The organism is Terriglobia bacterium (genome assembly GCA_032252755.1).
Classification (GTDB): domain Bacteria; phylum Acidobacteriota; class Terriglobia; order Terriglobales; family Acidobacteriaceae; genus JAVUPY01.
On sequence record JAVUPY010000029.1, the window covers coordinates 1 to 57,671 of the forward strand.

General features: G+C 56.3%; 46 protein-coding genes (1 of these 46 running past the window's edge). 24 read left to right on the forward strand and 22 right to left on the reverse strand.

Annotation, left to right across the window (positions count from 1 at the left end):
• The 4 genes from nadB to ROO76_07005 all read left to right on the forward strand — a co-directional run.
• The coding region (gene nadB, locus ROO76_06990) for an L-aspartate oxidase (protein ID MDT8067899.1) at nt 1-1,387 on the forward strand (1,387 nt) is incomplete at its 5' end.
• Between the two features lie 49 nt (nt 1,388-1,436).
• Entirely contained in the window at nt 1,437-2,399 is a 963-nt protein-coding gene (locus ROO76_06995; GenBank protein ID MDT8067900.1) for a TerC family protein, read from the forward strand.
• A gap of 542 nt (nt 2,400-2,941) precedes the next feature.
• Nucleotides 2,942-3,286 (forward strand): hypothetical protein, encoded by a 345-nt coding sequence (locus ROO76_07000; protein MDT8067901.1) that lies wholly within the window; start codon nt 2,942-2,944, stop codon nt 3,284-3,286.
• A gap of 782 nt (nt 3,287-4,068) precedes the next feature.
• Nucleotides 4,069-4,533: a hypothetical protein gene (locus ROO76_07005; GenBank protein ID MDT8067902.1), complete on the forward strand. Its 465-nt coding sequence runs from the start codon at nt 4,069-4,071 to the stop codon at nt 4,531-4,533.
• 339 nt (nt 4,534-4,872) lie between these two features.
• On the opposite strand, the gene ROO76_07010 is transcribed toward ROO76_07005, so the two are convergent.
• The 4 genes from ROO76_07010 to ROO76_07025 form a co-directional block, all read right to left on the reverse strand.
• Nucleotides 4,873-5,226, reverse strand: a complete 354-nt coding sequence (locus ROO76_07010) for a YciI family protein (protein ID MDT8067903.1) — start codon at nt 5,224-5,226, stop codon at nt 4,873-4,875.
• A gap of 272 nt (nt 5,227-5,498) precedes the next feature.
• The gene (locus ROO76_07015) at nt 5,499-6,065 is read right to left on the reverse strand and encodes a DUF4256 domain-containing protein (GenBank protein MDT8067904.1); all 567 of its coding nucleotides are present in this window, start codon (nt 6,063-6,065) and stop codon (nt 5,499-5,501) included.
• A gap of 40 nt (nt 6,066-6,105) precedes the next feature.
• The gene (locus ROO76_07020; protein MDT8067905.1) at nt 6,106-8,790 is read right to left on the reverse strand and encodes a protein kinase; all 2,685 of its coding nucleotides are present in this window, start codon (nt 8,788-8,790) and stop codon (nt 6,106-6,108) included.
• Between the two features lie 113 nt (nt 8,791-8,903).
• A complete protein-coding gene (locus ROO76_07025; GenBank protein MDT8067906.1) occupies nt 8,904-10,781 on the reverse strand; it encodes a sodium:solute symporter family protein in 1,878 nt (625 codons plus the stop codon).
• 249 nt (nt 10,782-11,030) lie between these two features.
• Between ROO76_07025 and ROO76_07030 the strand changes: the two genes are divergently transcribed.
• Nucleotides 11,031-11,846, forward strand: a complete 816-nt coding sequence (locus ROO76_07030) for a DUF2231 domain-containing protein (GenBank protein MDT8067907.1) — start codon at nt 11,031-11,033, stop codon at nt 11,844-11,846.
• A 138-nt stretch (nt 11,847-11,984) separates the two neighbouring features.
• Here ROO76_07030 and ROO76_07035 read toward each other — a convergent pair whose 3' ends face one another.
• The 3 genes from ROO76_07035 to tatB form a co-directional block, all read right to left on the reverse strand.
• A complete protein-coding gene (locus ROO76_07035) occupies nt 11,985-12,866 on the reverse strand; it encodes a M28 family peptidase (protein MDT8067908.1) in 882 nt (293 codons plus the stop codon).
• A 140-nt stretch (nt 12,867-13,006) separates the two neighbouring features.
• A complete protein-coding gene (gene tatC / locus ROO76_07040; GenBank protein MDT8067909.1) occupies nt 13,007-13,807 on the reverse strand; it encodes a twin-arginine translocase subunit TatC in 801 nt (266 codons plus the stop codon).
• Nucleotides 13,797-14,261, reverse strand: coding sequence for a Sec-independent protein translocase protein TatB (gene tatB / locus ROO76_07045; GenBank protein ID MDT8067910.1), 465 nt, complete (start codon nt 14,259-14,261; stop codon nt 13,797-13,799). Before tatB ends, tatC begins: the two co-directional genes overlap by 11 nt.
• 533 nt (nt 14,262-14,794) lie before the next feature.
• Here tatB and ROO76_07050 point away from each other — a divergent pair.
• From ROO76_07050 to ROO76_07075, 6 genes are all read left to right on the forward strand, one after another.
• Nucleotides 14,795-16,408: a S41 family peptidase gene (locus tag ROO76_07050; protein ID MDT8067911.1), complete on the forward strand. Its 1,614-nt coding sequence runs from the start codon at nt 14,795-14,797 to the stop codon at nt 16,406-16,408.
• 204 nt (nt 16,409-16,612) lie between these two features.
• The gene (locus ROO76_07055; GenBank protein MDT8067912.1) at nt 16,613-17,911 is read left to right on the forward strand and encodes a hypothetical protein; all 1,299 of its coding nucleotides are present in this window, start codon (nt 16,613-16,615) and stop codon (nt 17,909-17,911) included.
• A 115-nt stretch (nt 17,912-18,026) separates the two neighbouring features.
• Nucleotides 18,027-19,073 carry a cyclic dehypoxanthinyl futalosine synthase gene (gene mqnC, locus ROO76_07060; GenBank protein ID MDT8067913.1) on the forward strand — a complete coding sequence of 349 codons (1,047 nt, stop codon included), beginning with the start codon at nt 18,027-18,029 and terminating at the stop codon, nt 19,071-19,073.
• A gap of 312 nt (nt 19,074-19,385) precedes the next feature.
• Nucleotides 19,386-20,897, forward strand: a complete 1,512-nt coding sequence (locus tag ROO76_07065) for a glycosyltransferase family 2 protein (GenBank protein MDT8067914.1) — start codon at nt 19,386-19,388, stop codon at nt 20,895-20,897.
• A 321-nt stretch (nt 20,898-21,218) separates the two neighbouring features.
• Nucleotides 21,219-21,773, forward strand: a complete 555-nt coding sequence (locus ROO76_07070) for a biotin transporter BioY (GenBank protein ID MDT8067915.1) — start codon at nt 21,219-21,221, stop codon at nt 21,771-21,773.
• A 94-nt stretch (nt 21,774-21,867) separates the two neighbouring features.
• The gene (locus ROO76_07075; protein ID MDT8067916.1) at nt 21,868-22,737 is read left to right on the forward strand and encodes an MqnA/MqnD/SBP family protein; all 870 of its coding nucleotides are present in this window, start codon (nt 21,868-21,870) and stop codon (nt 22,735-22,737) included.
• Nucleotides 22,738-22,857: 120 nt separating this feature from the next.
• Here the strand turns inward: ROO76_07075 and ROO76_07080 are convergent, their stop codons facing one another.
• Entirely contained in the window at nt 22,858-23,433 is a 576-nt protein-coding gene (locus tag ROO76_07080; protein ID MDT8067917.1) for a hypothetical protein, read from the reverse strand.
• A gap of 104 nt (nt 23,434-23,537) precedes the next feature.
• A complete protein-coding gene (locus ROO76_07085; protein MDT8067918.1) occupies nt 23,538-23,867 on the reverse strand; it encodes a PilZ domain-containing protein in 330 nt (109 codons plus the stop codon).
• A 130-nt stretch (nt 23,868-23,997) separates the two neighbouring features.
• Here ROO76_07085 and ROO76_07090 point away from each other — a divergent pair, with 130 nt between their 5' ends.
• Nucleotides 23,998-24,714 (forward strand): HAD hydrolase-like protein, encoded by a 717-nt coding sequence (locus ROO76_07090; protein ID MDT8067919.1) that lies wholly within the window; start codon nt 23,998-24,000, stop codon nt 24,712-24,714.
• Nucleotides 24,715-24,880: 166 nt separating this feature from the next.
• On the opposite strand, the gene ROO76_07095 is transcribed toward ROO76_07090, so the two are convergent.
• Complete coding sequence (locus ROO76_07095) at nt 24,881-25,006, reverse strand: hypothetical protein (GenBank protein ID MDT8067920.1); 126 nt, start codon at nt 25,004-25,006, stop codon at nt 24,881-24,883.
• A gap of 170 nt (nt 25,007-25,176) precedes the next feature.
• On the opposite strand from ROO76_07095, the gene ROO76_07100 reads away from it, so the two are divergent.
• Both ROO76_07100 and ROO76_07105 read left to right on the forward strand, forming a co-directional pair.
• On the forward strand, nt 25,177-26,589 hold the full coding sequence (locus tag ROO76_07100; protein MDT8067921.1) for a C45 family peptidase: 1,413 nt from the start codon (nt 25,177-25,179) through the stop codon (nt 26,587-26,589).
• A gap of 111 nt (nt 26,590-26,700) precedes the next feature.
• Nucleotides 26,701-27,360: a DUF2306 domain-containing protein gene (locus tag ROO76_07105; GenBank protein MDT8067922.1), complete on the forward strand. Its 660-nt coding sequence runs from the start codon at nt 26,701-26,703 to the stop codon at nt 27,358-27,360.
• Between the two features lie 17 nt (nt 27,361-27,377).
• Here the strand turns inward: ROO76_07105 and ROO76_07110 are convergent, their stop codons facing one another.
• On the reverse strand, nt 27,378-29,396 hold the full coding sequence (locus tag ROO76_07110; GenBank protein MDT8067923.1) for a peptidase M61: 2,019 nt from the start codon (nt 29,394-29,396) through the stop codon (nt 27,378-27,380).
• A gap of 152 nt (nt 29,397-29,548) precedes the next feature.
• Between ROO76_07110 and ROO76_07115 the strand changes: the two genes are divergently transcribed.
• Nucleotides 29,549-32,488 (forward strand): TonB-dependent receptor, encoded by a 2,940-nt coding sequence (locus ROO76_07115; GenBank protein MDT8067924.1) that lies wholly within the window; start codon nt 29,549-29,551, stop codon nt 32,486-32,488.
• Between the two features lie 38 nt (nt 32,489-32,526).
• Here the strand turns inward: ROO76_07115 and ROO76_07120 are convergent, their stop codons facing one another.
• The gene (locus ROO76_07120) at nt 32,527-33,288 is read right to left on the reverse strand and encodes an RDD family protein (protein ID MDT8067925.1); all 762 of its coding nucleotides are present in this window, start codon (nt 33,286-33,288) and stop codon (nt 32,527-32,529) included.
• 1 nt (nt 33,289) lies between these two features.
• Between ROO76_07120 and ROO76_07125 the strand changes: the two genes are divergently transcribed.
• A complete protein-coding gene (locus ROO76_07125) occupies nt 33,290-34,252 on the forward strand; it encodes a stage II sporulation protein M (GenBank protein MDT8067926.1) in 963 nt (320 codons plus the stop codon).
• Here ROO76_07125 and ROO76_07130 read toward each other — a convergent pair.
• The 5 genes from ROO76_07130 to ROO76_07150 are packed head-to-tail and all read right to left on the reverse strand — an operon-like array spanning nt 34,249 to nt 39,846.
• On the reverse strand, nt 34,249-35,622 hold the full coding sequence (locus ROO76_07130) for a DUF58 domain-containing protein (GenBank protein MDT8067927.1): 1,374 nt from the start codon (nt 35,620-35,622) through the stop codon (nt 34,249-34,251). The genes ROO76_07125 and ROO76_07130 overlap by 4 nt on opposite strands.
• Entirely contained in the window at nt 35,619-36,599 is a 981-nt protein-coding gene (locus ROO76_07135; GenBank protein MDT8067928.1) for a MoxR family ATPase, read from the reverse strand. The genes ROO76_07130 and ROO76_07135 overlap by 4 nt, the downstream gene beginning before the upstream one ends.
• Nucleotides 36,600-37,775, reverse strand: a complete 1,176-nt coding sequence (locus tag ROO76_07140) for a DUF4350 domain-containing protein (protein MDT8067929.1) — start codon at nt 37,773-37,775, stop codon at nt 36,600-36,602. It abuts the gene before it with no gap.
• Entirely contained in the window at nt 37,766-38,743 is a 978-nt protein-coding gene (locus ROO76_07145) for a DUF4129 domain-containing protein (GenBank protein MDT8067930.1), read from the reverse strand. The genes ROO76_07140 and ROO76_07145 overlap by 10 nt, the downstream gene beginning before the upstream one ends.
• Nucleotides 38,743-39,846 (reverse strand): hypothetical protein, encoded by a 1,104-nt coding sequence (locus ROO76_07150; GenBank protein MDT8067931.1) that lies wholly within the window; start codon nt 39,844-39,846, stop codon nt 38,743-38,745. Before ROO76_07150 ends, ROO76_07145 begins: the two co-directional genes overlap by 1 nt.
• 268 nt (nt 39,847-40,114) lie before the next feature.
• On the opposite strand from ROO76_07150, the gene nhaA reads away from it, so the two are divergent.
• Together nhaA and ROO76_07160 are read left to right on the forward strand one after the other, a co-directional pair.
• Nucleotides 40,115-41,410 carry a Na+/H+ antiporter NhaA gene (nhaA, locus tag ROO76_07155; GenBank protein ID MDT8067932.1) on the forward strand — a complete coding sequence of 432 codons (1,296 nt, stop codon included), beginning with the start codon at nt 40,115-40,117 and terminating at the stop codon, nt 41,408-41,410.
• A 121-nt stretch (nt 41,411-41,531) separates the two neighbouring features.
• Entirely contained in the window at nt 41,532-41,669 is a 138-nt protein-coding gene (locus ROO76_07160; protein MDT8067933.1) for an MbcA/ParS/Xre antitoxin family protein, read from the forward strand.
• A 258-nt stretch (nt 41,670-41,927) separates the two neighbouring features.
• Here the strand turns inward: ROO76_07160 and ROO76_07165 are convergent, their stop codons facing one another.
• The 5 genes from ROO76_07165 to ROO76_07185 form a co-directional block, all read right to left on the reverse strand.
• Complete coding sequence (locus tag ROO76_07165; GenBank protein MDT8067934.1) at nt 41,928-44,084, reverse strand: multicopper oxidase domain-containing protein; 2,157 nt, start codon at nt 44,082-44,084, stop codon at nt 41,928-41,930.
• 908 nt (nt 44,085-44,992) lie between these two features.
• A complete protein-coding gene (locus ROO76_07170; protein MDT8067935.1) occupies nt 44,993-46,231 on the reverse strand; it encodes a hypothetical protein in 1,239 nt (412 codons plus the stop codon).
• Nucleotides 46,228-47,694 (reverse strand): restriction endonuclease subunit S, encoded by a 1,467-nt coding sequence (locus ROO76_07175; GenBank protein MDT8067936.1) that lies wholly within the window; start codon nt 47,692-47,694, stop codon nt 46,228-46,230. The genes ROO76_07170 and ROO76_07175 overlap by 4 nt, the downstream gene beginning before the upstream one ends.
• Complete coding sequence (locus tag ROO76_07180; protein ID MDT8067937.1) at nt 47,691-49,190, reverse strand: class I SAM-dependent DNA methyltransferase; 1,500 nt, start codon at nt 49,188-49,190, stop codon at nt 47,691-47,693. Before ROO76_07180 ends, ROO76_07175 begins: the two co-directional genes overlap by 4 nt.
• Nucleotides 49,187-51,895, reverse strand: coding sequence for a type I restriction-modification enzyme R subunit C-terminal domain-containing protein (locus ROO76_07185; GenBank protein MDT8067938.1), 2,709 nt, complete (start codon nt 51,893-51,895; stop codon nt 49,187-49,189). Before ROO76_07185 ends, ROO76_07180 begins: the two co-directional genes overlap by 4 nt.
• Nucleotides 51,896-52,330: 435 nt before the next feature.
• Between ROO76_07185 and ROO76_07190 the strand changes: the two genes are divergently transcribed.
• From ROO76_07190 to ROO76_07215, 6 genes are all read left to right on the forward strand, one after another.
• Nucleotides 52,331-53,533 carry a hypothetical protein gene (locus ROO76_07190; protein MDT8067939.1) on the forward strand — a complete coding sequence of 401 codons (1,203 nt, stop codon included), beginning with the start codon at nt 52,331-52,333 and terminating at the stop codon, nt 53,531-53,533.
• Nucleotides 53,534-53,676: 143 nt separating this feature from the next.
• Nucleotides 53,677-55,233: a hypothetical protein gene (locus ROO76_07195; protein MDT8067940.1), complete on the forward strand. Its 1,557-nt coding sequence runs from the start codon at nt 53,677-53,679 to the stop codon at nt 55,231-55,233.
• 71 nt (nt 55,234-55,304) lie between these two features.
• Complete coding sequence (locus ROO76_07200) at nt 55,305-55,871, forward strand: hypothetical protein (protein ID MDT8067941.1); 567 nt, start codon at nt 55,305-55,307, stop codon at nt 55,869-55,871.
• A 12-nt stretch (nt 55,872-55,883) separates the two neighbouring features.
• Nucleotides 55,884-57,050, forward strand: a complete 1,167-nt coding sequence (locus ROO76_07205; protein ID MDT8067942.1) for a hypothetical protein — start codon at nt 55,884-55,886, stop codon at nt 57,048-57,050.
• A 21-nt stretch (nt 57,051-57,071) separates the two neighbouring features.
• Nucleotides 57,072-57,611 (forward strand): hypothetical protein, encoded by a 540-nt coding sequence (locus ROO76_07210; protein MDT8067943.1) that lies wholly within the window; start codon nt 57,072-57,074, stop codon nt 57,609-57,611.
• An 11-nt stretch (nt 57,612-57,622) separates the two neighbouring features.
• Nucleotides 57,623-57,671: the start of a hypothetical protein gene (locus tag ROO76_07215; protein MDT8067944.1), read on the forward strand. The gene runs 455 nt beyond the window's last position; the window shows 49 of its 504 coding nt (coding positions 1-49); its start codon is at nt 57,623-57,625; its stop codon lies beyond the right edge, outside the window.

Consider the following 57,671-nt stretch of genomic DNA (forward strand, 5'->3'; position numbering starts at 1 on the left):
GCAAGACACGATTAATGCCGGTGACGGCCTGGTGAACGAAGAAGCCGCGCGAGTGCTGGTAGAAGAAGGCCCCCCGCGGATCGAAGAACTGATTGAGTGGGGAACGCAGTTCGATCGCAGCGGTACCAAGCTGTCGTTCACCCGCGAAGGCGCGCACAGCCGGAACCGCGTGCTGCATGCGCATGGCGATTCCACCGGACGCGAGATTGGACGCGCGCTGTACGCCAAGGCTGTCACCATTCCCAAAATCCAGTTCCTGGAATTTGAATTCACATTCAAACTGATCCGCGAGCATGGACGGGTGTGCGGCGTGCGGGTGCTCGACGCCGAAAATCGCGCGCGCTCGATTCGCTCTCGGGGCGTGGTGCTTGCCACTGGCGGACTCGGCCAAGTTTATAGCGATACCACGAATCCCTCCGTCGCGACCGGAGACGGGGTGGCGATGGCGTATCGCGCGGGCGCCGAAATCAGCGATATGGAGTTCGTGCAGTTTCATCCGACGGCGTTGTACCTGAAGGGCGCGCCGCATTTCCTGCTCTCGGAGGCGCTGCGCGGAGAGGGCGCGTATCTGCGGAATACAAACCTGGCGCGCTTCATGCCGAAGTATCACGAGATGCACGAGCTTGCGCCGCGCGATGTGGTTGCGCGGGCGATCGCGCACGAGCTCGAGGTATCGCACGTCAAGGATCCGGTCGTCTATCTCGACCTCACGCACCTGAACAGCGAGCGGGTGAAGAAGCGCTTCCCGCGGATTTACTCGACCTGCATGCAGTACAACATCGATATCACGGAAGAGCTGATTCCGGTTCGTCCGGCGGCTCACTACGCGATGGGCGGAGTGAAGACGGACCTGAACGGTCGAACCAACCTTCCGGGACTCTACGCTGCGGGTGAGGTCGCGTGTACTGGAGTGCACGGCGCGAACCGGTTGGCGAGCAATTCCCTGCTCGAGGGGCTCGTTTACGGCGCGCGCGCGGCGCAGGCGGTGGCAAGCGAGTGCGGTGCTGCGCTGAGCAATGGGCCGACGAAGAACGCGCAGACGATTGCTCCGGCGAGAGCGAACTCCAAACCCAGTCCTGAGGCCGAACAGGTGGTGGCGCAGATACAGCAGCTGATGTGGCAGAACGTCGGGATCGTTCGCGAGGGCAAGAAGCTGCGCGAAACGGTTCCGCTGCTAGAGGATATACGAGCGGCGCTGCCGAGCGGAAGCTGCAGACGATGCAGCGAAGTACGGAACATTGCAGATACAGCGCTGCTGATCGCGCGTTCTGCGCTGGCGCGAATGGAGAGCCGCGGAGCGCATTATCGGATGGATTATCCGTTCCACGACGACCAGAAGTTCCTCAAGCACTCCATCGTTACTGGCGACAAAATTCGGTTTGCCTGAGTGTATTGCTGTTGTCGACCAAATTCTCTTTCGTCTATAGAATCGAAGCGTGCCTTCCAACCTGATCTTCTGGGTGCTGTTCGTGGTGTTCGTGCTGGCGATGCTGGCGCTCGATCTGGGCGTCTTCAACCGCAAAGCGCACGTCGTGCACTTCAAGGAGGCGGTCGGTTGGACCGTCGTCTGGATATCGCTTGCGGGACTGTTTGCCGTGCTGCTGTCGCAATGGGGTCACCTGATGACAGGCGATCACTCGCGGCCGAACTCGCAACTCACGCTTGAATTCGTTACCGGATATCTCATCGAAGAATCGCTCAGCGTCGACAATCTCTTCGTTTTTCTGCTGATCTTCCGCTACTTCAAGGTGCCTTCGGAGCAGCAGCACCGGGTACTGTTCTGGGGGATCATCGGGGCGCTGATCATGCGAGCGATCTTCATCATCGCGGGCGTGGCTTTGATTCGCCGCTTCGAGTGGATCACGTATATCTTCGGAGCGTTCCTGATCTACGTCGGCATCCGACTGTTCTTCCAGAAGGAAGATGAGCACCAGATGGAGAAGAATCCGATGGTGCGTTTCTTCCAGAAGCACATGCGGTTGACGAAGAATTATGAGGACGGCAAATTCTGGGTGATGCGCGAGGGGTTGCGCTACTTCACGCCTCTGGCGCTGGTGCTGCTGGTGGTCGAAGCTTCGGACGTGATCTTCGCGACGGATTCAATCCCGGCGATCCTGGCGATCACGAGAGATCCGTTCGTGGTGTTTACGTCGAACGTGTTCGCGATCCTCGGTCTGCGCTCACTTTATTTTGCGCTGGCCGGCATGATGAAGACCTTTCACATGCTGCACTACGGGTTGTCCGTCATCCTCACCTTCATCGGGATCAAGATGCTGGGCGGACATTATTTCGAGATTCCGACGGTTGCGGCGCTGGGCGTGATCGTCGCGGTGCTGGCAATCTCGGTGGCCGCATCGCTGATGTTTCCGCCGAAAACAGAACGGCGAGTAACGAGTTGAACTTGAGCAACCGCCCATGGATGTTCGCCCCACCCCCTATTTTGTGTCGTCCTCTTTTCAGTTAGTTACGGAAATTTTCCCAGTAGCGAGCTGATGGGAAAGAACTTAAATCTGAAAACAGGAACTCTCCTTTTGGGTTCAAGGATTTGCGAGGAAAGAATGTGTTTTTAAGTGCGAGGTACGAGGACTCGCAATTCGAAACTCCCGGGAGCGAGTCGAAAGTCAAAATCTGAAACACAAAACCAAAAACAAATTAGAAACCCTAGCCTCTCGCCAAAGCGGGCGACAAGTCACCCCAACAAGCGCTGCTTGTTGGGGGCCCAATGGGGTAGGGCACTACGGAAGCGAGCGAAGAACGGAGATCGGGAGAACCGAAGAACGAACTCGCTTGGACAAACAAAAACGACCGCCACTAAGGACGGCCGCTGTTTCGTCTCTCTATTTTCAGAATAGCAAATTGGGTATGGCTACTGTGACATCGCGGAGAAAACTATATTGGCAATAATATACTTGACTCAGGAAGGCTGGCTTTGGTGGGGACGATGCGAAAACTCGATGTTGTTGTTGCGTGGCTACTGATCGCCCTCGGTGCCGTCCACGTATTGTTGACGGCCAAGTTCGATCCGAACCTTGGGTTAAACGCCATCTGGTTTGCGAGTGGCGGGCTACTGATCATCACGATCGGGGCGTTGAATTTACTCCGGGTCGCCTATACGAATGCTGCAAAGGGCGTCTACATCGTTTCGGCAATAGCGAATGTCGTGCTCCTTGCGCTAATGGTCTGGATGGCAATCCGGGTACCGATCCGCGGCAATCCACAGATTGTGGTTGGTTTGATTCTTGCGGGACTGCTTACTGGATTCTCTGTGCTTCGCCGCGGTAGATAGAGAGCGATAAATCCCCATACCATAACCTATCCAGATCACTTAACAAAGTGAGTCTCCATCACCGGCAGAACGCGTCGGGGAATGGACGCGTCGGACGAACCAGATCGCTGCCCTTGCTGTCCAATACCACTGGAGAAAAGACAGGAGCATCGTTGCAAGTACCGTGTATCCATGCAGGGAAGTACCGATGAACTCATGCTCCCAGACTTCTGGATGGCGATTGGCCACTGAGATTTCAATCAGTCTCGCAACCACGGTGCTTGGAAGATGAAGTAGTAAAACCGGGCTGAATAACTTCAATTCAAAATCAGGCAATGCGGCATGATGAAACACAATTACCAAGGGGTATCTTTCTTCCCACACTGGTCGGTGCTCGACAAAAGGATGGCTTGCGCGGGCGAATGCCCCCCAGACCAACAGCCAAAGAACAGCATTTGCAATCAGCACGACACGAAGCGCAACCCTCCTGTGTGAGTGTTCGGTCATACTAACTTTGGACACCACGGAATCGGAGAATATACCAACATTCTTTGGGAAGTCCTGTGCCTGTTCGCAACAAGTAATCCGGGACCTGTCCCATCCGGTGTGGTGTCATAGCAGTTATGGAATGGACGAGTGGGTTCGTCGCATACTGCTGCTTCGTTTTGTCGGTCCTCGGAATATCAGCGACCTGCAAGGCCCAGTCCACCTCGTACACAAACACGGAAGCTTACGGCGTTTACTCAGCTGTGATCCCTCGGGCGACTCGCCATGTTCTCCCTCATCTACCGAAACGATTCGCAATGGCAGACGAAACGTTCCCGTCGACGTCTCATGCGGGGTGTTTCCCGGACAAATACCAGGGGGAGTTCGGTGAGGCGTTCAGCAACTTTGAAGAGGTGAACAAGCAGCCATTGCGACTGTTACCCGAATTTCATCTACCACGCAGGTACGACTTCGTAACGAAGAAACAGTTAGATGCGATGATCAAAGTTATCCAACCACCTCCGGTACTCGATGATTCCTGGTCATCCGACACCGACCGCCGCCTCTTTCTTTGGGAGGCGTTCTCTAAGGAATTTCCCAAATCCGACGGCTATTTCGTACTCTCAGCAGTAGGCTTCAATTCCCGAAAGGACAAAGCTGTCGTAAACGTGGCACTTTATTGTGGATACTTGTGCGCGTTGACGACCGATTACCTGCTGGAAAAACGGCAAGGACGATGGACGATTCTACCGGTCGAGTCTGCGTGTACGGGAGTGTCGTGAGAATAGAGCTTGGGAAATCGCCATCAAACAAGCTGAGACTGAGCTAAGAATGAACATTGTTAGGCGAATCGCAGCCCTCAAGCGAGAAATCCATTACAGAGAAGAGGAATTGCAGCGCGTTGCACGGCTTCGCGAGAGGAAGGAGCCAACTGTTATCGCTTTCCCCGGTAAGGTGGACGAGTATTTAAGAGCCATCCGTGCGGAGATCAAGCACGGTTGAATGAAATCGCGAACTTGAACGAAGCCGATAGCTGATGGTAAGTCGTCATACCGCAATCTATCCAGAGTTACCGGAAGAGGACGGCACGGCGCAGCACCGGTTCGCTGCTGGCGTACCGCTCATTCCTCGGTGGGGGCCGGCATGAAGAATATCTCTCGCACCTCGACCTGCCCCCGAGTGGCGGCGACGCCTTTGCGTGCCCATGCAACAGCCTCGTCCATGTCAGCGCATTCCAAAATCCAAAAACCGCCGATGTGTTCCTTGGTCTCGAGGTATGGCCCGTCGGTGATGTGGACCCCGCCATCGGCCTGCGCCCGCAACGATTTCGCGGCCCCAAGGCCGCAAGCGAATTTCCTGACGCCGGCAGCAATCATCTCTTTGTTGAGTTCGTGGATCTCGCGGCCCATCGCTTCGTCCGCCTGGGACGGGTCGAAGTCGTCGGGGAGGTAACCAGCAACCAAGTATTGCGGCATTATGTTCTCCTGTCGTCTTAAGCCAGGCTAATCGCCCCGCCTTCACTATAACGTCGAACGGCTAGACCAGAATTCGACCAACTTTCCAGAAAAATCTTAGTAATGAAGTGGAGTGTCCGTAACACCTGATGACGGCAGCTCGGGTGAATAATGCGCACGGTGCGAACTAGTATCTGTGTGGAAAATGTTTGTGGTCACCCGGCCCTTTCCCAAAAAACCGGGAAAGGACCGGGCACCCACCGTGTGTGAAGGTCCGGCCACCCGGCCGCCTTTTAAACCCGTAGTGCGCCGCGGAAGCCGCGGCCAGCGTAGTAGGATTCGGCGCCGTTATGGTAGGTGAAGACGGTGTCGTAGCGGCGATCGCAGAAGAGGGCGCCGCCGAGTTTCCGGACATTGGAAGGGGTCTTGATCCAGCTTGAGGTTTTGGTGTCGAATTCTCCGAGCTTCTCCAACTCGCGATATTGTTCTTCGGTCAGAAGTTCGACGCCCATTGCGGTGGCCACATCGACGGCGTTATTTGCCGGTTTGTGCTCCTTCCTTGCGTCGAGGGCTTCGCGGTCGTAGCAAAGGCTTCGACGGTCTTTGGGAGTCTCCGGGGAGCAGTCGTAGAAAATGTATTTGCCGGTCTTCTTGTCGTGACCAACGACATCGGGTTCGCCGCCGGTACGTTCCATCTCGTGGAGTGACCACAGCTTTTCAGGGTTCGATTCGAGCCTCGACTGTACCTTGGCCCATTCAAGGCCCCTGTGGCGATTCATGTTCTTCTCGAAACGGGCTTTCAAAGTGGGGAGGAGTTCGTCGCGCTGTTTGGGGGACAAGTTTCTCTTACTAGCCTTCATGTGCTTTATACCTCTGCTGAACGGGTAGCCTGACGGCGGATTACTTTTTCAATCCGGTGGTGAAGTTGGTGACGACGGTGATCGGTTGGTTGATCTGCTGGGAGATGCGCGCCAGCAGGAAGCGCTTGCCGTCGGGGGCGACGCTAAAAAAAGGCGTTGTCAGGAATGTCCATTGGTGGCTGAGAACCTGGGGCACGCCGAATTGAAGGGCGCCGCCGGACTCTTTGACTGAAACGGCGACGAGGTTCTGGTTGCCGTCGAAGTAGAAGATCTCTTTACCGTCAGCGCTCCAATGCGGTACCTGTCCGGTATCGGGTGAAACCTGCCATTTGCCCTGTCCGCCACCATAGGCCTGCACATAGACTTCGTTCTGGCCGGATTCGGTGGAACTGTAAGCGAGCCAGCGCCCGTCAGGGGAAAGGGTGGCGTAACTTCCATGCGGGAGTACCTGGTGTGGCTTGTGGTCTCCATCGACAGAGATGGCCCATACCCCATCATCTCTTTGAGTAAACAAATTCGGTGAATAGAAGAGGGTCTTGCCGTCGGGTGACCAGGAGTCGGGAGCGAAGTTCATGGTGGCCGAGTCGGCAACCAGTAATTCTTCAGCGCCACTGCCGTCGGAGGGTCTGCGATAGATTCCACCCCCGGATACACGAAAAGAGCTGTACGCAATCCACTTTTCGTCGGGTGACCAGACAGGAATAGTGTTTCCTGTTGGGCCGAAGGTGAGCCGGGTTCGGACGCCGCGGGCGAGGTCGAGGACCCAGATGTCGTTGATGCCGGTATCAATCTGCAGCGCGACGCGATCACCGCGCGGCGAGAGGGCGGCGAATTGCAGTTTCTGGAGATTGTCAGCCGCCACTCCCACCTCTTTTCCGCTGCGCTCCATCCAGACGAGTTGAACCCCACCGGAGGTACCGCTGCCGAAGGCGAGAAGGCCGCTGTCGGTTGCGGTAACGCTGCTGCGCCAAGTGGAGGTGTCGATAAGCACCCCGGAAGAAAGAGTCTGCATTTCACCGTTCAGGACCGCATTATCGGGATCGAAGGGTTGGGCAATCAGCTGATCGTTGCGGCTGAGGAGAAGAAAGCCGGCAGCGTAGATTCCGTTGCTCTGGGTGTGGATGAGCAGACGGTTCTCGCGACCGTCGAGCGAGGCATAGAAGATGCCATCGTTCGACTGCCTGGTCGGGTCATGGTTCAAGGCGAAATAGAGGAAATGCTTGCCGTCAGGAAGAAGAAAAGGCCAGCGGTAGGAAGAGTACTTTGAAAGATCGAGAGGGATGAACTGGGTGGCAGAACCACCGTTGGCATTGACCTTGAACAGCGGTGAGATTGGCGATGGCGAAAAAACGATGACGCCGCTGGGACTCCAGGCACCACCGCGCCCGAGTTGCGCGTCGCAGAGAGTTTGGGCGGTGGTTCCATTCAGGTCGATGGTCCGGAGTTTGCCATTGGCGAAGAACCCGAGCGCATGGCTATCGGGCGACCAGAAAGGAAAGATCGCGTCGCTGGTGTCGGGCAGGATACGCGCATCTTCTGCGTTCATGCGACGCACCCACAAATTCGTCTTGCCGTTCGTGTCGATGGCAGTAAAGGCGATGTAAGCGCCGTCGGGCGAGAGCACGGGCGGGCCGGCAAGATCCGATGACAGGCGAAAACGGGTGTCAGGCGGTGGATTGATTTCGGCACGGATGCTGGCGGCGTTGACCGTGCTGCGATGAAGGAAGAATCCTGCAAGGGCCGCCAGAATGGTTGCGACCGCAATCGCAGCGAACCATGGGAGGCGGCTTCGGCTGGGTGCGGTGACCGATTCCGCGTCGGCGGGTGCGCAACGGAGCGATGCGATCCAGCGCAGCTCCATGGCGACGTCATGGATCGATTGCGTGCGCTCGGCGGGATCTTTGGCGAGACAGCCACGAACCACGAGATCGAGCATGGGCGGAGCGACCGCCTGGGTGTTAGCGATAGGCTCTGGTTCTTTTTCGAGGATGGAGGTGAAGATGCTGAGCTGCGATTTGCCTTCGAAGGCTCGGCGACCGGTAACCATCTCGTAGAGAACGCAGCCAAAGCTGAACAGGTCGCTGCGCACATCGGCTTCGGCTCCCTGCAAGACTTCAGGAGCGATGTACTGGAAAGTGCCGACGACTGAGCCTTTCTGCGTGATGGGCGACGCGGCAGAGGCAAGCGAGGCCAGGTTCATGGTTGGCGTGGTCGGCGTGAGGTGTCCGACCGCTTGCGATGCGATCGATACCTTCGGTTTCGCGAGACCGAAGTCCATCAGCTTGGCGCCGGCCTTGGTCAGCATGATGTTACCGGGCTTGAGGTCGCGGTGGATGATTCCCTGCTGGTGAGCTTTTTCGAGCGCCTCGGCAATCTCGACGCCAATCTTGAGAACCTGGTCGAGGGGAAGCGCGCCTTTCTCGAGACGCTGGGCCAGGGTGTGGCCTTCGAGGTACTCCATGACCAGGAAGTCGGTTCCGTCCTGCGAGCCGATGTCGTGAAGCGTGCAGATGTTCGGGTGCTGAAGCGCGGAGATGGCCTTGGCTTCACGCTGCATGCGTTGGCGCGATTCGGTATCAGAGGAGAGATGCGCGGGCAGGACCTTGATGGCTACGGTGCGATCGAGACGGGTGTCCTTCGCTCGATACACTTCACCCATGCCGCCGGCACCGAGCGGAGACTGGATTTCGTAAGGACCAAGTTTTGAGCCAGAAGTGATGGCCATCCGTGCGCGACATTATAGCGTGTCGGCAGGGTTGGGGAAGATGGACTTATGTGTCTCGCGGGGAACTACCCCGCCCTAACGAAGCCAGGACGGGGAACCCGGAAGAAAACACTCTAATGCTTGCCGGTGGCGACGTCGGCGCTGAGGTCGGCGACCGCTTCGGCGGCACTGGCGCCCCAATTGCGCGCGGATTGCTCCTTGTAGAGCAGGAAACCGCAGATCAGCGAGCCCACAAGCATCAGCGAGCCGAGGCCGCGCTGATTCAGGATGAACTTGCCGGTTCCGAAGAGCGCGAGGTAGATCAGCGCGCAACCTAATATCCACGACAGGAGGTTGCGGCCGATGTCGCGCGTTTGCGCGATCTGCGTCTCCAGGGCGGCGATGGGTTTCCAGCCGCGCACGTCGGGATGCACTTTGCGGTAGAAGGCGCGGAGGACGGGTTCGGGTTCGGCGCTGGTCAGGAGAGTTACGGCTATCGCGACGATTGTGGTGCAAAGCGTGGTTGTGATCGCGGTTTTCGCAAAGACAACGGCGTCGCTTCCAGTGAAGGGCGGCGCTACGGTTCCCCGCATACCGAGAAATTGCCAGATACGCAGCGAGAGGGAGACAACCATTGCGGTTGCCATTGCGGAGATTTCGCTCCAGGCATTGATGCGCCACCAGTACCAGCGCAACAGGTAGACGATTCCGGTGCCGGCTCCGAGTTCGAGGACGAATTCCCAGCCGGACTTGATGGACGTTAGCAGCGCGGCGACGACGGCGGCGGCACAAACGAGGATGACCGTCGTGAGGCGGGAAATGTGGACGTAGTGACGCTCCGACGCGTCCTTCTTGATGAAGCGCCGGTAGAAATCGGAGACGAGATAGGAGGCTCCCCAGTTGAGGTGCGTGGCGATGGTGGACATGAAGGCGGCGAGGAATCCAGCCATGGCGACGCCTCGCCAGGCATGCGGCAGATGCTCGTTCAGCACCATCATGTAACCAGCTTCGGGATTGGCTCCGGGGGCGCGCAGTTCAGGATGCAACACGATCACGGCGAGGCCGGTGAGTATCCAGGGCCAGGGGCGCACCGCGTAATGCGCGAAATTGAACCAGAGGACGGAGAGCAGGCCGTTCTTCTCATCCTTGGCGCTGAAGATACGCTGCGCGATGTAGCCGCCACCACCGGGTTCGGCGCCGGGATACCAGAAGGCCCACCACTGCACGCCGAGGAAGACGACGAAGGTGATGACCGGGAGAGTCCAGAGATTCTCAGAGGTGAAGCCATGGGAGAAGTCGGGGAAGAGCGCGAGTGGGTCGGATGCGCCGTTGGTCGCGCGCATGGAAGAAAGTCGCGAGAGCATCACGTCCATACCGCCGATGGCGTGCACCGCATAGAACGCGACGGCTATCACGATGCCCATCTTGAGGACGAACTGGAAGAGGTCGGTCCAGAGGACTCCCCAGAGGCCACCGAGCGCGACGTAGAAACCAGTGAACGGGATGAGGAATAGAACGCAAATGAGCAGGGCCTTGAAATCGCTGATCTGGAAGGTGACGCCGAGGATGGAGACCATGGCCTTGGTCACCCAGCCGAGAATGAGGCAGTTCATCAGCAGGCCGAGGTAGATGGCGCGGAATCCGCGCAGGAATGCCGCGGGTTTTCCCGCATAGCGCATTTCGGCGAACTGGACATCGGTGAGCAGGCCGGAGCGTCGCCAGAGTCGCGCGAAGAGGAACACGGTCATCATTCCGGAGAGCAGAAAACTCCACCATATCCAATTACCGGCGATTCCCTGGCGATAGACGAGGCCGGTGACGAGCAGCGGGGTGTCGGCGGCAAAGGTGGTCGCGACCATCGAGGTTCCGGCGAGCCACCAAGTGACGTTGCGGCCGGAGACGAAATAATCGTCGACGCTTTTGCCGGAGCGCGATTTGAAGTAGAGGCCTAAAAGAAGAGTGATCAGCAGGTAAGCGGCGATCGCGCCCCAATCCAGAAAGGTAAAGGTCATGGTATCCCTTTGAAAACCGACTCACCACAGAGACACAGAGGCACAGAGACTCAAAATCATAACTGCTCCAACAATCCGGGGCCGACATGGCAACTCAGTGTCTCTGTGTCTCTGCAGTGAAGGAATAGTGTTTAGAAGAATGCTGTGGGTGTCAATTCTTTCTTGAGTTCCCTGCTCTTCAGGCCCCTTGGCACCTTACTTTCACCATCTAAGTGTTTGAGAAGGGTTGCCAATTTTGAGGAGGGTTCCATGCGGTCCAAAGCGCACATCGGTTCACACCCCATTCACCCGATGATCGTGGCATTCCCGGTGGGACTGTGGGTGACGAGCTTCATCTTCGACCTGATCGGAGCGGGGTCGCACGAGCAGGCGTATTTCACGGCGAGCTATTACATGATCATCGCCGGGTGCATCGGCGCGGCATGCGCGGCAATCCCCGGGGTGATCGACCTGTTTGGCGTGATTCCAGCGAACTCCAGCGGGCGATCGCGGGGGTACATTCACGGAACGCTGAATACGCTGGCGCTGGCGGACTTCGTTTATGTGGCGGTTCGGCGAGGCTCACCGGCGGTTGCAGCGGACGGAATCGCGATCGCGTGCTCGGCGGGCGGAGTAGTCCTGATTGCGATCTCAGGATGGCTGGGCGCCACGCTGGTTTATCGCAACCAGATTGGAGTGGATCGGCGGTTCGCGAATGCGGGGCAACTGCGCGAGCGGACTGTGACGGATTTCCGGCGGCCAGTTTGCAACCAGTCGGAACTGGGCGACGGGCAGATGATGCTGATACGCAGCGGCAACGACCGGATTGCGATTGCACGATGCGCGGAAGGGCTGTTCGCGTTCGAGGATCACTGCACGCATAAAGGCGGGCCGTTGAGCGATGGCGCGCAGGTGGACTGCACGGTGCAGTGCCCATGGCACGGCTCGCAATTCGATATCAGGACGGGTCGCGTGGTGGCGGGACCAGCTGGGCGCCAGGTCACAACATATCCGATCGAGATTCGCGGCGGAGAAGTTTACGTTAAGAAGGATGTCGTGGCCGGGGAGAAACCGAAGGCCGCGTAAGACCGATTCACCACAGAGACACAGAGGCACAGAGAGTCAGAGCATAACTGCAGAAATAAACGCAAAAGCACGACCTCCAAGATTGGGGGGGAAGATCAGACCTCTCTATGACTCTGTGTCTCTGTGGTGTGTCGGTTGTTATTTCGTGTTCAGTGCGCGGATGCTTTCGAGGACGGTGTCGCCGACAATTTGAAGGCTCTTGGGGCTGATCTTGTCCATGGTGTCTTCGGTCGTGTGGTGGAAGAGGTTGTTGAAGCCGTAGGTGAAGTCGATGAGGTCCACAACAGGGATGCCGATCTTCTTAAAAGGGAGCTGATCGTCATTAATCGCCTGATCGGACTTGTAGAAGTAAGAGCCGTAGCCGAGACGGTCAGCGGCGCGCCCGATGACATCCTGCAACCAGGGAGTGGAGTTGGTTTCGCGGGTGATGTCGAGGTCCTTGTCACCGATCATGTCGAGCAGGATGAAGGCCTTGATTTTTTGCGCGGTACCGTCGTTCTTCCACTTGGCCGCGAGCTGCTTGGTGCCGTAGAGGCTGTCGGAGTCAGACCAGCTGACTGTAGCTTCTTCGCCGTCATCGAAAACCAGCCAGATGCTGTAACCGTCGTTGGGTTTTGATTTCAGGACGTTTGCGAGTTCGATCAGGAGGCCGCTGGTTGAGGCGCCGTCGTTGGCGCCGACAAAGTTCTCATTGCGCAGCGGGTAATTCGTGTCGTAATGGCTTGCGAGGACGATGATGCCGTCTTTCTTGCCGGGGATCTTCGCGATGATGTTGTTCATCGGAAAAGTTCCAGCGGCTGTATTCGCCGTGAACTTGTCTTGTTCTACTTGAATGCCCTGCAGGTGAGACACGATGTATTGCTCGACCTTGCGATGGGTTTCGCTGCCGATGGGACGTGGGCCGAAGGCGACGATTTCGCCGGCGTACTGGTAGGCCTTCTTTCCGTCGACCTTGGGCGCGGGTGGTTCATTCGCGGGAGGATCGTAGGAAGCGGGATTGATGGAAGCAGGTTTGGGCATCGGGGCCTCGGCCTTTGCCTGTGGCTGAGACTGGTCGCCGTTGCAGGCGGGCCACAATAAAACTGATCCCAACAGGAGTGCGATTAACACAGGAATGCCTCCGCGCTTGCATCGAGACTGCCCGTGAATTGGATGCTCAATCATGAGTTCTGTTCGGCTTCCCGTCGTGCTTTTCGTCGGGCCGGATGGACCACGTATGCCACGCCGATACTCAACAGGTAGAGAGCGATCATGGGCGCGGCGAAGATGCACATGTTCATGATATCGGTGGTCGGGGTAATGATGGCGGCAATAATAAAGATAACCAGGATGGAATAGCGCAGGTTGTTCCACATCCACTTAGCGCTCACAAGGCCCATCAACGAAAGAAAGAACACCAAGATCGGCATCTCGAAGACGACGCCGAGACCGAGAATGATGGTCATAAAGAGATCGGTGTACTCACCGATCGTCACCATGGGCTGGAACTGCGCGCCGTAGCCGACGAGGAAATCGAGCGCCGCGGGAAAGACGATCTTGTAGCCGAAGAAGCCGCCAGCCATGAAAAGAAATACCGTGCTGAACATGAACGGCAGCACGTAGCGACGCTCATGCTTGTAAAGCCCCGGAGCGATAAATGCCCAAACCTGGTAGAGGATAAAAGGCGAAGCTACGAAAATCCCGCCTATCAATCCTAACTTCAAGTACATGTTGAAGGGTTCGGTCGGATTCAGGTATGTGAGCTTCTGGTCGAGGCCATGGCGCTGCAGCGCGAACATGATGGGCTGCTGCATGTAGTTGTAAATCTTCTCGTGAAACCAGTAGACGATGCTGAAGCCGCCGATGATGGACAAGACAGACCAGATGATGCGCCGGCGCAGTTCCTCGAGGTGCTCGAGGAAACTCATCGACTGGAGTTGTTCGAGGCGCGATTTGGCGGCGCCGCTGGCTTCAGATGGCATTTGGCTCCCGATGGGACGTATTGATGGCGGGCTCGTCGTTGAAGCTCAACTGCTCGGGTTCGTGCGGCGCTTCCTCGTGAGTTGCTGCGGCGGCTTCGCCGTTTTCTGAAGACGACGCAGTGGTTTCGGAGAGGGGGCGCGTTTCGCCTTCGACGACGTATCCGGAGCCGGTCGCGAGCGAATTGCTAATGGCACCCGGCGGGGGTGGCGGCAAAATTGTCTGCTCGCCTGCGGCGAGTTGCTGCGTGCGCGATTTTTCGCGCTGCTGCTGGCGTTCCTGGATTTCGAGCTGCTCGATCTCGTTCTCGATCTGGTATTTGAAATCGTTGGTTGCGCGCTTGAACTCGGCCATTACCTTCCCGAATTTGCGCGCCAATTCGGGAAGCCTCTTGGGCCCGAAGACGATGAGGGCCATAAGGAAGATGAACAGCATCTCTGGCATGCCGAGATTCATGCTTCCATCATACTTGGGGTTCTAGTTTGGCAGCAATCACGCCAATGTGGGGACGAAGGTACGAGGTACAAGGTGAGGGGGAGGCTAGCGTGGAGTTATCTGAGCTGTCGAGGTCGAAGGCAGTTCCACATTGGACAGCGCCGCGGGAGCGCCTCAGGGAAATCTTCGATATCGGAGCTTAACGAAATAGCGTCGACCCACTAAGTACGTGCAATCGCGGCGCGAGCATAGTTCTGGTGGCTCAACCACTTGAAACTTGGCCCACGGTCGCGAGTACGGCCGTGGGCCGGGTACTTAGGAGGTGGTAATGGACCCTGAGCGGAATTGGAGAGGGATTCAATGGCCTATTTGTCGGCGGTCGGAATACAGCTACTTCTTACGCACCTTTAAGCGCTCCGGAAGCATCAGAAACACTGGGGCTTGTACAGGCGGGATACGTCCCAAAGGTGCCCGGGTTTACCGTGCTATACTGCCCATAATCAACCGGTTGCGGGGTTTGCGGCCGCGAATCCTGCAACTTCTAAGGACACACGATGGCCCGTAGTACGCGACGATCTCTTGGCCTGATCTTTGTAATCATTCTTTTCTGTGGCGCGCTGGGCGCCCTGTTCGGACAAAAGGTCAGCAGCACGCCTGCGACCGGCGACTCCGACGTGCAGGACAACCTGAAGGAGTTCTCGCAGGTGTACAGCGTCGTCGAACAGAATTATGCGGAACAGGTCGATCCCGACAAGGCCATCTATAACGGCGCTATTCCGGGCATGCTGCGAGTGCTTGACCCGCACTCGAACTTCTTCGATCCAAAGTCGTATGCGCTGCTGCGCGAAGAACAGCGCGGCAAGTATTACGGCGTCGGAATGCAGGTGGGCCCGCGCAATAACAAGGTCATCGTGATTGCTCCGTTCGCGGGCGCTCCGGCGTATCGAGTTGGTATCCGGCCCGGCGATGTCATCATCGCGGTGGACGGCAAACCGACGGACAACATGAGCGTCAGCGATGTTGCCGAGTTGCTGAAGGGACCCCGCGGCACGACGGTGAAGATCACGGTGCTGCGCGAGGGCGCGGAAAAACCTCTGGAGTTCTCGGTGGTGCGCGATGAGATTCCTCGCTACTCGGTGGACGTTCACTTCCTGATCCGGCCGGGCATCGGGTATGTCCATATCTCGGGGTTCCAGGAGACAACGGTTGACGAGCTGAACGCGGCGCTGAACGATATGGGCGACGTCAAGGGCCTGATTCTCGATCTTCGGCAGAACCCGGGCGGACTACTGAGCGAAGGCGTCGGCGTGGCGGACAAGTTCCTGAAGAAGGGACAGGTGATCGTCAGTCATCATGGACGGAACTCGCCGGAGAAGGTCTATCGGGCGGCGCATGGCAACGGCGGCAAGGATTATCCGCTGGTGGTGCTGGTGAATCGCGGAACAGCTTCGGCGGCGGAAATCGTGTCGGGTGCGATACAGGACCACGATCGTGGATTGATTGCCGGTGAGACGACATTCGGCAAGGGTTTGGTACAAACGGTGTATCCGCTGAGCGAGAACACCGGACTGGCACTGACGACGGCGAAGTACTACACGCCGAGCGGACGGCTGATCCAGCGCAATTACTCGGGCCTGTCGCTGTACGACTACTACTACAATCGCGAAGACGACGCGGCGAACGTGCCGATGGCAAATCGCGAAGTAAAGCTGACGGACAGCGGGCGCACGGTGTATGGCGGCGGAGGAATCACGCCGGACGTGAAGATACCCACGCCAAAACCGGATCACTTCCAGGACGTGCTGCTGCAGAAGTACGCGTTCTTCAATTTCGCCAAGCACTACCTGGTGAATCACAAGGTGGACAAGAGCTTCCAGGTGGACGAGAACGTGATGCAGGAGTTCCGGCGCTTCCTTGACGATCAGAAGATTCCGTTCACGGAACTGGAACTGGCACAGGATAAAGACTGGGTTCAGACGAACATCAAGGCAGAACTGTTCATCAGCCAGTTCGGACAGCAGGCAGGCTTCATCGTAAGGGCGGAAGGCGATCCTGAGGTCTCCAAGGCCCTGACACTGCTGCCACAGGCGAAAGAACTGGCGGAAAACGCGCAGCGAATCATCGCCCAGCGCAAGCAGGCACAGATGGCAGCTCAGCAGAATCAATAGAGGCCGGCCCAGATTGCCGGATCGACGGCGGCGCTTTGCCGCCGTTTTCTTTTGGCGAAGGCGAAGTTTCCGTCACCTCTGCTTGACTATCTGCGTTTTCTCCGTAAGACTGCCCGAAAGCAGTAAACGTGTTTCGCGCGCCACGCCACGCCAGCGCCTACTTCGTCAATTGACTGGCCGAACTGACTCGCATGGGAGCGGTCGATGAGCGAACCTGCTGCATTACAAACTTCTCAGGCAGCGAGGGTGGTTACAATTCCGCGGCCGGAATCCGTTAACGACCTCGCAATCCGGAGGAGTTTTCTCGAGGAATTGGGACTGAAGATCCTGTATTTGACAGGGCCGGCGTCGATCCCGGAATTGGCCGATCGGCTGAAGCTCAATTACCGCACAACCGATGAAATATTTCGACGGATCCGGGATGGGCTGCTTTGCGAAGTAACGAGCGTCTCGAGAAATACGCCCACGCTGGCGATGACGACGCAGGGGCGCGCACGAGCGTTGGAATTGCTTTCGCTGAACCAGTACACGGGGCCGACCCCTGTGTCTCTGTCCAGCTATGTCCAGCAGGTTGGGTTGCAGAGTGTCCGGAAGATGGCGATCCATCCGCCGGATATTCAGAAGGCATTTGCGCACCTCGTGGTCGACTCGAAGACGTTGACGCAGATTGGGACGGCCCTGAACTCCGGCACGTCCATATTCCTCCATGGGCCGACGGGATCCGGGAAGACGACGATCGCCGAGACACTGACAAAAGTGTTTGCGGCGGATAAGGTCTGGATTCCTTACGCCGTTGAAGTCGATGGGGAAGTCATCGCGGTCTATGACCCGATCATTCACCGAAAAGTCGAGGAGCCCACGGCGGATGTTGGCGACCGGCGATGGGTGCTGTGCGAGCGTCCCACGGTGCTGGTCGGTGGCGAGCTGACAATCGAAATGCTGGACCTGCAGTTCAACGGCATCGCCAAGTTCTACGAAGCACCCGTGCAGATGAAGGCGAACAACGGGGTGTTGATCATCGACGACTTCGGGCGGCAAAGATTGCGTCCGGATGAGCTTTTGAACCGCTGGGTGGTGCCGCTCGATCGTCATATCGATTTTCTGAGCCTTGCCGGCGGAAAGAAAATCGAGATGCCATTTGAAATGTTCGTGGTGTTTGCGACGAATATGTCGCCAAGCGAACTGGTGGACGCCGCCTTTCTGCGACGGATCCAAACGAAGATTCGGGTAGGAAACATTTCAGGGGCGCAATTTCACGAGATATTCCGGCGGGTAGCGCAGTCGGCGAAGTTGCAGTACGACCGCGAGGTTGTCGACGAACTGATTCACGTCATCCAGCAGTCGCTGCACGAACCCCTGCGAGCGTGCCAGCCAAGGGACATCGTCAACCAGATCTACTGGGCTGCGAAATATGAAGGAACGCCGATGAAACTGGACCACAACACGATCAAACGGGCGGTCGATGCTTACTTCCTGCCGCCGGGGAGCGATGAGGAGGCATAACCATGGCAGGCAACTCACGCAGGCGTGCGACTAGAAGCTCAGGTTCAGACTCTCTCTTTGCCTTTTTCTGATTGCCATCTTCCCATTTACAATGATCACTGGACCCTGTGATCTTATGTCGCTGACCAAAGAACAAGCTCTTGAGATGTTTCGCTCGGATGACCTGATTGGCATTGGGATGGAAGCCGATGCGGTGCGGCGGAAATTGCACCCTGAAGGCGTGGTTACATACATCATCGACCGGAACATCAATTACACGAATTTGTGCACGGAGTACTGCACCTTTTGCGCGTTTTATGCGCCGATCAAGGGGCCTGGGCGCGCCAAGGGATACGTGCTCGAAATGGAGAAGATTTACGAGAAGATCGCCGAGACGGTGGAGATGGGGGGCACCGGCATTCTCATGCAGGGTGGCCTTAATCCGGACCTGAAGATCGAGTGGTTTGAGGACCTGTTTCGCGGGATCAAGCAGCGCTTCCCGATGGTGCACCTGCACTGTTTGTCGGCGTCGGAGATTTTGGGGATTTGTGAGTTCAGCTCGATCTCGCTGGAAGAGTGCATTTCGCGGCTGAAAGATGCCGGGCTGGATTCGATCCCGGGCGGCGGCGCGGAGATCCTCGACGACGAAGTTCGGTCGCGGATTGCGCGGCTGAAGTGCATGACGGCGGACTGGCTGGCGGTGCATCGGACGGCGCACAAGCTGGGGATGAGGACGACGGCGACGATGATGTTCGGGGTCGGCGAAACCTTCGAGCATCGGATTAACCATTTTCAGCATATCTATGATCTTCAGGAAGAAACGGGTGGCTTTACGGCGTTCATCCCGTGGACCTTTCAGCCCAAGAACACTGCCCTCGGCGGACGCGGATGGGATGAGGCGACTTCGGTGGAGTATCTGAAGACGCTGGCGATCTCGCGCATTTTCCTCTCGAATTTCCTGAACGTACAGTCGAGCTGGGTGACGCAGGGGCTGAAGGTTTGCCAGATGGGGCTGCGCTTCGGTGGAAATGACGTCGGATCGGTGATGCTGGAGGAGAACGTCGTAAAGGCGGCCGGAACTTCCAATTGCACCACCGAAGAAGAGCTGCGGCGGATTATTCGCGACGCCGGGTTCGTACCGAAGCAGAGAGATACGCTTTATCGGGCGTATTTCCTGAACTGAGAGAAAACCTACTCACCACAGAGGAGGCACAGAGATTTTGGACATAAAAACCTAGTCTCCAGGATTCTGAGTTTATAAATCAGTTTCCCTCAGTGCCTCGGTGTCTCTGTGGTGAAAGGTCTTGCTTCCTTTATGCCATTTTCCTGATCGGCGATTTCCCGTTACAATCATTGTTTTTGAGGGAGCCTTCCCCTGCTGCTAGCGCTCGCCAATTGGTTTCTCACCGGACCGCGCCCAACCGCGATTGAGAATTTCCTTCGCAAGCAGACTGATCGAACCTTCCAGGGGCTATATCAAGCCAATGGGTTCGACATGATGCTGCTGATCCCGTATTTCGTTCTGCTGGTAATACTGGCGGCGTACGGGTTCCATCGCTACCAGCTTGTCTGGATGTATTACCGGAACAAGAAGAACAAGACGACGCAGCCGAAATTCCGGTTCAGCGTGCTTCCGCGAGTGACGATCCAGTTGCCGCTATTCAACGAGCAGTTCGTCGTCGACCGGCTGGTCGATGCGGTGTGCTCTATGGATTATCCGCGCGACCGGCTGGATATCCAGGTACTGGACGATTCGACCGACGAAACCGTGCACGTTGCACGTGAGGTGGTAGAGCGGTATCGCGAACTCGGGCACGACATCAGTTACATTCATCGGACCGATCGAACCGGGTACAAGGCCGGCGCACTCGCGAACGGGTTGCGGACGTGTAAGGGCGAATTCGTCGCAATATTCGATGCCGACTTCCTGCCGCCGAAAGACTGGCTGATGAAGGTCATCCACCACTTTGCCGACCCGAAGATCGGCATGGTGCAGACGCGCTGGACGCACCTGAACCGGGATTACTCGTTCCTGACCAATGTTGAGGCCATCCTGCTTGACGGGCATTTCGTGCTGGAACACGGTGGACGCTCGCGCGTGGGCGTGTTCTTCAACTTCAACGGCACGGCGGGAATGTGGCGGCTGCAGGCCATCGAGGACGCCGGCGGCTGGGAGCACGACACGCTCACCGAAGATACGGACCTCAGTTATCGTTCGCAGCTCGTCGGGTGGAAGTTCCTTTATCTGCAAGACGTGGAGTGCCCGGCTGAGTTGCCGATTGAGATGACGGCGTTCAAGACACAGCAGGCGCGCTGGGCCAAGGGGCTCATTCAGTGCGCGAAGAAAGATCTGCCGAAGGTCCTGAAATCGAAGGTGAACCTGCGCGAGAAGATAGAGGCGTTCTATCACCTGACGGCGAACATCAGCTACCCGCTGATGATTCTGCTCTCGGTGCTGATGATGCCGGCGATGATCATCCGCTTCTACCAGGGCTGGTTCCAGATGCTCTACATCGACTTGCCGCTTTTCCTGGCATCGACGTTTTCGATCTCGAGCTTCTACCTCGTGTCGCAGAAAGAACTGTTTCCGGGCCGGTGGTATAAGACATTCCTCTACCTGCCATTCCTGATGTCGCTGGGAATTGGGCTTACGATTACGAATTCAAAGGCGGTGCTGGAGGCGCTGTTTGGGTATCAGACGGCGTTTGCGCGGACGCCGAAGTATCGGGTGCAGACGAAGGGTGAGAAGTCAGTTGCGGCGAAGAAGTATCGCAAGCGGCTTGGGTTCATCCCGTGGATTGAGTTGCTGATCGGCTGCTACTTCGCGCTGACGGTGTGGTACGCGATCGATAACGAAAACTACATCACGGTTCCCTTCCTCATCCTATTCGTCGTCGGGTATTGGTATACGGCGGCGATGTCGCTGCTGCAGGGACGGTTCGAGGCGCTGATGGGACGGGCGCCATCGGCGGAGCAGGGGACGAAGCCGTTCCCTGTCGGAGTCTGAGGTACAAAAGCTACAAGGTGCAAGGTACCCATCACGCTGAATTTCCAACCGTCTCCGGTGTCGATTTGTTATCCTAACCAATCGTGTTAGTGCTTTATGTCATCCTGATTGTTTCGACCCTGGCCGTGATTGGGGCCGGGATCGCGTTCCATTTTCGGGTCAAGCGTCACATGTCATCTCCCGCAGACGGCGCACATAAAGAACCACTTACGCCGGGAGAGGCGCCGGTATCGAGTGACGAACCGTCAACGTAAGATCGACTTCTGCCGGGCGCCATCCGGCGCCAGTGGTTGTGGGCTGTCATTCCATTTGTGAGGGTTCATGACGAATTTTGCGAATACCGCCGTTGCCGATCGCAGGGTTGCACTGCTGCGCACCGTCGGGCTGGTCATCGGAGCCAGCCTGTTTATCGCCATTTGCGCACGTTTGAGTCTGCCACTTCCCTTCACCCCGGTACCGCTAACGCTGGCCAACTTCGCCGTGCTCGCCGTCGGGTTGGTATTGGGCAGCCGTCGGGGATTTGCCGCCTGCGTGGCTTACCTCATGATGGGTGCTTCCGGACTGCCGGTGCTGTCGCCGTTCGGGCCGGGTGGATTTCTGCACCTGTTTGGACCGACGGGCGGCTACCTGTTGGCATATCCGCTCGTGGCGTATATCTCTGGAATGGGAACGGAACGCGGTGGATTTGGGCGGAAGCTGCTAATGACGACGATTGCGGAGATCGCACTGTTCGTCTGCGGAGTAAGTTGGCTGATGGTCCTCGCACATGTTCCGTTCGCGAAGGCAGCTGCGTTCGGGCTCTATCCCTTCGTCTTCTTTGAAGGCATGAAGGTAATGGGAGCGGCGGGGCTGGCGACGAAGCTCAGGATTTCGTAGGTTCGGTTTCACAGCGAAAGCCCTATTCAGTCAAAAGAAGGCTTGAATGGGACAACCGGTTTGTTTTTCTTCAGCAAGGAGTTTCACTGCATTCATGAGCAACGCTGAGCCTCGCGAGATCAAGATCGCGCATAGTCCCGATTCCGACGATGCGTTCATGTTTTATGGGATGGCAACGAACAAGGTTCGAGTGCCGGGCCTGAAGTTTACGCACGAGTTGTGCGATATCGAGACGCTGAACCGGCGTGCGCTGGAAGGCGTCTACGATGTGACGGCGATCTCATTTCATGCGTATCCGTACCTCCAGGACAAGTACGCGCTGATGCCGAGCGGCGGCAGCGTCGGCGAGGGCTATGGGCCGATGATCGTTTCGCCTCGGCCTTACAGTGTGAGCGACGTCAAGAAGCTGAAAATTGCGGTGCCGGGGACAATGACGACAGCGTTCCTTTCACTGAAGCTGTTTGCGCCAACGATCGAAACCGAAGTTGTGCCGTTCGACCAGATCATCCCACAGGTCCTGGCGGGCAAGTACGAAGCCGGACTGATCATCCATGAAGGCCAGCTCACTTACGCGAAGAGCGGACTGCACAAGGTCGTCGATATGGGCAAATGGTGGAGTGACATGACTGGGCTGCCGCTGCCTCTCGGCGGAAATGCCATCAAGCGTGACCTTGGCACCGACCTGATGGTGACGGTGTGCCGCGCGCTGAAGGAGAGCATCCAGTACGCGCTCGATCATCGCGAGCAGGCACTGCAATACGCTATGCAGTTTGCGCGCGACCTGGAAGTGCAGCAGGCGGATAAGTTCGTTGGGATGTACGTGAACGAGCGGACGCTCGATTACGGGCCAGATGGGCGCGAAGCGGTATCACGACTGCTGGAGATGGGATATAACGCCGGAGTGATTCCGCATCGGCCGAAGGTGGACTGGGTCGATGTGCCGGACATGGCGGCGGCAAAATGAAGGAATTGACGACTGACGATTGTCACGTTGACGTTGACGATTGAAAAGCCGACCGAACATAAGGTCCCTCTTCGTCAATGAGAAAATCGTCAATCGTCAATTCGGTAAACCCTCGGCCTTCTACTTCAGGTACTTCTTCGGTATCGGATTATCCGGCCGCTCTGAATCCCACAAGATGCTCACTACCCACCAGCGTTTCCCATCATTCATTAATTGAATGGAATTGATTCCGCGGGCGAAGGGCTTGGCGCCTTTCTCGTGGCGGGATTCGTAGGTACTGAAGACCTGCGCGACCTGGCCAAAGCGGTCGATCTTGTTAGCGATGGTGTTCTCGAAGAAACCCTCTTTCAGAAAGAACGCGCCACTTCGATCCTGGTACTGCTTGGGGGTGAGGGCCATGTGGACGGGAGTGCCATCAGGCTTTTTACCAGTGAATATAAGGTGCGCTTCGGGAATGAAGAGCGAGTTGAAACGACCCCAGTCGCGCGGTCCCGCCGGTCCGGAGATGACGTCATAGAGAGCATTGAGGATGGAGTCGATGCTATCGACGTCCGTGGACTTTGCCTCAGGAACTTGGGGCATCACATCGGTCATCACTGGGTTGGTATTGTTGGATGCCGGCTTGGACTCGGACTGCTGGGCGAGCAAGGAACAGGCGAAGAGCGCTGCCAGGGCTAGAACGGTGAGATTTCGCATTAAACCTCCGGGTGATGTCGTAGACGGACCGAATTGGAGAAGGATAGCAGGACCGCCGCTATTCGCAATTCGACATCCGCAAAAGCCTCGATGCAAACTTCAAATCAATTGGCTTCTGCGGAGTAATATTTGCCGATGATGACGCCGACTTCGACGGCGGCGTCGGGGTCGAGGGTGTCAAATTCGATGCCGACGCCGTCTTCGCGGCTGTAGCGGACGGTGCCGTTCAGTTCTCGGCGAATACCCTCGGTGTCGTCGACCAGAAGGAGGTCGACGTGTGAGCCGGGTTGGAAGGATACGTCGGACTTAAAGAGCAGACCGCCGCGCCCGATCATCAGCACGGGACCCAAACGGCGCTTCTGGGTATCGGCCAGGTAGACTTTGGCGGACTCGGGCAGACTTACTCTCTCGAACCTGCGTCGTTCATCGATCATCGTTCGCTCCCCTGAACTCGAAATTCTACAACGAGAAGTTGCGACCGCCGAGTAATGAGTAGCAAAAAGAACAACCCGGAGGTCGGGATTCGCTACCGGGGCCCAGGTACATTTATGATGATTGTTCGTTATGTCCGTGCTTGAGCCAACTCGTAATGGTGCACAGACGCTGCTCATCGATGCCGATGACACGCTCTGGGAGAATAATGTCTACTTTGAGCGGGCGATTGCGAACTTCATTTCGTTCCTGGAGCACAAGGAGCTTTCGGCGGCGGAAGTACGCGGGGTCTTGAACGAGGTGGAGCGAGACTGCATTGTTTCGCATGGTTATGGGCTTAACAGTTTTGTGGAGGCGCTGGTTCGAACATTCGAGCGAGTGTCGGTTGAGCCGCTAACACCCGCACTTCGGGAGACCATTCATGGATTTGCACGAACAATCGCGGAGCATCCGGTGGAAGTTATTCGGGGTGTCCAGGAGACGCTCGGATATTTGCACCCGCGGCATCATCTGATTCTCGTGACCAAAGGGAACTTCACTGAGCAGACGGGCAAGGTGGAGCGTTCGGGGCTGAAACAGTTCTTTGCGGCGGTGGAGGTGGTGCCGGAGAAAGACGCCGAGGTCTATGAGGGCCTCGTGGAGAAATATGCGCTGGCGCGTCAGTCCACGTGGATGATCGGGAACAGCCCGCGGTCCGACATCAATCCAGCTCTCGCCGCAGGGCTCAATGCCATATTCATCCCCCATGCACAGACCTGGGTGCTGGAACACGAGGAGATCGAGAGAGGGATCGGGACCGGGAAACTTCTTGAGTTGGAAAGCTTCGGAAAGTTGAGAGAACAGTTCTAATTGGGAAAGCGGGAACTCAAAGCAATTCGCGGACAAGTTCCAGTAAATCTCTACGTGAACTAATGAGCTTCGTGCAGCGAGGGGCTTTGCGCCATCAGGTCGAGGCGAGACGGCGTTCACGAGCTTTCCGGAGACATACCCTGCTCTTCCCCACTCAAGCAGCGGGTTAAGCCTTCCTTTGCGGCTCCTGGTGGGAGTCGTTGTTGCGCTCCGACATCACGGCGCTGATGCCGAGCACTCCGATGGCAATAAACAGCAGGAAAGAGAAGACTCCGAGGACTAATACCGGCATAGGACACTCCGTAGGAGGATTGTCCCTCTGGTGCTCCCTGACTACGGTGATAGCGGTCACAAGCCTTGGTGCGATCCAGTGAGATATTCGCATGGCATCAAGGTGCGGGATGGCGGGACCGCGGCTTGAACTTTGTTACAATCCCCTGACCTCACTTCACGGGAGTTGCAATGCGTCGATCCCTTGCCTTGGCAGGACTTGTTCTGGCAGCAACCGTATTAACCCTCTCCTCCACCTATTCCCACGCGGCCACACCACCCGAATTGAAGGGGGCGTTCCGCCGTCCGGAAAAGAACGGATGGACGTTTGTGCACCTGCAGGGAACCCCGCACCAGATCGGCTTTCAAAACGGCTATTTACTGGCGCCGGAAATTGCTGACGCGCTGAAGGTCGTGCAACTGGAAACCAAGCACGACCAGAAGAAAGACTGGAGCTTTTACCGCGATGCGGCAAAGAACATGATGTGGCCGCACATCGAGCAGGAGTATCGCGAGGAACTCCAGGGAATTGCGGACGGGGCTACAGCGCACGGAGTGAAGATCGATGTGTGGGACGTCATCGGGCTGAATGCGCAGACGGAGTGGGAATACTACGTCGAGCAGTATGACAAGCAGCACGGCATCAAGGAATCGGCGCGAATGACGGTTCCCGAGCATTGCAGCGCATTTGTTGCGACGGGCAGTTACACGAAAGACGGCAAGCCGGTGATCGCGCATAACAACTGGAGCACCTACCTGGAAGGAGAGCGCTGGACCATTATTTACGACATCGTTCCCGCGAAGGGTTATCGCATGCTGATGGATGGTGTGCCGGGACTCATTCATAGCGCCGACGATTTCGTAATCAACTCGGCCGGAATTGCGATCACGGAAACGACAATCAGCGATTTCCACGGTTACGATCCGGCGGGCATACCGGAGTTCGTGCGGGCGAGGAAGGCGGCGCAATATTCGAAGTCGATCGACGATTTTGCCCGGATCATGAAGGATGGCAACAACGGCGGCTATGCCAATACATGGCTGGTCGCGGATACGAACAAGAACGAGGTCGGGCGCCTGGAACTTGGATTAAAGAACGTCACCGTGGAGAGGACGAGCGACGGGTATTTCGTGGGATCGAATTTCCCTATTAATGAAAAACTCATTCGCGAGGAAACGACGTTTAACCCCAAAGACATGAGCGTTAGTTCGAATGCGCGACATGTCCGTTGGGACGAGTTGATGGCGCAGAACAAGGGAAAGATCGACGTCTCTGCGGCACAGCGCTTCCTCGCCGACCACTACGACACCTTCGAAAAGAAGGAAGATCCGGACGAGCGCACGCTCGATGGGCACATCGATCTCTCGCCAAGAGGGTCCCCGGGCTGGATGGGGCCGTACGGAATTGCCGGGGCGGTTCAGAACAAAGCTGCCGATGCGAGCATGATTTCCAGGATGAGTTTCACGGCGGCTGCCGGTCACGCCTGCGGAAAGGATTTCAAGGCCGCCGAGCACCTGCAAGCGCATCCGGAATACGACTGGCAGAAGCCGCTGCTGCACGACATGGACGCGTATCCGTGGACGACGTTCAGCGCAACCAAGTGACTTGAATCCTAGGGGGTTTCGCGAGGGTCCGCACTATCCAGTGCGGACTTTTTCATTGTCAAGGCGAAATCTCATGAGATATGCTTCACCAAATTGTGGGGTGTTGCCAGTATGTCCAGTGTTGCCCCGGCCCAGGCTTTGCGACCGCGCTCACGATCGCAAAAGAAGCTGATTTTCTTTGCGATTTTCTTCGCTCTCACTGCGTTCGTCACATATATGAAGAACGCGCAAATCTTCCAGCCCGACTCGCCTATCGCGCGGCATTTCGCACCGGGAGAGTTTTACCTGGTGCCGCACGCGATTTTCGCCGGCATGGCGATGATCATGGGCGCATTTCAATTCTCCAACCGGCTACGTGCGCGTTACCTCAGGCTCCATCGCGTCATGGGATACGTCTACGTAACTTGCGTCGCGATTGGTGCACCGGTCGCGATTCCGCTGGCGATGAAAGTGGCTACGCCTTCGCTGGTGGCGGCGTCGGCTGTGCAGTCGTTTGGCTGGATGCTCTGCACGGGTATCGCTGTGTACTGCATCAAGACCGGCAACGTTCAGCAGCACCGGAAGTGGATGATCCGCGGATACCCGTTCGCCATGGTATTCACGGTGGCGCGCTTGATCATTCCGATACCAGCAATCCTACGGACGGGATTCGTGGGAATTGAGATTGTGGTCTGGACATCGATCGCATTGGCGGCATTCCTGCCCAGCGTGTTCCTCGAGTGGCAAGCAATCAAGCCGCGGCGCTCGCCAGCCGGGCGACTGGCGAGCTAACGCAGGTCAGGTTTCCATTAGAAGGCCGGCAGCGAGCGCTTGCTCGGTGCGAGGATTTCGTCGAGACGGTCAGGCGTGCCCTCGACCCGCTCCAGCGAAGGAATTCGCAGGCCGCCGAAATACGGGATTGAGACGGTCTTGAACTCTTCTCCGCGGCGGAACTGCAATTCGATCGGCTGCTTCGTCTGTTCGGCTTGCAGGATCGCCTCGCGGAGAACTTTCGCCGAGTAGACCTTTCCGTTCACCGAGATGATCTGCATGTCCGGCGTGACTCCTGCTTTAAACGCCGGGCTGTTCCACCAGACATTGCCGATGGTGCTGGACTGAGGCCCACCGGGACTGGGTGGGGCCGCGCCGCGGCGTCCTCCGCCGACGGAGAACCCGAGCGAAGTGGAGAAATCCTGCCCGCCAAAGGCGGCTTCAGCTTTCTCCAGCCATGACGGCATGTTGTCGGTGTAGACCAGCTTGTAGCCACCGCGGGTGATTCCATCCTCGGGAACGGTCGGATGGAGATCGTAAACCCGTTCCTGGAAGAACTTCATCCAGTCATACGGGGCAATTTTGTTGAGGATGTTAACGATGTCCTGAAGGTTATAGGTATTGGTGACGAAACTGCCGTTGTAGACGCCAAGGAATTCGGAAACAAAATCGTCGAGCGATTTCTGGTCGTTGGTGAGTTCGCGAATTTTGGTGTCAGCGTCGAGCCAGATAAGTTCGCCCTCGGTGTAATAGTCCTCAGGAAGCTGCCAGCTCACCCAACTGACGGGGCGGCGCTGCGAGACCGTTGGCTGGTTGGTGGTGTCGACGAGCGGGCGCCAGTCGCGACCGGGGCTGACCTCAAAGCCGGCGGCAACGCGGGCGAAAACGAACCGCGCCTGCTCCGGCGTGCGGAACCCGGCACGCGCGGAAAGCACGCTTCCCCAGTATTGTGTCATGCCTTCGTAGACCCAGAGCAGGTCATCGCGCATGGGGAGGTTGAAGTTCGCCGTCCACAGATCGGCGGGACGGCGGAATTTGCCGTTCCAGGAATGCGTGTATTCGTGGGCGAGGAGATCGCTGCGCAGGCCGCCGCGGTCCCATTCGGTGAAGTAGTTAGGACGCGAGCCGTCCTCGCTCGACTGGTGATGTTCGAGCCCGATTCCGCCGACAGTGCTGCTGAGGAGGAGCAGGAAATCGTAATGGTTGTAGTGGTGCGACTGGTAAAGCTTGTCGGCTTCCATGGCAAGATTCTTGTGTTTCTGGAGAGCGTCGGGAGAAATTTCGATATCTTTCTCCGTGTCACCGAACACGTTCAGATAGACCTTGTTGGTCGGCGAGGGTGAGATATCGACGCGCTTATAGTGAATACCGGCATAGAGCGGCGAATCAAGAAGAGTGTTTAAGGTGGTCTGCCTGAACTTTACCGTCGAACCTTCTTCGGATGCGGTCTCCAGGGCGGTGGCGTATTTCCAGCCCTGCGGCAGTTTCAGGGTGACATCGAGCGGGATGTCGCGGGAGAAGAATCCAGCCGGATACATTACGACTTCGTTCCACTCCAGGTCGGCGATGGCGTCCGAGCGCTCGATACGGCCCTCGGCGGGTTTGATGGGCGACAGGTAGTCGAACTCCAGTTGCACGGTTTTCGCACCCACACCGAGCGGCACGTGGAAGGCGTACACGTTGACCTGGTCGCGAACCCATTGCACGCGCCTCCCGTCAACACTCGTCACGATTCCAGCGAGGCGCGAGATGGGGCCGGTCGGCGAGTGGTTTCCGGGTATCCACTGTGGATACAGCAATACGAGTTCCTTCGCGTTGGGCTCAACGGGGATCTGCTCGCGAACGTGAGCGACGCGATCGACGACGTTCGAGATATCGATTTCTGCTTGTATCGGACCGACGTAAGCCTTATCGACCGGCGCGACAACGGGTGGCGGAAGTGGAACGGGCTGCGGTGGTGGCGGGTTCTTTACGTTTTGGGCGAGCAGTGTTGCAGTCGCGGTTAAAGAAAGTATGGTGGTAAGCAGACATTTGTGGCGAAGGATACGCAGAGTCATAGCGCGCAACAGTGTACCTTTTCGGACGCATATCTGTCGCTTTTCGCGGACGAAGGTTCAGAGAAGTGGTACAGGACGTGCTCCGCGGGGGCACATGTGAGCGAATGCTAAGATAGCTGCCTGCAACTACGCTGACCGAGGCTTCAAGAATAATGCGTCGTGATTGTGCCCCGCTTGCCCTATTGGTTTTGATCGCTAGCCTGACAGTAACTTTCTTCGCCCAGACTCCCGATACGGTTACTGTGCGCGGACGAGTGTTGGATCCAGCGGGAGCGCGGATTCCTGGCGTTACGATCACACTCACCAACAACGCGACTGCGGCTGGGCGCAACGCCACAAGTAATGCGTCAGGATTTTTCACTTTTTCCGGACTGCCGGTGGGAACGTATACCCTGACAACGCAGAAGGAGGGTTTCGCGGAAACGACCCAGCAACTGAAGCTCGCGGGGGGAAGAACCGCAGAACTCGAGTTGCAGTTGAATGTGAACGCCGCAAAAACACACCTCGTCGTAACGGGAACAGTGGGACAGATTCGAACCGATGAGCCCCAATTGGGAGATCTTATTGAGTTGAAGCAGATCGAGCAGATGCCGCTGCTGAACAACCGGATAACGTATCTGCCGCTGCTGAATGCGGCTAACCGACCGGCTCTCAACCAGGGCGACGCGTTCATGAACCAGAACCTGTTCACGACGAACGGTTCGGGGCGGCGGCAGACGGCCTGGGTGGTGGACGGCGCGACCGGCAATGACATGTGGGGGCGCCAGACAACGTTTACAAACATTCCGCAGGTTGCGGTGCAGGAAATGACCGTCCTCGAGAATGCTTTTTCCGCAGAGTATGGCGCCACGATGGGCGGAGTCGTGAATATCACGACCAGGCAGGGAGGAAATCAGTTTCACGGCGATCTGCTTACGGCATGGCGGCCGAACGGTACGTCGGCGAAGTTGTCGGGGTTTACCGCCGCGAGTGCCACGAATGGCAACCAGGTCGTCACCGATTCTCTTGGACTGCTGTCGGGTTCTCTCTCGGGACCGATACCCGGAAGCGAGGGGCGCACTCATTTTTTCCTGGCCGGCGAATACAGCCGTCAGAACCGTGGATCACCGGTGACTTCGCCGATCGCACCTCAAGTATTCGCAGGACACTACGCAGGGTGGATGACATTTCTGAGGCTCGACCATCAATTAGACGAGAGAAACCAGTTGTTCCTGCGGGCCAACACCGACAGCTTTCACGATACGAATCCGAACGGAGCGGTGGGCGGTAATAACCTGCCGACGGTAGATCGCATCTTCCGGCGGAGAACGTATTCAGTGGAAGCGGGCGAAACAGCAGAGTTGACCTCGTCGCTGCTGAATTCCGCGCGCGCGCAGTTTCAGTTGGCTTCGCCGATTACGCAGTTCGATCCGCTGGTTTATGGAACGCAGTTCGTGGTACCGGTCTCGACGGGTGGGACTTTCACGACGGGCACGTCGCAATCGGCGCTGCTGTTGAACCGGCAATACGAGTTCACCGACACGGTTTCGAGTTCGTGGCGACGGCACCAGTTGAAGTTCGGCGTGGAGGTGATTCACGCGCACAACGGCGGCGACAGCAAAGAGTATGGCGGGCCCATCTTCCTCGGGCAATTTCAGTACAACACGTGCACTCAGCCATTGACGGTCTGCGAGAGCGCGGCATATCTCAACGACATTACGAATGTCCGAAGCTATACGCAGAGCTACGGAAACGCCAATTACACGGTCGGCGATACGCTGTGGGCGCTATTCGTGCAGGATGACGTGCGGGTGAAGACCAACCTCACGATCAATCTTGGGCTGAGATACGAGCGGCAGACCTTCACGGATTCGACTAAGAATATCGCGCCGCGCGTCGGCTTCTCCTACGATCCGTTCGACGGCGGCAAGACCGTGATTCGCGGCGGGTTCGGGATCTACTATGCCCAGGTAGTGGACAATTCCGCGGCGAATTACACGCTCTCCGGCCCGACCGGCGTCTTCAACTACACGGCGCAACCGGGACAGATAGGATTCCCAACCAGTATTGCCGACGCTCCGCTGCCACAATTCCCGTCGGGCGCGATTCAGCCCGTGCGCAGCTTATATATTCGCCCGGGACGCAGCGCTTACTACAATCAGTTCTTCGATACCTCGCTCCTGAAGGGCTATCCGGAGGCGCTGCTGAGTCCATATTCGGAGCAGTGGAGCTTTGGAATCGAGCGGCAGTTGGCGCCGGATTGGGTGCTCAGTGTCGATTACGTTGGTTCGCACTCGCTCCATATAGTGCGTCCACTCGACCTTGATGCGCCGACACCGTTCGTGCGCACGGAACCAGGCCAGGTCCGAAGCGCGCAGGCGGCGAATTGCACGCGGCCGCTGTGGGTGGCGTTCTACGCAGATGCCGGGCGGACGTGCGATCCGACGGCGCCGAATCCGCCGCAGCCGGCTTACGGCGTCATTCTGAGCGATGTCAATAACGGATTCGGGACGTATAACGCGCTGAACGTGAACCTCAGCCATCATTTTGCGAAGCGCTTTACGATGCTGGCCAGCTACGTCTACTCCCACGCGATCAATAACGTCGATCCCGACATTCCTAACCAGAACCCCAACGATCCAAATTTCACGGGACAGAGGGAAAAAGGCAATGCGATCTTCGATCAGCGGCACCGGTTCGTTCTGAGCGGAATCTATAACGCGCCGTGGGGTGTCAGTTTTGGCGGAATCGCCACGGCGGCTTCGGCACTGCCGTTCAACATCGTCACGGGCACAACTAACAGCGGAGATCCGGGCGCGACGACGGACCGACCGGTGATCAACGGCGTAGTTGTAGGGCGCAATACCGGGCGCGGACGGCCGATCTACGACTTCTCCCCATTCGTTGAAAAAGATTTCCGAGTGACGGAATCGTTGCACGTGCGCGCGCGAGCGGAGTCCCTCAACATCTTCAATCACGCAAACTTCGTCGGCTATAGCGGAACCTATGGGAATGGGCCGACGCCAGGCAACGGATTTGGCCAGCCGCTATCGGGCATAACGAACCAGTTGCCGGCGCGTTCGTTCCAATTCTCGTTGCGACTCTCGTACTGATAGCGAATGGCTTTCTTCGCCGCGTGGGCGCGCAACTGCTACTTCAGTTGGCGGAAGCGTCGCGAATTGCGGAACTGGATTGCGATGGCCTCGAGAAGATCTTCGTTGTTGCCCCTGGCTTCCGGCGCGAGTTTCAGGCGCCCGGCATAAACATCGGCGAGACGCTGTGCTGTCGCGTGACGAACATCGAGCGGGATATCGAGGCGTCTTTCCAGGAAAGCTTCGATCACCTGGAGATCGCTATCGGTTATGGTCGAGATGTCCCAGGTGGACCCGTAATCCTTTGGAACGCTCCAGATGACCTGGTTTTCATCGGCCTTGCGGTCGTGGACAACGACTGTTCCCGCGACGAAGTCGCCGAGACGGCGGTTGCGCTTGTTCAAGGCCATGGTGATTGCACCGACTGCGTAGAAGCCAGGTATGACGTCTACGGCGCGAACAAGGTTTCGGGCGATCGCCTCGAACGGCGTAATGGGACGGCCACTGTCTTTGATGACGCGGATTCCGGCCTGGCGCTTGCCGAGGGTTTGGCCGTTCCAGAGGGCTTCAAAGGCCGCGAAGTAGCCCCAGTAGATGCAGAAGGCAACCAGGATCAATATCGCCGCAAGCCATTTCGATGGGGCATTCCAGAGACCGCCGGGCAGCGCGAACGCGGAGATCAGCGACAGCACCAGAAAAATTATGAGTTGAACCAGGGAATCGTAGAGCACGCCCAGGAAACGGCTGCCAAGGCCTGCGAGTGGGTATTCCAAATCCACCTGTTCTGGGGTATCAATAGTAAGCTTCTCAATCGGGTCCAAAATGATCTCCACGCACTGGCTGGAAAAACGCAAACCGTACTGGAGCCGGCTCGAAGAACTGCTCGACGACAGCAGAAAGAACGGCGTCGCGGGGCTGAACCGCTCAGAACTCCAGGAGCTTGCGCTCCTATATCGCCAAACGGCGGCGGATCTCTCTGCCCTTCGCGAAGACCCGTACAGCCAGAACTTCGCCCGGTACGTAAACCAGTTGCTTGCGCGGGCTCACAATATCATTTACACGGGCCGAAAATCGAGTGCTATCGAGATCTACCACTTCTATCGGTACACGTACCCGCAGGTGTTTCGCCGGATGTCGACATACACGGTGGCGGCGTTCGCCCTTTTCCTGGGAAGCGCCCTGATTGGCGCAATCCTCACAGTCACGCATCCGGATTTCATGCGCCAGATGCTTGGGCCGCGAATGGTCCAGACGATCGAGCGGCGCGAGATGTGGACCCAGTCTGTGGTCGCAATGAAGCCCATCGCATCGAGCGCCATCATGACCAATAATTTGAGCGTCGCGTTCGCTACCTTCGCGTCCGGAATCACGGGCGGAGTGGTTACCGCGTACCTGATCATATTTAATGGCCTGCTGATGGGCGTGATTGGGGCGGCGTGCTGGATGGGCGGGATGAGCCTGAAGTTGTGGAGCTTCGTCGCGCCGCACGGAGCTTTAGAGCTACCGGCTATCTTCATCGCCGGGGGAGCGGCATTTCGAATCGCGGAAGGACTACTGTTCCCGAACAATCTTTCGCGGCGAGATTCGCTGGTCGTGGCCGGGGGAGAAGCGGTGCGGTTGGTGCTGGGAACCATTCCTATGCTGTTCGTCGCAGGCTTGCTGGAAGGATTCTTCTCGCCATCGAATGCGCCTGTAGCGATGAAGTTCGCGGTCTCGGCACTGATGTTTGCGGCTTTGCTGGCATATCTTTCGCTGCCGCCGAAGCCGAAGCAGCCCGAAAACTAGATCAGGCTGCGCTCCTTGATCATGAGGTACTGGTTCATCAGCGCCACGGAAAGCTGGCCCGGAGTAACTTCCATGGCGAGGGCACCCTGGTCGCGCAGGCGGGAAATCAGCAGTTCCCTTCTCTGAAGCATCTCCTGCGCCGCTACCATTTCGTACATCTGCTCGGAGTCCTTGGGTCGTGCGGCACCTTTTTTGGCAAGCGCGGGGTCGCCGATCACCATGAAGAGCACGAGGTTGCGCTTCAGCATCAGTGACGCGCCCTCGATGACCTCCGGCGTCATGGCGGTTTCGGCGAGATCCGTGATCCAGACGACCAGGCTGCGGCGCTTCTGCATGGATAAGAGCATTCCGGCGGCGCGGAGGTGATCGGCTTCGGGAACTTCTGCCTTGGCGACTGCGAGTTCTTCGACGATGGCGCGCAAGTGAGGCAGGCCACGTCCCAGTGGCACGCGATGCTTGATCTGGCGGCCATAACCGAGGAGACCGACGCGGTCGCCTGAATAAAGCGCGAGTTGGGCGAGGTTCAGTGCGGCTTCGGCGGCGAAGTCGAGTTTATTGAGGTCGCCGACCTGGGCGCGCATGAGGCGGCCGGTATCCATGACGATCCACACGGGTTGGCTGCGCTCGACGTTGTAGACGCGGGTGATGAGCTTTCCCCGGCGGGCGGATGCGGTCCAGGAGATATCGCGAAATTCATCGCCGTCCTGGTAGTCGCGGAGGCTCTCGAATTCGCGACCCAGGCCACGCTGCTTCAACCTCCTCTTCTCCAGTTCGATCTGGCGGCTTCGCGAGAGGAAGATCGTGTTCTTCTTCGCGGCCTCGATGTTGGGGTAGATTCGCAGTTCCTGGACGAGATCGGCGACATACCAGCGCTCGGCAAAGTGCAGGCCGGTTTGCGCGCGTAAGTAGGTGGAGCCGGTTTTGAAATCGCCGCGTTGCATTGCGGTGGCGGTGTAAGTCGCGGTGGCGCGGCGGCGCGGAGCGACGGTCAGTTTCATTCCCGGCACTGGAACTCGAAATGCCGGCGGAAGATCGTCTTCAATCTCGCAGTGAATCGTGCCGCGGGACTGATTGGAGACTGAGATCGACACTTCGGATGTGCATTCGATCGCGGGCACTCCGACCCACGAACGCTCGACATGAAGATCGGTTGGACGCGGCAGGCGTGAAAAATCTACCAGCCAGGCAGCGATCAGCACGAAATCCCACGCCCACATTCCATAGAGAAAGTGGCGATTCCAGAAGGCGGGCACGATCCACGCAAAGCCGAGGAGAAAAAGCAGCAGGAACCTGTTTCCAAATCCGAAGGCAAGCTTGCGCCCGGTACGTGAGGAGGCGCTGATCGGATCGGGAAGAAGGTGATGCGTCATTTCGGGACCTCGACCGCAGCGAGCACGTCGGAGATAACGTTATCGGCGCCGATGCCCTCCAGTTCCGCTTCGGGTTTCAAGAGAATGCGGTGGCGGAGGCATGGCAGCGCCGCTTCCTTCACGTCATCCGGAATCATGTAGTCGCGGCCCTCCATGCCGGCCAGGGCCTTCGAGACCACGAGAAGGCTGACGCCGGCGCGAGGACTGGCACCAAGCGAGACCGTCGGCCACTCGCGAGTGCGGCGGATGACGTCGCTGACATACTTGAACAGAGCCGGTTCCACGCGAACGTTGCGTACTTCCTGGCGCGCCCGGCGCAGCAGGTCGGTATCGAGCATCTCCAGCGAGAGTTGCTGGAGGTCTCGGGCGTCGAATCCGTTCTGATGATGTTCGAGGATGGCGACCTCGTCTTCGGCGCCAGGATAGTCGACCTTGATTTTCAGGAGGAAGCGGTCCAACTGGGCCTCAGGGAGCGGGTAGGTGCCTTCGAACTCGACCGGGTTCTGTGTGGCCAGGACGGTGAAGAATTCCGTCAACGCGTAGCGGGCGCCGTCGATCGTGACCTGCAACTCTTCCATTGACTCGAGCAGGGCCGCCTGCGTGCGCGGAGGCATGCGGTTGATTTCGTCTACGAGCAGCAGGTCGGTGAAGATCGGGCCCTTGCGCAACGAAAATGTCGCATTCGCGGCATTGAAGACATTGCCGCCGATAACATCGGCGGGCATCAAGTCTGACGTACATTGCACGCGCTGAAAATCGACCTGCAGCATTCGCGCCAGCAGTTTGACGACGAGGGTCTTTGCGACTCCGGGTACGCCCTCGATGAGCGCGTGTCCGCGGCAGAGGATGGCAAGGAGAACCTTGTCCACGAAGTCCTGCTGTCCGACAACGCCTTTGCCGACTTCTTTGCGCACCTGCTCTACTACTTTCGGCAGAGCTTTTGTGTACGCTGTTGCTTCTCCTTGACTCTGTTCCATTCAGCGTCTCTCCGTTTTCGATCCCGCGATTTTAAGTAGTTCAGTCTGATACTCGGTAAGCTTCTGTATCAAATGCAATGCCTTCTTGTCCGTCATGTCCTGGTCGTAACCGGCGGACTCGCATTGCTGCATTGTTTCGGTGAAACCAGTATCGCTGAATTTCAACCGTTCGCGGCACAGGCTCGTAATCATGTCGGCAGACGAGTCGCGTCGGAAGCCGAGCTTGTGCATCATGACCTGGCGGAAACGGTCCCATGCTACCTGCACTGCCAACCTCGGCGCGCGCGAGCGCTTGTACAAACCGCCGAGAGTCTCGATGAACTCCAGCGAGGACAGTCGCGATGGCTCCTGCAGGGGCCGCATTGGGCCGCTGCGGCGGGAATAGGTGATCAACGCGGCGCCCAGGACCAGCGCCAACTGCGCGAATAACCATTTCAGCGGCGTGTCGGCGACCCGCGACCATAGAGACTGCCGCGAAGAATGGAAGTACTCGTCCCAGTAGATGCGCGTGTTGCGGTCACCAATGCTGTTCAGGAGAAGGTCGAGATTGCCGGTTTCGTTGATGCCGGCGTTGGTAAGCGGCACTGAACTGGCCCACCATACGACTTCGCCCGCGCCAAGATGGTAGGAAATTACGACCGGACCGTCGGCGGTCGCGTAGTGAACCATCTGGTCAGGCGAGGTGACATTCCACTTCGATTCCCAACTGCTCTTGAAAGGACCTCCACGAGTGATACGGCTGGGCAGCGACGGTTCAATGTCGGACTGCTCGACATGCGCTACTGTCAGCATCTCGGCGTCGTTAATCGGAAGCAGGCTTCCTGCGAGCCAACCAACGGCCAGGACTCGTCCACCGAGGCGAACGTATCTGTCGATCGCCTGTTTCTCCGCCCTGTCGGGATACAACGTTGGCTGCGCGAGGATGAGCAGAGTGCCCTTGGGTTTGGCGGGAAGTTGATCGGGCGGCTCGTACCAGCGCTCGATGGCGTATCCGCTTTCCTGCAACATCAAGTAGGTAGCCTTGGCACCGTGCGAATGCGCTGATGTGGAGGAGGGGAAGACCGGGTCCTTGTCCGCATTCGGCGAGGTCACCAGGACAAGGGCAATGATGACACCTATGATCACCGCAAAAGCGATTGCGGCTTTTTTCTCCTCGGGTCGAAGGGTCAGCGGCATCCGATCGCCTCGAGTTGCTGCAATGTTTCGTGATAGTCGTCGGCTGCAGCGGGTTTATTGCCGTACCAGACCACCTCAAATTTACGTGTGAGTGCGGACAGTGCAGGACGATTCGGGTCGCGGGCGGTCATGATCTTCAGGTACTCGCGTGGAGTTCGGGCGCGGTCCGGTATCCAGGCACCTGAATCTTCGAGCTTGGAGATCCCAGCCCAGTAGGCGAGGTGAATAGCGTCGCGCCAGTTCCCACCTGCCGCAGCCGCCTTCGCGTCGGCGAGCCAGGCGCTCCAATGTTTTTCGGATGGCGCAAAGAGGACGCGCTCGGTTACCTGCTCGCGCTCGAGGTTGCGGCCGATCCGCATCAGCCATACAGCCAGCAGCACCGTGGCAATGCAGATCAGGATCCACGTCACGATGTCGCTGCCGTGAGCCGGGCTTGGGATCTTGCCGAAGATCTTCATCAGCAGACGTTCAATCCATAGCTCCACTTTCGCCCAGATCTGCTGCAATTTGGTCGGGCCGGAGACGCGCCGGAACTCGCGCCGCGCCAGAACCTCCGCGAGCCTCTTACGTTCAAGTGCGTGGTCTGAAGGTTGCGAGTAGACGACGAGACCTTCTCGCATTTGCGCGATGGCCGATTGCATTGCGTTCAGCAGGTCAGCTTTCCGTTTCGGGTAAGCGATTTGGTATTCGCCAATCGCCTTTTTCAGGACGGTGTTGTTGATGGTGAACGACGTGTTGTTGCCTATAACGATGTACTTGTCGGGAATGGAGTCGTGTAAGGGAACAATACCTTTGGAATCGGACTTGAGATTCGCGACAGCGGAGCCGAGGCGCTGTATCTCCTGGTCGAACTCCGCAAAGGTCAACTGACGCGCCATCGGCCGAGGCGGGGCTTTCGCCGGTTCGTTGGCAAAGACGAGGCCGGAGAGGGCGCCGAACAGCAGAATGAAATGGACGATCTTGCGCATCAGGAATTGGCCGTTCCAGCTCCTTCTGCGTTCGAGGGTCCCTGCTCAGGTGATGCGGAGGATTCGGGCTGACGCTGCTCGGTGCCAAGCATAGGCTCAGCAGCGGCGCCGGCGGGGGCGGTCGCGAATTGCGCGGTCAGGGTGCTCCCAGCAGGCACTTCGACGGGCGGTGCCTGCGGCAGGAATTGCATCATGTACTGGATGTCGAAGGCCTCCTTGCGGACCCGCTCGTCGAAGTACACGAGCGATAAGGCGATGGTTGCGAGGGGACCCACGACAGAGTAGACCCCGAAGGATCCGACTGCCTGGAAGATGGTGATCATGGTCGCCCACAGCGTCGTCTTGGAAACGAACATAAGCATCTGGATGGGGATCGCTACTCCGAATGCAGCCACCATGTTGATGACGACGACGAGAATGTAAATTGCCAGGATCTTGCCGATGCTTCCCGTGGAAAGGAACACGCTGCGCTTGATGGCGGGCCGGGTCTTTATGTCTTCGACGACGCAGGCAGGGACTGCCAGCGAATATCGCGCGAAAAGGCGGACAGCAAAGATAAGCCCAACGAAGAACCCTACGAGGGCCAGGATACCAATAGCGACGGACAGCACAATTCCCTTTGCGCCGAATGTGCTGGGTACGAAAACCGCGAGGATGATCAGCAGGTAGGCGAGAAGCATCACGCCGAAGACTCGAATGTAAATGGTGACAATGACGTTCACCATCCTGCCGTACCGGCCCTTGATGCGGCCGTAACATTCCCGAATCGTCGTCGGGACTTCGAGATGGACGGCGGAAACGGCGTACGCTGTGGCCCCCTGCGAGACGGCGAGGGCAATCACGTAGAAAATCGCCGTCACGATCGCGCCAACAACTGAGAATATCAGCGCCGCGCTTCCGGCGCCGCCAGCAGCGATTCCGGTGCCCCGCGCAGCCGGGGTCCAGGAATCTGCAACTCCGACAAGGATGAATAACAGTTTGCAGACGAGAAGGATCGCCGCGGGAATGGCGGCGATTCCGGCGAAGAGTTTGAAATTGTGTCGGTAGTTGCTGAACGTCCGGTCGAGAATCTCTCCCGTACTCATTGGACGCAGTTGCGGCATCTTAGGCCCCCATAAACGCGGACGACCTCAAAAGCGGGTCGCATCTGCAGATACTTTTAACCTAAGTGGCTCAAAGTGGATACCAAAAAGTGCTGGTGTTCCGGTTTCTATCTGATTGCGGCGTCAGGGTGCGATAATCTGTGCCGATGCCGCCTGTCTCAAACTAGCTATGTCAACCTTTTTCAACGTCGTCATTTAAGACGGAGCAAATATGCAAGTTCCGGCCCGCAGTCGAGGCTCAACACTCGCAAAAGCGGATACGTCATTCTTGACGAAGAGAGTTCTTCTGCCCGCGCAACGGTACTTCCTTACGGAAATCACCAGTGGGCTATTGCTGTTGCTCGCCGCTGTAACGGCACTAATCTGGGCCAACTCTCCGGCTGCCGATTCGTACGGGCGATTCTGGACGACGCAGGTATCTATTCACTTTGGAACATTCTCTCTCGAGCACACGTTGCGTGAATGGATTAATGACGCCTTCATGGTCGTCTTTTTCTTTGTAGTGGGACTCGAGATCAAGCGTGAGTTCCTGCACGGCGAATTGTCTGGATGGAAGCGCGCAGCACTGCCCATCATCTGTGCGTTCGGCGGAATGATCGTTCCTGCGCTTTTGTACCTGTTGTTTAACAGTGGTACACAAACCCTCCATGGGTGGGGAATACCCATGGCCACCGACATTGCTTTTTCGCTCGGCATTGTGTCTCTTGCTGGAAACCGGCTGCCCACATCTGCGCGTATCTTCCTGCTCGCCCTCGCTACGGTGGATGATCTCGGTGCAATTCTAGTGATTGCAGTCTTCTACTCAGATCATCTCAGCCTCATTCCGTTGATATGGTTCGCCTTTGCAATTGCGATGATCCTGGTAATGCGACGTCTTGGAGTGCGCTCAACCGCATCGTACGTTCCGCTTGGAGTGCTGTGCTGGTTCGCGGTGTTGAATTCAGGCGTGCACGCGACCGTTGCGGGTGTGGTGCTCGGCCTGCTCACACCAACAGAGCCTATCCATGATAAGCGTTCCTTCAGCGCCTTGGCGGGTGGACTCGTCAATGGTATTCAGAATTCGGTCGACGGAGCGGACAATGACTCCGCGGAAGCCATGCTCGGAAGACTCGGACAACTTGTGACAGAGACTGAGGCACCCTCGGACTACCTGGTGAGAATGCTGCATCCGTGGACTGCTTACGTCATTCTGCCGTTCTTCGCCCTGGCGAATGCTGGCCTCACCTTTAATTTCGCCGTCCTCAGGAACGCACTGTTCAGCCCGGTGACCATTGGCGTTTTCGTGGGGTTGTTTGTGGGGAAATCCCTGGGAATAGCCGGTTTCGCTTACATCGCAACTCGGTTGCGAGTCGCGACCCTCATGCCGCACCTCACGTGGATTCAGGTCGTCGGCCTGGCAATGCTCGGTGGTGTTGGCTTCACAATCTCTCTTTTCATTTCCGACTTGGCGTTCTCGGAACAGTCGATTATAGATATGGCGAAAATCGGAGTTTTCGCTGCGTCGCTTCTATCGGGTGTTCTGGGATTCCTTCTGCTTAGATTCAGGAAACCAGCGGTTTCTTGAACAATTCGTCGCTGCAGGAGAGGAAGTGCAATTTCTCAGCTGTCTTCGTGTACATCCAGGAAGACTTCGCTTTGGGGCCGAAGAAAGGATTTCTAAAAAGCCCTCATAGCATGTATTTGATTTGAGAGTAGCAACCGACTGGTTGAATTCGCCGAACACGGTCCTTAAGGACCTGAAGCCAATCGAGTTGTTGGAGACCTTGGGCATCCAGCAGGTTGAGACCATACTTCGCCGCATTGGCTGCGGGGTTTACAGCTAGCGTCCGGATAAGCACGCTCCTTAGCCCGGCAGTCTGTTCCTTCGATCACTTCCGAATAGCCGACCATCCGGACACAATTGGTGTTCGTACGGGATAGAGAAGCGCGTTTAGAAGTACCAATCCCGACTGACAAAACGATGACTTCCGGATTGCTCGTCATCCATAAAGAATCCAGCATCAATGGCTTGGTGGAGAATAGGTTGGGGCGACGGCTGGGAGCGGCGGAGGCCGCTCCCGTGATGTACTCGACTCTCCGATCTAGAGAACGACCAGTGGCCGCATCATGTCGTGTTCCTCGTGCTCCAAGATGTGACAGTGGTAGACATACTCAGCCCCGGTGATCCCGTATTCGTTCTGCAGTCTCGGGCTGGGAGGTACGGCGAAGCTAACGGACGGCAATGCGAACTTCATGATCACCGTCGTCACCTCGCCCGGGTTCATGCGAACCGTTTCCTTCCACCCTCTCTCGAACATCGGCGGAGGCACAGGGGCACCGGTCAGGTTCGGAGTCCCGTCATAGGTGTTCAGCTTGAATGGCTGGCGCGAGATGATCTGCACATTCACCAAGTGGAAGTGGATTGGATGAGTGTCGCCAGTGAGATTCGCGAATTCCCAAACCTCCGTGCTTCCCGCCGTCGGTGTCTCGGTAGGCGTGTCCATGTAGAACCTGGCGAAGGTCCCGGGATAGAGCGGAACATTCGTGCCAATCCGCTGAATCAGGCGGCCCCAATCGTCAAACTCCTCATTGAGTGTCAGTTGCCTGACCGGGACTCCCGGCGGTGGCGTGGTTACTCCAGGAGGCACCAGGAGCGCGTCATTGCCGAGGGTAAGATCGGTTGCATGGCTGATGTTGAGTAGCGGGTCCACGCTGGTGGCTGGAACGACTTTGAAGCGCATGATGACACGCGTGTTCGGTCCTTCGCCAGCGGTGGTTATGCCATTGACTGGGTTGTTTCTAACGTTCCAACCGGGGAAGAAATCGGTGCCTGCGTCGCCGTCCGGGAACGGCGCCGGCGCATCGGTGTAAAGGATGATCTGCTGTCCCACGTGTTTTGAAAAATCAAAAAGCATATCGACCCGTTCAGCAGGTGCCAGCAGGAGGGACCCACCCGTCGCAGTGCCGTTGAATGGGGTATTACTGGCTACGAACGCCGGCCGTGGGAGGAAGCCGCCCTCGGCTCCGAGAACGAGAAAGTTACTCGTGGGAGCGCCATGGGGGTTAGCGGCGGCGGCGTTCAAAGCCGCCTTGTTTTGAGGTTTCCCCCTCTTGTCGAGCGTGATGCCATTCGGGCTTCCATCGTCGATGTACATTTGCAGGTTGAGGAACCGGGAACTGCAGGCATTCAAGACGCGGAACCGATACCTGCGAGCTTCTACCTCAACTTCCGGATACACCGTGCCGTTTGCCAGCATCGTGTCGCCGAAAAATTCCGGAACAGCAGATGGGTCGGGCAAAGGGAAGATGGGATTCGATCCCAGGTCGGCGGGATCATACACATGGGCGTACCAGAGAGACCCCGTCGTGCTCGGACAGTAGTTGGGCCAGGTCGGATCGACATCGAAAATGTAGTTTGGCGAAAGGGGGTTGCCATTCACGAAGACCTTGTCTTGAACAATGATCGGCAACTCGTAACCGCCGTTCTCGACAAAATCAGACAGGCCCTGGTTGCGTAGATTGCCTTCGAAGCCGTCGCGAATAAGGTAGGCGCTCGCGATACCCGCATAGGCATTCAGGCGAGTGGTTTCGTGAGCGTGGTCGTGGTACCACAACATGCGCGCGCTCTGCTGGTTGGGATAATAGTATTCGGCTTGTCCCGCCTGTATCGCCGGGTTCAGCAATTCGTAGAAGCTGAGCGGCACACTGGGGCCGTAATTGCCTTGGGGATCGAACCATGAGAACGGTCCCCCATCACTGATCCATGGAACAAATCCTCCGTGCAAGTGAGTTGAGGTTTTGTTCTTCGAAGAAGCGGCGTCCGGAAAAAACGCGCTAACGTCAACCGGCAGGATGTGCTGGTTGGGAAGAGTGTTGGTGAAAGTCATCTGGATAGGCACGTCCTTGTTGGCCACGACAATGCCGCCCAGATGGCGCTTAGGATAGCCGCCTTCGCCAAGCGCTACCGAGGGGCTGTAGCCCCAGAGGGAAGTGGGGCCAAGGTTCGGGTGCAGCGTGTCATGGAAATCACCAATATTGAAAGAGTAGTGAGCGGCACCCGTGACAGGCGAAAATCCGTCAGGGAGAGCCACCGGTATCCCGCCCGGACCGACGCCTCGTAGTTGTTGCGAAAAAAGCGTCAGTCCAAGCCCTGAGCTCTGGTTGAAACCCCAGGGTCGCTTTGTGCCGAGTGCCCCATAGATCGCTGCGGCAGTCCCGGCCATTGCAGTCGTTTGCAGGAATTCTCGTCTAGTTGCCATGTCTTATCCGGCACATCGTGTCCTTGCCGGACCTCCAATGGGCAGAAGCACCCAGATCAGGAAGTTGGTGGTACACACATCGGGGACACTTCGGACGTGCGCACTGAAGAAATTTGTTCGAATCGGGTTTTCTGTCTGGGAGATCGGGAAGGGTGTTCTTAAGTTCTTTTCCTTGTCCTGCTCAAGGACGACCCAGGCTTTGAGCAGATTTCCAGACTTGCTGCTCCTGGCGGGAAGACGAGCGTAACCCCACAACCATAGAAGCATCCAACGAAGAAATCCAACGACGTTCTGACACCCTGCGAAACGCCGCTATGTCATGTCAGAAAACATGGCGCAGTGTGGCGCAGCGTACGTCTGGTTACTTACGGCATGCCATGATGTAAGTCACTGATGGATGTGATCGTCGAACCAACGGCGATCAATTTTGTGCAGCTAGTCCGATGCGCCCAGGCAGTGCCCCAGCCTTTACTACAACACGGCGTCTACCAATGATGAAAAGATCTCGCACTGCAAGATCAAGGGAGGTCATTATGATGTCGAACTCGCTATCTCGTTCCATGTGAACCTACGACGCAGCGGCATAGAGCCATCGCTACCGTGGGCCATGACGCTGTAATCTCGCCGCCGACCGCGATGTACTGCTGCTCGGCGTCTTTCCGGTCGACGGCCTTGCTACTGAATTATAAGGATTGGTGCCGAAGAAGGGATTCGAGCCTACGCATTCCAGCTAAGTTCTTGGCGTGCGAGGAATTATCTGTATCTGATTGATAGATTGGTACTTGCTGGACTTTCTCTAAAGTCTATTCGTTCTCTCGGTTCTCGACAGAGCTCTTTGGACATAGACACCAAATAGACACCAAGGGAGTAATCAGCGCCACTTTTTCGCGGTCGCGGCCACTGCGGGCTCACTTGGAAGATTTCGGTAGGTGGAAACAGAGGATACTCAGTCTTATTGGCACACCCTTATCACCAGGCAGGTGGAAGGTGTAGTCAAACCATGAATCATCCTTCTTCCCATTGAGTTTCACAAAACATAGGTGACCTGGTGTATCCACTTCAATAGCTTTCAGAGGAGCGGACATTTCCTTCGTATCCATGAAATAGACGATTGCGGTCTTCGAATCTCGCCACGTCAGATAAGACAGAATCTGGTCGATTGTTTCGAGGTGCTTTTTTGAGCCACCCCAAAACTTGCACTCTGCAACAAAGATGTTGCTTTTCTCATATCGGATCAATATGTCGGTCTTGCCAGTCTTGTTAAATGTCTCTCCCGTCGTCGAATACTCGAATTGCGGTTCAAGCTGGAGGATCAGATGGTCTCTGAGCGACTCCTCGTCCTTCCCTGCATACGTCCTGGGTAGTCGCTCAAATACCTTCCCGGTGTCATGTATCACCTTCAAAATATCCTGATAGATATTCTCTTCAAGGGTAGGATCGGGACTCTTTGCTGGCGAGCCTGATGGCGCTGGCTTACTAACAATCTGTTTCCTAGCAGCTGGAACGGCAAACGTACTCGGGATACCTGAAGCTTTTCTTATCGGGACGCCCAATTTGGAAAGAGTGTGAGATCTCTTTAATAGCTCTTCTTTTCGAGTTCCAAACAGATTCCGTGCTTCTTTCTGCAATCCCGCATTGAATGCGCGGATGTTTGAGGCCAGATTTTCATATTGTTGCCTAATCGTTCCTAATCTCGAATCCGCTTCTCGCTTGATACGATCGGCATCGTTGTAGAAATCGACAATATCGAAACAGACTGCTCCGTTCTCAAGTGAGACGGGATAAGTCATGAGCACGCGAGGGTTTGGAATGCAACGCAAAAGCCCCAGGTCGCCCGTTACAGGCAAGTGATATTTGATTACTGGTTTGGGATACGACTTGCCCTCATACACGTTGAAATCAAAAGGAAAATGTTCGGCAGGAATCATTTCCTCATGGACGCTCACCTCGATGTGGTCAAAATGCAACTCGAGGGGATCAATCGAATATTTCGACACTAAGTGTTCGATGTACTTGGATTCATCGACGTTCACAATAAAGGTTTCATCCTCATTGCGAATTGTTTGTCTTAGTTCTTCGAGCCGTCCACGAGAATAAGAATCAAAATCGTGTTCGAAGAAGATCTTGAAGGTTCCGTATCGGTTCATATCCTGTTATTTTTACGATTTGCGGCTTTGGTCTGCCTCTCCGCCCTTATCCTCTCCAACAACACCGATGCCGGTTCGTAATCTCGCCCCTCGCGTCTTGCCAGTTCGGCTTCGGTGGACACCAATTCACCTCGAAATGCCTTCGCGAGTACGGCTTGTGTCAGGTTCTCGGCCCGGGCAGTTGCAGCAGCAACTCGCTTCTCGATGGCATCAGCAAGTTTGAAGAGTGCCTCGACCCGGCGGACGATTTCGTCTTGCTCTTCGAAGGGAGGCAATGCGAACGGTTGGGCTTTGACTTTGGCCCCCGATATACCCTGTTGTCCGGCGGAAGAAACAGCCCCATCGGTAATCCGCTCTCGTGCGCCGGTAGAGCCGAAGAAGATTTCGGCATAAGACGGTAACACGAGCCCATGACCGAATCGCACTCGCATGAGTTTATCGGGGTACAACAACTCGCCACCTAGGTTACGCACCTGTCCGCATACGCCGAGGAGGTCCAAGCTGCCGTTATAGCGTGTAAATAGAAGATCTCCTTCTCGAAGTCCGTATTCAGAAAACTTTTCCTTTGCCCGCAAATAGCGTCGATCTTCGAGACTGACGCTACCTGAGCGAACGGCACTTATGCGAAGAATTGGTCTCCCTGGAGGCTCTATCTCGGGCTTTGTCGAAATGCCATTCTTGAGTTCGCTCAATATCGACCCGAAGGTGATCCAAATCCAGGAATCCGGTATCTCTGTCGGACCATCGATTTTCTTCAGGTCCAGTTTCTGATTAAGGTCAACATCCGGATGCTGCACTCTCCACTCTTCCGTCAGCTTCCCCGAACACGCCGCCGCCAAAACCGATTGACGAAAGTTTGCTAGAAGCTGTTTTGCTCGGCCAAGGTGATTTAGAGGTGATTTGGTCCTGGACGTCACCTCTTCTAGTGCTCTCGAGATGCGCCGCTGCTCTTCATACGGAGCAAATATGAACGGTATCTCCTTAGCTTTAGCACCGGAGATTTCAAGAAAAGTCGTGCCGCTACCCAGTTCTTGAAGATCATCGCGTTTATATTTCAACCAGAAATAGCAGTATTCCGGAACAATGCCGTTTGGTAGAACGAAGCTCTTAAATCCTTGACTCGTTGCAATCGGGTTCGCGGCAATCGCAACGTATCCGATTGGGGCGCGACTCGACATCAGCACTGTTCCCGGTGGCATTGCCGTTGCGCCGCAGGATCGAAAGCCCTTTTCCGACAGCCCTCGTCTACCTCTCTTGATGTACATCCCCTCAAATCCGCTCAAGTCGGCAGGTGTTAGCCACGGTTGGCCATCTTCAGAAAAGTTGTCTGAAACTGACGTCTTTGGAGTTCCACCCCCAACAACATGCGAAACCTCGCCAATTTCGGCGGCAGCCCAACCCTCCGGCAAATCCGATTCGGCGGTGATTTCCTCTTCGCGCAGTAGTTGTGCCTTGGTGCTCATGCCTTTTTGCCTGTCGCTGCAGGTTTAGCCGATTTGCCGTTCCCGTTCCCATTCGACTCCAGCATCGCCACGATCGCGTTCAACTCCTCGACCGCGGCTTTAAGCTCCGCGATCGCATCCGTCGCGAGTTCCTGCGGCTCAATATCCGGATCAAATTCGTCGAGCGACTCATCCTTCAGCCATTTCAGTCCGTCGATCTTGTAATCGCGCTCCTTCACTTCCGCGATAGAGAACGACCGCCACCGATCTTCCTTAGAGTCGCTCGCTTTCCGTTTCGATCGCCCATTCGGATCGCCGCCAAAACACTTTTCGAATTCCGCAAAGTGCTCTTTCGTAAGCGGCCGGTCCTTCTTCGTGATCCGCGGCACGTTGCTTCGAGCGTCGTACACCCACACCGTTTCGGTCGGCGCACCTTTAGTGAAGAAAATCACGTTCGTTTTGGTACCGGGACTGTACGGGCTGAACGTGCCGTTCGGCAGCCGCAGCACCGTATGGAGCACGCAGTCCTTCATCAGGATCTCGAACACTTCTCCCGCCTGATCCGCGAAGAGGCAGTTGTCAGGCACCACGACGGCCGCGCGCCCTCCCTGCTTGAGAATCGTCAGCACATGCTGCAGAAAGTTGAGCTGCTTGTTCGAGGTCTCAATCGTGAAATCATCCCGGTCCGGAACTTGGTTGGCACCCTTCGTCCCGAACGGGGGATTGGTCAACACCACGTCGAACCGCTGCGAGTCAGGAACTTCGTAAATAGAATCGCCACCTTTGATGACTGGCTCAAGCCCATGCAGGTATAGGTTCATCAGCGCGAGCCTCTTCGGCCGGGCGACCAACTCCTGCCCGTAATAAGTTCCCTTCTTGATCCTTTTTGCGAGCTCGCGGTCGAGCGCCCCGCCCTTCGTCTCCCCGATGAACCATTCATATGCAGAGACCAAAAACCCGCCGCTCCCGCATGCCGGGTCGGAGATCGTAAATTCCTTGTGGCTCCTCGGGTCCGGCTTCACGCACCGCACGATCGACTGAATAAGGATGCGCGGCGTGAAGTACTGCCCCGCGCCCTTCTTCCCTTCACTCGCAGCCTTTTCCAGGAGCCCCTCAAATGCGGCTGCCTTCACGTCCACACCAAGCTGCGTCCATTCGGTCTCGTCGATGACGCCGAGCAGGGCCTTGAGGTTCACGGGATTGTTGAACCGCGACAACGCTCCTGCGAAAATCTCGCCCAGCAGCCCTTTCTGCTTTCCCAATGCCTGGAGAACCGAGACATAGTGCTCAGTCAGCGCCGTGCCCGACTTCGATTCGAGCGTTGGCCACGAGCAATCGCACTCGACCTCTCTGCCGTTCCCGGCCACGTACTTCGTTTTCGAAAGGTCGATCCCGCGCTCATCGGCCATCTTCAAAAAGAGAAGGTAGGTGAGCTGCTCTATGTAATCACCGTAATCGATCCCGTCATGCCGAAGGGTATGACAGAAGCCCCACAGTTTCCCGACAACATCGCTCATATCGCAATAGCCTGATTAAAAGAATGGATAAGCTGCGGCAATTGGCCTGAGAAGACCCCGTTTGCCCGTCCCCACCCGCCAAAGCGCGTGAAGATCGGCAGGCTGTCAAAGTCCTCTTCATCAATGGACAGGTTCACGACGAGGTGCGTCTGTATGCGCTCCAGCCACTGCTGCTGTTCCGGCGTGAACGTTCTGCCTGACGTTACTGTAGCAAACGCGCGCTCGACCCGTTCGTTCGCGGTGAGCAGGGGACTTTGCTTGTCGGCGGCGTGCTTCACCATCGAGATGATGTCGGCGAGAGCCTTGTGATACTGGATCTCGTGCGCTTTCTGCAGGTTCTCAAGCGTGAATCGCTGCGGCGCTGCCCTTAGCTTGTCTCTAAGTTCCCCGATAGCAGCCGGACTCCAGTTCTCTGGACTCTGCTGCAAAATCCTGATCGCTTCAATGTGGTCCGGGTTCTCCTCGACGAATCGGGCAAACGCCGTGAGGTAATCTTCGGGCTTGTATTCCTTCCCATCCGCGCCGCGTGCCAGCCATTCCGATCTGACTGCATCCTTGTTTTCGTACGCGATAACGAAGGTGCGCTTGGCGCGGATGTAGTTCACCAGAAGATCTTGGAACTTCGGATCTCTCAGAAGCTTCATGGCTCCCGCGAAGTTCCGCTTCAGGTCCCCAGGCAAATCCTTTGCATACGCCCCGAGATCCCCGTCGGCAACCCAGGCCGCAAACTGTTCCCGCGCCTCTCCCGACATCTCCTTGTTGATGCGCTGCAGGCGCTTCACCAGGCACCGGACGTTGTAGTCGCGATCATGGTTCTGCCAGATGTCCTCGATGACCTCGGCAATCGTCCGGGCCTCTTTCTCAAGGGGCTCCGCGGTGATGTCGGTCGCGTTCCTGAAATACTCGAAGAGAGACCCGCCGAAACAATCAAAGACCGTGAAATGCGACTTGTCCGGGAACTTATCACCCCTGCGGGTTCCTCGCCCCAGCATCTGCTCGAACAGGATGCGCGACTTCACCGGACGGAGGAATACGATGAATTCGAGATCAGGGATGTCTACGCCGGTGGAGAGCATGTCGACCGTGACCACAATCCCGGGCTCCGGCCGGTTCCGGAACTCCCGGATTCGCTGCAGGGGCCGGTCCACGGTTTTCGATCCTGTGATCTTCTGCACATATGAATCGCCCCGCCCATATACGTCCCTGGCGGTCTCGACCAATTGGTCGGCGTGCGAAGTGTGCGGCAGATCGTTTGCCGCGAAGATTAGCGTCTTCGGCAGACGTCCGTAGATCGCTTCGTGTTCCAGCGCGTACTTCTTCACTTCCTCGAGGATCTTGCGGTTGGAGTCGGGGGAGGTGACCTTCTCCTCGATCTCGGTGGTATCGAACTGCCGCTCGTCTTCCAGGAGATCAAGCTGTTTCGTGCCGGTCTCCGCATTGACGATGCCAACTTCCTCGCCCTCCTTGAGAAATACGCCCTTCATCCGGACGTCAGATGAGACCGCCACGACGTCGTAGGGCACGAGGAAGTCTTCCAGAACCGCGCGCTCGTACTCATACCGGAACACGACATCCTTAAAGAAAGAGGTTGTGTGCGATGCCGGGGTCGCGGTGAGGCCTACCTTGATCGCATCGAAGTGTTCCAGCGTCTGCCGCCAGACGGCCACTTGCTTTGCGGTGTACCCGCGGTGGCATTCGTCGGCGATGACGAGGTCGAAGGCATGGATCGGGATGTTCTTGATCTCGTCAGCATCCTCATCCGGAGCTTCGTCCTTGTCTCCGAGTACCGTCTCCCGCCCGAAAAGGTTGATAGCCATCCGCTGGATGGTCGAGACGTACACGAACGCGTCGCCCGGCTTCGGCGCGGTGAGGTATGAATTCGGCAGGACTGTGGGATCGAATTTTTCGTCCTCACCGAAATCCTCTTTTTGGAATTTCTGGCTATATACCTGGTAGATCTTATTGAACTTAAGTCCGGGCTCCGGTTCGAATGATGCGAACGTCCGCACCGCCTGCGCCGCAAGCGCCCGCCGGTCGACGAGAAAGAGGATGCGTTTCGCGACGCCCGACTTCATCAACCGGTAGATCTCGTTCACGGTCATGAAGGTCTTGCCGGTGCCGGTCGCCATGGCGACGAGCATGTGTCGCTTTCGCTCTTCGATTGCATTTTCTATTGCGGTGTTCGCTTCGACTTGGTACGGCCGCGCCAGGATTCGCCGGTGATCGTTCGGCATCGCCCGGAGCACTGCAACTGATGCATCAAAATCCCGCTCCACGAATTCGGTGAGGGCATCGGGCGTGTGGAACTTCTTGATCTCTCGCGAGCGGCTCAGCTCGTTCCGAATGTCGTGGTACCAGATCACCTCGCCGTTGGTGGAAAAGAGAAACGGTACGCGGTAGCCGCGGAAATCGAAGGGGCCCGCCATGAGGCCCCGAGAGTACCGTTCTGCCTGGGTTAGCACGTTCTGCGGTCCGAGGCTCAGTTTCTTCGCCTCGACAATGCCCACGATGCGTCCGCCCATGCACAGGGCGTAGTCCGCAGGCCCCGCCTCAGTCGGATACTCTTCGATGGCGCAGCGTTCATATTTCGCAAGTGGCCGCTCCGCGTCGAATTTGGCGACAGTCCAGCCTGCCGCCTTCAACTTGGCGTCGATGATCTGCTTGCGAGTGACGTATTCGGATTTGGCCGGAGAGGTTTTGAACATCCCTGCAAAGCCGTTACCAGATTAGGGGAGAGAGCGAAGGTGAAGTTTAGCAGCAATCCAAGCGAGAACCCTAGCGGATTCTGCGTCTTGCAACTAGCTCCCATCCTAGCCCGAAAAACGAAATCCCGCAAAAGCCATACCACACAGCCGTTTCCAGCCCTTGCTTTTTCTCGAAGAATGCCCAAGATGGAGAAAGTGGCTTTCTCTAGCGCTCATTCAAGGTTCCGTGTTCGGAACACGGAACACCCCCGAGAATTCATCCCACCCCCCGCCTGTCCTGTGTTATAAGCGATTTTTCTCCCCCCAATAGCTCGAACCCCGCGCCCGGCACGATTTTCGTACGCACGAACTGGTGCGCGAATAAGAACTTCTATGGATTCCTCTGCCCAATTGCACACTGATCAATTACCCGCCGAAAACGTAACGGAGGAAATAATGCGGCATCTGCCAATTGGTTCCCTTTGGCGCAAATGGGATCTGCATTTTCATACACCATCCTCATTCGATTATGCCGATAAGAGCATCACCGATGAAAAGATCATAGACACGCTTGTAGAAGCTGGGATCGAGGTGGTTGCTGTCACCGACCATCACGTGATCGACATTGCGCGAATTTCAAATCTCAGCACCATCGCTGCTGGCAGGATCTCAATTTTGCCCGGTATCGAATTCCGTACTGAGTTGGGCGGCAAACAGAAAGTCCATTTGATCGGCATATTTCCGGAGAATGCAAAGCTGAAAGACATTTGGACGACGGTTCAAGGAAAGCTCGAACTCACTACTGGTCACATTGAGAAGAAGGGTGGCGACGAAAGTGTGTACGTCAACTTTCGGGAAGCGGCCGACGTTATTCATGATTTGGGCGGGATCGTATCCGTCCACGCCGGGACGAAGTCGAATACCATAGAAACAATTGGCAATAAGGAACTTTTTAAACAGCGACTCAAGAAAGATCTAATCCGAGATTACATAGACCTGTATGAAATTGGGAAAGCATCAGACGTTACGGACTATGAAGCTAAAGTATTCCCTAATATTGGTAAGCACATTCCGCTTGTCATTTGCTCAGATAACCACGACATAAAGAATTACGCCCTCAAGGCATCATGCTGGATCAAGGGGGACCCGTGTTTCTGCTCCTTCCAGCAGATCAAGAGCGACCCGAATCGTGTTTTTATTGGAGACCTGCCTCCCGCAGTTGATCGAATCAAAAAGAATCCGACAAAGTACATCAAAGCAGTCCAATACAAAAAGCTTCCTGGCTCACCTTTGCCTGAGGAGTGGTTTTCAGGAACCGTGCAGATCAACCCGGGCTTGGTTGGAATCATTGGTAACAAGGGTAGTGGCAAAACGGCTCTAGCCGAAACAATTGGCTTGCTCGGTAACTGCGAACTGGAGAAGCATTTCTCATTTCTTAATGAGGCAAAGTTTAGGCAACCGAAAGGCAGCAAGGCCAAGCACTTCCAGGCTTCATTGGTTTGGGCAAATGATCACCAAGATATAAAGCTTCTGAGCGACTCTACCAATTCCTCCAACCCGGCCTCCATTTCATATATTCCCCAGAACTATCTAGAAACGATCTGCAATGAGGTGGTAAATCTGCCTGGCAGTCGTTTGATCTCGAGCTTAAGTCAGTAATCTTCTCCCATGTATCCGAGGCAAAAAGACTCGGCGCTGACTCTCTGGATCAGTTACTTGAATTCAAAACGCTGCCCGTCCTCAACAGGCTTGACCAACTCCGCACTGAACTGAGTGAAATCAATTCTGAAATTGCGACTCTAATGGAATTGAGTTCCGACGAGCAGCGCCAGCTCCTGCTAAATTTGGTTGCTTCAAAAGAAAGGGAATTGGCAGCTCACGACAAGAACAAACCGGAGGAGAAGAAGAAGCCAGACACAGACCCAGCGCAAAAAGCGCAAATGGACGCGATTTCGCAAGAGATCACCCAGAAGAACAGTCAACGGGATCAATTGCTAAAGCAATCCAAAGACGCAGAGGCGAAAAAGCGAGCTGCCACCCTGCGGGCGGCGATTGCTGATCGTGTACTCTCGAGCTTAACGAACTTTGAAGCACAGCATACAGCCTTTCTGGCTAGTGTCGCGAACGATTGTGCGGAATTGGAAATTGATCCAAGGACCCTCGTCACAATCGATGTACATAAGGATTTCATCGAGGTGATTTCCAAAAACGCAAAGAAACTTGCGGAAGATCAAAATGCGATCGTGGCCGACCTCCTAAACCAGCAATTCGGTCTCAAACAAGCCGTCCAGGACCTCTCGAACAAACTCGATGCGTCAAATGGCGCCTTTCAAGCATACGTCGAGGCTCTGCGCGAGTGGCAAGAAACAAGAGATGCGATTCTCGGAACGGACGAGACTCCAGATAGCCTTAAGTACTTCGAAAAGAAGATAGTCGATCTGGATTCTCTGCCAACTAAACTCTCCGCCGCCCAACAGAATCGCGAAACGAAAGTACAGGAGATATTTGCACAGATATCTACCATGATCTCGGCCTACAAGGAACTCTACGAACCCGTACAAAACTTCATAACCAACCACCCGCTTGCAAAAGACAAGTTCAAGCTTGAATTTGATGCCCGCATAATTCCAATGGAGCTAAATCGACTCTTGGAGAAAGTTAATCAGGGGCGCAAGGGATCATTCTGCGGAGTGGAAGAAGGAAAGCTCAGGCTGAAGCAGCTTTCAGATGCTGCAGATTTTGGAACCGCGGATGGAGTGGTAAAGTTTGTAGACGCCCTGTTCGATCACTTCCAATACGACTACAGGTTTTCCCCCAAGACCGTTGCCGTGGTTCGGGACCAGCTTAAGGCGGGAAATGAAGTTGTTGACCTCCTGAATGCAATCTATGATTTGAAATACCTTTCACCCCGATATCAACTTCGCTGGTCGGGCAAAGACCTGGATGAATTGTCGCCAGGGGAAAAAGGCACCCTTCTCCTAATTTTCTATCTACTGATCGATAAGAGGGATATTCCCCTGATCATCGACCAGCCTGAAGAGAACTTAGACAATCAAACCGTATATAAGATTCTCGTACCTTGCCTAAGAGAGGCGCGAAAGAAGCGCCAAGTCGTAATAGTCACTCACAACCCGAATCTTGCAATCGTCTGCGATGCCGATCAAATTATTCACTGCGCTATAGATAAAACTCAGAAGAACCGCATCACTTACACGACAGGCGCAATCGAAAATGAGACCTTAAACCACCTCATCGTGGATGTCCTCGAAGGAACTCGTCCAGCATTTGACCATCGCGACGCAAAATACCAGGAGGACGAAGACGCTCTAGGAGCAGCGCATACGGCTGGGACAATTTGAAGAAGTTCATCCTTTCGATGCAAAGTCTGTCAGATCTAAGCTGACGTTGGTAAAAGCACAGGGAGTATACGATGCCCCTCGTTTTCCAATACGGATCAAACTGCGATGCCAACCGATTGAACGCGTCAAACCGCCTCCAAGGCGATGCCACCGACTGCGGACAGGCCGAGACGATTGAAGAATTCGAAATCGCGTTCGACGTCTTCAGCCAATTCAATGGCTGCGCCGCAAGCGACCTGATTGCCGTTCCAGGCACGGGCCGCCGCGCTCGGGGCGTCCTGTACGACATTCCCGCCGACCTCATTCGAGGTAAACGTCGTGACGGACGTAAGACGCTGACGCAGATTGAAGGTCCACGCTACGAAGAACACCGCATTCAAGTTCGTAATTCGGCAGGGAAAGAGGTTGAAGCCGTAACATTCCTAGTGAAGAAGGACGATCGACGAACCGGGCTATGGACCAGTGCCGAGTATGTCGGCCACATCGTCACTGGGCTCCGAGCTAACGACGTCGCGGAGGAATACATTCAGCGTGTGATTGAGACCGCGATTCGAACGAATGGCGAATCCACCGAAAGCGCTGCCGAACAAACGCAACTTATTGAACAACTTCGAAGTGCCGGGCAACTAAGCCTTTAAGGATTACCTAATATGCCAAAAACACAACAAGCTACCGCCATGGATCTGAAGGAACAAATCGCCAATTTCAAGAAATGGCTCGAGAGTCACGGCGGTGATTCCGGCGAATGGCAGGAGGGAAGAAAGGAACGACTAGCCTGGTATCGCGAACATCTGACACAACCTCGGATAGAAAAGCTCACCGAAGCGGAGTTTGCAACTCTCATCAAAAGTCTTTGGGCCGTAAATATTTGGCACAACAAGGACTATAAGGTCGAAAAACTCATCTCTGATAACGGTCTCGACAAGATTAGGGTCGCGTTGAAGGACCTTCTGTTTGGAGCCTCTCCTATTCAGGATCGATGGGATGCTTTCAGGGGAAAGATCAAGGGTCTCGGGCCTTCCTCGTTAAGTGAGATCCTGACATTCTTCGACCCTCAACAGTACTCGCTCGTAAATTTGAAGCCATACGAGGTTCTTCCGCGAATTGGATACTCACTAGATTCTGTGTCCGATGGGAAGAGCTATCAGCAGGCTACCGACGAAATTGGGAAAGTGAAAACTCTACTGGTTGAGAATGGTCTGAAGGATGCCGACTTCCTGATCGCAGATTTCTTCATCGCGTACCTTTTCTATCAGGTGTTTCATCTTGAGGGCAAGCGAAGCACCGAACCTGTCGTCGCGCCTGCGCCGAAGGCGAGTGAAACGCCGGAATCTAATAGCGACAACATCTCGATTGCATCTCACGAGTCAGCCGAGGCGATCCTTTTGATGCTCGGCAACCTACTCGGGTATGACACGTACACACCCGATGCTAGCCGGACGTATGACGGGCAGAAGCTCGGGCAAATCGCTACTCTCGACGATCTGCCCGCATTCTCAAGCGAAAAGGTCATGGATTCCGTTCGGAACATCGACGTTGTCTGGCTTAAGGATGAATGGCCGGAATACTTCTTTGAAGTGGAGCACACGACCGGAGTTACGTCGGGGCTACTTCGCATCTATCAGGCGCATAAGCTGAGCACCAAGTTTTTTATCATCGGTCCAGCCGATGTTCTGAAGAAATATGAGAAGGAGGTTCAGAAATCGCCTTTCGCGTCTATCCAGCACAAGTACCGCTTTCGCTCGTATGACGAACTAAGGCAGATGTACCTGTTGACTTCACGTTATCGGAAGATGTCTGACGAATTTCTCGGCTAGGTCCCTGACTACATTCTTCATATGACCAAAGAGGAACGGTACGTCGTAAATCCACTGGTTCGCTGGCTCAAGTGCCAGAAGGCAACGTGGCAAGTGTATAAGCCGTCGTATGGTACCTCGGCAACCGGCTGGGACATCGAAGCCAGGCGGAAGAATCAGGACTTACTCATTGAGGCCAAATACATTGATGGCGCATTTCTCGCCTCGTTCACCGGATTGGTCACTGCATCATTGGCAAACCGGCGGCAGCACTTCATGATCCAGAAGTACCGGAGCTGGTGCCACCATGTGTGCTGGGCAATCGGCAGCGACCGACCACAGAATGACATCTTTCAAATCCTGTTTGACTACATAGCGCGAAACCCAAAGTTCTGGAAACACTACGCTGAAGACGTTCGGATGAAGTACGTATTCTTCGTGCGAAGTGGGAGAGTTAGCAGGATTCCTTTCTCGCTCGTTCTGCACCTTGCGGAGCGCTACGCGCCTGAGGCCTCAAACAAAACACTTTTGGAACGGCGCAAAGTCGCTGGACACTTGATTCGCAACTTTCGCTTTTCCTGACCTACCTGCGTATGGATAAATCCGACTACATCCGACTCCGCGACCGGTTCACTCCCGAGA

Coding starts and splice junctions, on each gene's coding strand:
- ROO76_07000 (MDT8067901.1), top strand. CDS start 2,942: ATGCGAAAACTCGATGTTGTTGTTGCGTGGCTACTGATCGCCCTCGGT.
- ROO76_07005 (MDT8067902.1), top strand. CDS start 4,069: ATGGCAGACGAAACGTTCCCGTCGACGTCTCATGCGGGGTGTTTCCCG.
- ROO76_07010 (MDT8067903.1), bottom strand. CDS start 5,226: ATGCCGCAATACTTGGTTGCTGGTTACCTCCCCGACGACTTCGACCCG.
- ROO76_07015 (MDT8067904.1), bottom strand. CDS start 6,065: ATGAAGGCTAGTAAGAGAAACTTGTCCCCCAAACAGCGCGACGAACTC.
- ROO76_07020 (MDT8067905.1), bottom strand. CDS start 8,790: ATGGCCATCACTTCTGGCTCAAAACTTGGTCCTTACGAAATCCAGTCT.
- ROO76_07025 (MDT8067906.1), bottom strand. CDS start 10,781: ATGACCTTTACCTTTCTGGATTGGGGCGCGATCGCCGCTTACCTGCTG.
- ROO76_07030 (MDT8067907.1), top strand. CDS start 11,031: ATGCGGTCCAAAGCGCACATCGGTTCACACCCCATTCACCCGATGATC.
- ROO76_07035 (MDT8067908.1), bottom strand. CDS start 12,866: ATGCCCAAACCTGCTTCCATCAATCCCGCTTCCTACGATCCTCCCGCG.
- tatC (MDT8067909.1), bottom strand. CDS start 13,807: ATGCCATCTGAAGCCAGCGGCGCCGCCAAATCGCGCCTCGAACAACTC.
- tatB (MDT8067910.1), bottom strand. CDS start 14,261: ATGAATCTCGGCATGCCAGAGATGCTGTTCATCTTCCTTATGGCCCTC.
- ROO76_07050 (MDT8067911.1), top strand. CDS start 14,795: ATGGCCCGTAGTACGCGACGATCTCTTGGCCTGATCTTTGTAATCATT.
- ROO76_07055 (MDT8067912.1), top strand. CDS start 16,613: ATGAGCGAACCTGCTGCATTACAAACTTCTCAGGCAGCGAGGGTGGTT.
- mqnC (MDT8067913.1), top strand. CDS start 18,027: ATGTCGCTGACCAAAGAACAAGCTCTTGAGATGTTTCGCTCGGATGAC.
- ROO76_07065 (MDT8067914.1), top strand. CDS start 19,386: ATGATGCTGCTGATCCCGTATTTCGTTCTGCTGGTAATACTGGCGGCG.
- ROO76_07070 (MDT8067915.1), top strand. CDS start 21,219: ATGACGAATTTTGCGAATACCGCCGTTGCCGATCGCAGGGTTGCACTG.
- ROO76_07075 (MDT8067916.1), top strand. CDS start 21,868: ATGAGCAACGCTGAGCCTCGCGAGATCAAGATCGCGCATAGTCCCGAT.
- ROO76_07080 (MDT8067917.1), bottom strand. CDS start 23,433: ATGCGAAATCTCACCGTTCTAGCCCTGGCAGCGCTCTTCGCCTGTTCC.
- ROO76_07085 (MDT8067918.1), bottom strand. CDS start 23,867: ATGATCGATGAACGACGCAGGTTCGAGAGAGTAAGTCTGCCCGAGTCC.
- ROO76_07090 (MDT8067919.1), top strand. CDS start 23,998: ATGTCCGTGCTTGAGCCAACTCGTAATGGTGCACAGACGCTGCTCATC.
- ROO76_07095 (MDT8067920.1), bottom strand. CDS start 25,006: ATGCCGGTATTAGTCCTCGGAGTCTTCTCTTTCCTGCTGTTTATTGCC.
- ROO76_07100 (MDT8067921.1), top strand. CDS start 25,177: ATGCGTCGATCCCTTGCCTTGGCAGGACTTGTTCTGGCAGCAACCGTA.
- ROO76_07105 (MDT8067922.1), top strand. CDS start 26,701: ATGTCCAGTGTTGCCCCGGCCCAGGCTTTGCGACCGCGCTCACGATCG.
- ROO76_07110 (MDT8067923.1), bottom strand. CDS start 29,396: ATGACTCTGCGTATCCTTCGCCACAAATGTCTGCTTACCACCATACTT.
- ROO76_07115 (MDT8067924.1), top strand. CDS start 29,549: ATGCGTCGTGATTGTGCCCCGCTTGCCCTATTGGTTTTGATCGCTAGC.
- ROO76_07125 (MDT8067926.1), top strand. CDS start 33,290: ATGATCTCCACGCACTGGCTGGAAAAACGCAAACCGTACTGGAGCCGG.
- ROO76_07130 (MDT8067927.1), bottom strand. CDS start 35,622: ATGACGCATCACCTTCTTCCCGATCCGATCAGCGCCTCCTCACGTACC.
- ROO76_07135 (MDT8067928.1), bottom strand. CDS start 36,599: ATGGAACAGAGTCAAGGAGAAGCAACAGCGTACACAAAAGCTCTGCCG.
- ROO76_07140 (MDT8067929.1), bottom strand. CDS start 37,775: ATGCCGCTGACCCTTCGACCCGAGGAGAAAAAAGCCGCAATCGCTTTT.
- ROO76_07145 (MDT8067930.1), bottom strand. CDS start 38,743: ATGCGCAAGATCGTCCATTTCATTCTGCTGTTCGGCGCCCTCTCCGGC.
- ROO76_07150 (MDT8067931.1), bottom strand. CDS start 39,846: ATGCCGCAACTGCGTCCAATGAGTACGGGAGAGATTCTCGACCGGACG.
- ROO76_07165 (MDT8067934.1), bottom strand. CDS start 44,084: ATGGCAACTAGACGAGAATTCCTGCAAACGACTGCAATGGCCGGGACT.
- ROO76_07170 (MDT8067935.1), bottom strand. CDS start 46,231: ATGAACCGATACGGAACCTTCAAGATCTTCTTCGAACACGATTTTGAT.
- ROO76_07175 (MDT8067936.1), bottom strand. CDS start 47,694: ATGAGCACCAAGGCACAACTACTGCGCGAAGAGGAAATCACCGCCGAA.
- ROO76_07180 (MDT8067937.1), bottom strand. CDS start 49,190: ATGAGCGATGTTGTCGGGAAACTGTGGGGCTTCTGTCATACCCTTCGG.
- ROO76_07185 (MDT8067938.1), bottom strand. CDS start 51,895: ATGTTCAAAACCTCTCCGGCCAAATCCGAATACGTCACTCGCAAGCAG.
- ROO76_07190 (MDT8067939.1), top strand. CDS start 52,331: ATGCGGCATCTGCCAATTGGTTCCCTTTGGCGCAAATGGGATCTGCAT.
- ROO76_07195 (MDT8067940.1), top strand. CDS start 53,677: ATGGAATTGAGTTCCGACGAGCAGCGCCAGCTCCTGCTAAATTTGGTT.
- ROO76_07200 (MDT8067941.1), top strand. CDS start 55,305: ATGCCCCTCGTTTTCCAATACGGATCAAACTGCGATGCCAACCGATTG.
- ROO76_07205 (MDT8067942.1), top strand. CDS start 55,884: ATGCCAAAAACACAACAAGCTACCGCCATGGATCTGAAGGAACAAATC.
- ROO76_07210 (MDT8067943.1), top strand. CDS start 57,072: ATGACCAAAGAGGAACGGTACGTCGTAAATCCACTGGTTCGCTGGCTC.